Here is a 48,945-nt window from a genome sequence, read left to right as displayed (position 1 = left end):
AACCGGCAGGCGCCCTACATAGAGGTCAGGCAGTACGTCGTCGCCGCTGACGCACGCAAAATAGTTGTCGCTGGACAGCACGCCCCAGGTCGTGGTGTACTCCAGCATCGTGGGCACATAGGTGCGCACCTTCCACCGGCGGGCCACCTCCTTGTCGTACCCATAGGTGCAGTCACCCACGAGCAGGACGTAGGTGAGCCGGGGAGGCGCCCAGTTGGAGTAGGCGTACTGAAGGAAACGCCTGATTGCCGCGGGATCCATGCTCCCGTTGCCGAATTCGTCGTACACATCCTCTACGTCCACTACCATGGGCACGAAGCCTTGAGCCCGGCGGTGATCGGCAAGGCGACTGGCCTCCTGCACAAAGTCTGCATGGGTTATGATCAAGTAGTCCGCGCGATTTGCCGGATCGCGAAGCGCGGAGGGAGTATCTCGGACAATGGCAACGGGCGAAAGGAAGCCGTCAGAAGGAACGAAATAGTATGTGGTAGTAACCGAGGCCGCGTCCTGAAAGGTGACCCGGTAGCCACTTCCTTCCTCTTGCCAGAGTGCGTTGGTGAACCTCCTGCCCAAGGCGTCGATAATGAGAACGTCGGGGCGCATAAAGCCGGAGACCGTGTATTCTACAACCTCACCTGAACGGCCCTGCTCGCGCCGCAGTTCGAGCTTGTTCCCAGATGCCTCCAGGCGGCGATCGTAGACTACCTCCACCCAATCCAGCAGCACCAGGTCCAGATCGCCTGCCCCCGTATCGCCGGGCAACTCGAAAGTGAGCACGTTATCGCCGTCGTTGAGAAGGGACCCAGGCACCGCAGCGTTGTCCATCAAGTAGGCAGCCTGGCCGTCCCATTTCACGTCGCCCACCACGTAGCCATTGAGCTTCACAGTGACGTGGTGGTCAGGATTGGCGTAAGACGGGTAGGTCAGACCACGCATCATCACTCTGACGCGCACTAGGCCTGAGCCCGCCGGCTTTTCGAGGCGCAGGACAAGATCTTGAGGTGCACCGGGCTGGAGTTGTTTCCAGAACCAATGGTCCGCAGTCGCATCCGCCACCAACAACAGACGTTCAAAAAGTTGGTCCTCTTCGAAATGGGTGGTGTGGCGTGCGCTGGAGGGACGAACCGGATCGGCCGCATAGAGTCCGCCATCCACCTCAACCATATGCGCCCCAGAGCCCTCGCCCAGGGCAAGCCAGTAGGCATTGGCCGGGGTGTAGGGCGAAAAGTAGGTATAGTCCCCCCGATTGAATTCGCCGTAGAACCGGATGGCATCCTCGGGGTCGAACGAGCCGTCGCGCGCACCCGTCACCCAGACCGGCACGGAGCGCCCCTTGTTGCTCAGGCTGATGGCGCGGGGGTCCAGTCCTCTGAGGACTGCGCCTGCCCGTTCCAAGTCGCGGCCCCTAACCTCGTAAAAGCCGTCTTTTTCCACGACGATCTTAAACACTTGAGCAGACCGGGTTGATCGCGAACTTTTGACCACCGCCTCGGCCGTGGGCACCCTGCGCCATTGCCGGGCTTGCGCGTAATTGGCTAGGTTCGAGCGGAAGAAGGGCTCGAAGGCAGACTCCTCAGCGCCCGCCTCTGCACCAACGCCATGTGCTGCCTGCTGCTGTTCGAACCGCACCGCAACCCTGACGAGGCGCGCCACCTGCGCTTTGCCGGTGGCCTGATTCACTCGCACGGGGAAGAAGAGCACCTGTGCCACGCGCTGTTCTCGCACAAAGCCCACCTCACCCAAGGCGGCAAATTCCTGAGGATACCACCCTGCCGTGGCCACTTTTTCTCCTTGCTCGGGCTCGACCGGCAGGTTCCACATTCCCTGCTCCCTGTAGTCAACGTGGAGCACCTGCAGGGACACCGGTGCCTCGGGGGGAACGCCCACCATCGTGCCTGTCACCGGCAGCACGGGCCTTCCTGGTTGGGACAGTGTGCCACAGCCGTCAAGGTACAGCGTCACCTGCTCATGCTCCCCTTCCAGCGGGATCACCTGGAGAGAATCGACCCTTAACTCCAGGACAACGCTTGTTTGATCTGTGCCCACCACTTGCACCCCTGCTTGCACTCCTAACCCCAGCAAGGCCCACACTGCTCCCATCACGGTCGCTCTGTGCCAGAAGGTGACTGCTTTCATTCCACTTTCCGCTCCGTATTTCATAGCCTCGTGTACCGCTGCAATGCGACGAACGCTCTTTGCTCTGGTTGTCCTGTCGTCCTACATGTCAAATCCAGTAGATGAGCGCCGCAGCCATCACTGCCCAGCTCACGATACTCACCAGCAGCGGCGGGTCTCCGAAGAGAAGCACCTCGGGGTTACCCCCACCGTTCTGCAAGTGAACAAGGTAGAGGTAACGAAAGATGCCAAAGACGACCAACGGCACCGTGTACACCAGGTTCGCGTGCCCGAACTCCGCCACTGTCCGCGGGGAAAGGGTGTACAGAGTATAGCTCATCACCGCTGAGGTCGCGGCCAGGATGATGAATTGGTCCAGCAGCGCCGGGCTGTAAGAAGTAAGGGACTGGCGGTGCGCGGTAGCGTCGGCCCCCAGCGCCGTCAGTTCGTGGCGCCGCTTGCATAGGGCAACAAAGAGCGCGAGAAATGTGGTACAGACCACAAGCCATTGGGAGATCGCCACATCAACGACTACCGCCCCTGCCACGGCCCGAAGCACAAAGCCTACGGCGATGACCAGGACATCCAAAGGGGCAACCCGCTTCAAGAATGCCGAGTACAGGTTCATCAACACGAAGTACCCTATGGCAATGCCCGCGAATCGGCCCCCGAGCGGAATGGCTCCTGTTATGCCCACCGTACTCATCACACCTGCGGTGGTGAGGGCTAACGTAGGACTCAGACGCCCACTTGCTACCGGGCGCGAGCGCTTGTGTGGATGCCGTCGGTCTTGGTCAGCGTCGATGACGTCGTTGAACAAATACACGGCACTGGACAGAAAACAAAAGACCGCGAAAGCCAGACAGGCCCGCATGAGCAGAGGGGCCGAACCCAGGTTCAGCGAGAACATGACGCCAGCAAAAAGCAACAGATTCTTGCTCCACTGCCTGGGTCGTATCGCCACTAACAGAGCAGAGGCCGTTCCTCGGCTCCAGGTTCTTACCCGCGGCTGTACAGGCGTCACAGTCGTTAATCTTTGAGCGCTCATCTTTCCTCCACACGTCCGACGCTTTTTTCTCGCTTGCCGCATGTTAGCTGCGCACACCACTCACGCGCACGGGTAACCGCATATGCCGCGAAGGTCATGAGGAACAGATCCAATGGCAACCGCAAGCGGACAATTGAAATGTAGACCGCATGGGCAACGTTGAAACAGACAAAAAGGCAGAGAAAGGCAAGGTTTCTTTCGGGCGCATTGGCCCAGGAGACCGCCAGACCAACTATCGCCAAAACCAAAATGGGGCCATACGTTACAATACTCGCCAGTTTGGAGAAACCTTCGTGCTGCTTGAAACCCGAAGATGGCACCGGATAGAGGCGCCAGAACGCAATGGCTTTGCTTGCTGTGAGCCCGAGGAAGCGCGAAGGCTGGCGGCGAATGAACTGCAAACCGGAGGCATAATAGACCCGATCGCGCTCCACTTCTGAACGAGCACCCTCCAGCTTTGCAGTCAGCTCCGGCGTAAGTGGTACTTCGTTGCCGGTGTCCGCAGTAGCACCTGGGTTATTCCCCAGCCAGAAGTTCCGCCCTCCGTTGGTGGCCAAGGTGAACGCACCAAGGCGGACCTGGTTTCTGGCCATCCACGGCAGGATCAGGAGCGCGGCGACTGCCAATGCCACACCTGGCATCCACACCGGCACGCGTCGCCGCACGCCGGGTACCCAGATGTACCAAGCCAAAAAGAAAGGAAATGCCGCTACTGTGTTTGGTCGGGTGAGGACCAGAGCGCCCAACAACGCCCCGACTATCACAAACTTTGCCGTCGCTGGCCGTTCGCATGCCGCGATGAACAGATAGACTCCACAGGCCATCAACAAGACGGACAAGGCTTCAGAGTACAGGACTCCTGAAATGTAAATGTAGTACGGGTAGAGGGCACACATGCCCGCTGCAACTCTTGCTACCTCCTTGGTGAAGAGATGCCTGCCAAGCAAGTAGACCACGCACACCAGGGCAGTGGTGAGCAGCGACTGAACCAGGCGAACGACGACCAGATTGGGCCCAAAGACCGAGTAGAGCAGCGCGAGAAAGGCTGGATATCCCACCGGCCGGTACGCGGTGAACTCCCCCTCTGGCGTCACGTAGCCCTTGCCCGAAGCTAGCGCCTTGGCAAGATGGTCGTAGGCCCCTTCGTCGATGGGCCAATACAACCTGGGCTCCAAGGTGGCCACAAATGTGACCCGGGCAAGCAGGCCGAATGCGCAAATCAGAAGCAGGACACGGTCCCTGAGGAGTAGGTCAACGATTCGCCGCATGGAAGAATACGCCTCCTCCGTAGGTTCCTGCAAAGACGCCCATGGACGTGGCCAGAACAGCCCGCACATTCTCACACCTCAAGCCATCGTTCATCGTCATCCAAGAGGCGCCGCCATTGCTGCTCTGCATCACACCGCGGTCAGTCGCCACGTAAAGGCGGAGGTGATCTGCCCTATCGATAGCTACCTGGCGTACCCGCCTCCAGTCGAGGCCCACGTCGGCCAACCTCCAGGTCTCACCGCCGTCCTCACTCTTATGAAGGTCCACTACCCCAGTGGCTGCATATAGCACCTTGGTGTCGACAGGGTCAAACGCGATGTCCCAGGGCGCGTCGTAAGCTCCTTCAGTGAGGTGGAGCCCAGTATTCTTCGGCTGCCACGCTTGTCCGCCATCCTCGCTCTTGAGCACACCGTGGTACTCAACCCCCACGAAGAGTACCTGGGCCTCAGTGGGGTGCACGGCCATGCCCCGCACATTGCCATACGGAAAGCATAGCACCCAATGCTGTCCCCTGTCGACGCTTGTGAACATGCCATCAGTGGTGGCTGCGTAGATACGCGTGCTGTCGTGGCTGTCAAATGCCACGGCGGTGACGCGCGGGCTGCGCAGGCCGTTGCTCCTCGCCGCCCAGCTCTGCCCTCCATCTTCGCTGAAGAACACACCTTTGCCCCATGTGCCGCACAGCACCTCTCCTCGCCGAAACGGGGAAAGGGCAATAGCTGAAATGTCCATACTGGTTATGCCCTCCCCAGAAGCCTTCCAGGAGTGCCCCCCATCGCCGCTGCGAAACACTCCCCCAAAAGTTCCGACAAAAAGCACCTTTTCGTCGAAGGGGTCTACGGCCAGACATTGCACGTAAAGGCTTCCCAGCCCTACATTTCTTGGTAACCACCCGTCCGGCTCGGGTGAGACAGGGTCCTTCGTGCACCCTTCGGCCAGCATCGCAGCAAGCAGCGCGATCAATACCCATCTGCAGTATGGAGGAATCATGTCGCTCACCTCACTTCGAACGGCTGAAACCTCGGTCGCCCTCATTGGCGTCCGCAGGTGGATGCATACCGGCGAAGACATGGCGGTAGGCTCGAAGCAGGTTCGGACTGCTGTGTTCCCACGAGAGCCGCTCCACGACGCGTCGATAGCCTATCCGCCCCATTCTCTCGCGCAATTTGCGATTGAGCAGCAGAGACCTGACCTTGAGCGCAAAGTCGCGCTCGTCGTTGGCACGCGCATAAACTGCGGCATCGCCGGCTGAACGCCTGTGTTCCTTCAAGTCGAAGGCGACAATCGGCTTGCCAAACGCCATGTACTCGAGTATCTTGTTCATAGTTGAGCGGTCAGACCACTCGGTTTTCGGATCCGGATCTACACAGAGATCTGCGGTGGACAGGTAACGGCAAAGGTCAAGATCGGAGACCCTCCCGGTGAATCTGACCATCCCGTCGAGTTCCAGGGATTTTGCCAAAGTGCGCAACGCGGGCAAAGCCGGGCCGCCCCCCATGATGACGAAGAGCACATCGCTCATGCCCATCTCCATGCGCAGGAGGTGGGCGGCGCGCAGGAGATAGTCCACGCCGTCCTGGGGGCACATCTCCCCAAGGTAGGCCACCAGGTAGCGCCGTCCCTCTTTCAAAGCCGGCTCGGCAGGCATAAGACGGAGCCGGGCGAAATCGGGGCCGCTTCGCACCACATAGACATTACCCTCTGGCACACGTCCGCGCACCATGGCGATTTCTTTGTGCGATTCGTTGGTGGCCAGTACCACGTCCGCCGTCCTGAAGGTCATTCGCTCCAAGAGCAGGAGAATCTTGTGAAGCACACCATGTCCCTGCGGGAACTTGGCTCGAAACATTTCTGGCGAAAGGTCGTGATGGTCAAATACAAACCTTTTTCCCCCAAGTTTGTAGAGTGCCGCCAAGGCGAAAAAAGTATCTGGCGGGTTGCACGCGTGAATGACGTCGAAACCTTCCTTGAGGGCCACTGCCACCGACAGGACCGCAGTTGCGAGCCAGCAGTAGAGGAACTCCAGGAAGTAACTCACCACGCCGTGGGCCCCTGTGGGCACCCAGTAGCGATACAGAGCCACCCCTTCCAGCACCGTATGGGTTGGCTCCCCCCTCTCCCGGGGCGAGATTACGCTGACTCTGTACCCCTCCCGCTGCAGGGTAGTCGCTTCTAACCATACCCGGCGGTCAAGTGGCACCGGAAGGTTCTGAACGATAATGAGAACGCGCTTACCAGCAGAGGCCTTCATAAGAGGTTTCCTTCAACTCACCGTTCAAGGCCAGGCCCACAAGGTCGACGATTGTCTGCGAAGGGCGTGCGTGCCGCAGGGCCCGACGGTGTTCCTCAGCTTCATTCCCCACCACGATCACCTCCGACTCCGCCACCACTTCGTCTGGGGACTCCCGCATCAAGCGCGCGATGTGAGGTATCTCGCGCTCAATGTACTCCTTGTTGGAGCCCACCAAATTGGCCAGAGACACGTTGCGGTCGAAGATGGAGACCTCGTACCCTTTGCCGATAAGGTGCTCGATAGTAGTCACCACCGGGCTTTCGCGCAGGTCGTCGGTACCGGCCTTGAAGCTCATGCCCAAAAACCCTATGCGCCTCTTACCCAGGCGTCGGATCTCATCGATGGCGTACTCGATGTGCCTGCGGTTGCTCTCCATCGCCGCGGCCAGAAGTGGCACCTCCACGTCCAGCTCCTTGGCTCGGTAGGTGATGGCGCGCAAGTCCTTGGGCAGACAGGAGCCCCCAAAGGCGAAGCCCGGGCGCAGGTAGGTGGCGGAAATATTGAGCTTGGTGTCCTGCACAAAGATGCTCATAACCCTGCGACTGTCGATACCAAGACGTTTGCAAAGCCGGCCAATCTCATTGGCGAAGGCCACTTTGATGGCGTGAAAAGCGTTGTCAGCATACTTGACCATCGATGCGGTCTCGATGTCCACACGAAACAAAGGGGCGGGGAGATGCTTGTACAGCTCCACCAGAGGTTCGCCACTGCGCTTGTCGAACTCGCCGATTACCGTCTTTGGTGGGTTCCGAAAGTCGTGCACCGCGCTGCCTTCCCGCAAGAACTCAGGGTTGACGCAAAAGCCAAAGCCCTGGCCCGGCTCCTTGCCCGAAGAGGCCACTAGTGCGGGCAGGGCAACCTGGCGAGCGATGCCTGGAAGGATGGTGCTGCGGATAGCCACCACATGGTACCCCACTTTGTAGCGGAGGGCGCCGCCAATCTCGCTGCAGACGCGGCCGATGTGCTTGAAATCCAGGCTGCCATTCCCGTTGCTCGGTGTCCCCACACAGACAAAGGAGATGTCAGAGTGAATCACCGCATCAAGGGCGTCTGTGGTTGCCCGCAACCTCCCTTCGGCCACCGCCTTGCGAATGATCTCGTCTATGTCCTTTTCGACGATGGGGGACCGTCCCGCGTTGATCAGGTCCACCTTCAAGCGATTCTTGTCCACACCCACGACCGCGTGCCCATCTTCGGCAAAACAGCCGGCCGACACACACCCCACATAGCCGAGGCCAAACACGCTGATCCGCATACCCACACCTCCTCACATCCGCATCCCAATTGCCACGATTTAGCTTCGCACCCTGGACACCACCGCCCGAAACTTTCCCGCTTTGCTCCGCGGTATGCGCTCCACAATGCGAACAGACACCTGCATGCGTGACCCGACCCGCTCTTGCAGCTTTCGCCGCACATAGTCCGCGTCGCTGGTTTCAAAGCCTCGGTCGGGCACGATGCGCACCTCGACGCGATCCACCACATCCTGCACCAGTTGCGCTTCCACGATGTGCCGAGCACCTTTGAACACGTGGTCCAGGCGGCCAATCAGGGCACCACTGGGTGTTACCAGGTAGTTGTCCCGTCGGCCCATAATCGCTTCCACCGTGGGGTACGAGCGGCCGCACGGGCATCTCTCTCCTGAAATCCGAAGCGTGTCCCCGAGCCGATATCTGAGGAGCGGCATGGCAAAATTATGCAGCCCGGTGCCTACCAGCTCGTACACCTTGCCTCCTTCTGCGCCCTCTACTGGTAGGAACTCCGCAATACCATATTCCGGCAGCACATGGTACCTGCCTTGTTCGCATGTATGGATGGCCACCACCCGCTCGGCCTGGCCGTAGTAGTCAAAGACCCTGCAGCAGAAGACCTCCTCAATGAGCCGCCGCTGGCGGGGTTCGAGCGTCTCCGAGGTGGTGAACACAGCCCGGAGCGGCAGGGTGATGCCCTGTTCGGCCATGAACCGCGCCAGGGCATAGATGGAGGAGGGGTACCCCTCCAGCCCGGCGGGTTTGAACGTGCGCAGCGCCTCGATGTACGCCTCCGCATTCCGTCGCGACAAGTGGTAGGAGGACATGACCAGCTTTCGCTCGGAGGGGCTATATCGCCAGAAGGGAGGCTTATTGCGATCTGCCGGCACGCGCTTCTCCCCTTTCAAAGTGGCCAGGCGATCGCTGCTCCGGAGACCTCCCCACAACCACTGTCGCTGCAACGTGGCATACTCGTAGACCACGTTGTCCAAATCACGGTAAACGGTGAGGGGCTTGCCGGTGGTACCACTGGTGTGCGCCCTTCGCAATAGCCAACGCGGCCTGCCTCGCGCAACAAACCGCTCCTCCTGCCCTCTGAGAGTCTCCTTCTCCAACAAAGGGAGTTTCGGCAAATCCTCGACCGTTTGTATATCGGTCGGATGGAGACCTAAGGAACGAAAAAGCTCCGTGTAATAGGGCACATGCTCATAGCAATGGGCCACCAGGGCACGCAAGAAGTCATTCTGCAGCTCGCGGAGCCGACCCTCGTCGTACCACTGGCTTTCCATCAACTGCTTCCAGTATTGAGCGAAGCGGCCCGTGTACCGTTTCACTATGACGTAGATCCCCCCTTTTGCAATGGTCACAGGGTCGAACATCATCGCTCCCTTCTCATTAATGCTCCAGACTGCCTCTTTCTCTACGCCGCTCTTCGGACATCCCGTTCAGGCGTAACAGTCGCAGGTAGTCTGCACGGACTCGGTCCCAGGTGAAAGACCTTGCCAGCTTTTGCCCCTCCTCGCGGCATCGCGCAGCCACTTCCTCATGGCTCAGGGCGTAAAGCACAGTATTCGCGAGGGATTCTGCGTCGCCCGGGACAAAAAACAAACCATGGGTCCCGTGCACCATCAACCTGGGCAACTCTCCCACCGGTGTGGTGATGACCATGGTTCCTGCGTTCATCGCCTCCAGCACCGAGGTGGGGAAATTGTCCACCAGGGCGGCGTTGAGATAGAAGCTTCCTTGGCTGAGCAGGCGCTCTATCTCTCCAGCCTCCAAGTGTCCGGTGAACTTCACCCGAAGATCATGCTCGAGCGCAAAGCCCTGTAGGCTCCGTTGTTGACTCCCAGATCCGGCCACTATCAGCCGTGCATTAGGGAAAGCTGCCTGCACCCTAACGAACGCCTTCAAGATCGTAGCCACGTCGTAGATGGGCTCCAAGTAGCGGGTGCTGAGCAGTACCAAGCCGCGCCGCCGCGACTTCACGGCACCGAAACGCACAACTGGCGGCACCACCATCGTTTCGATGCCATACGCCGCGAACTCTTCCCTCAGGAAATGCGAGTTCACTGCCAAAGCATCCGCCATCCGCAGCATAGGGCCCACCCACCAGTGATGAACCCGCAAGAACCTCCCGGCTGCTCCGCCATGATAGATCACCGATACAGGTTTTCCGTACCGACGCCCCATAATAAGCGCCACAACCACAGGCATGAATCCCCACCACGAGCACCCGGCAGCCACTATTTGGTCCACCTCTTTTGCCCCACGGTTGCTCGCGCGAATTAGCGCTGTGACTTGCGCTCCTGCTTTCGCGACCTTACCCAGCGTACCCTGGTAACTCCTCGCGTAGTGGGCATTGGCCTTCTGGACCTCCACGCCTTCCTTCTGGAGGTAATGGGCTAGCAGCTCGCTTTGCAGCGCCAAACCACCCACCCTTGGCGGAAACAGACTCACAAAAAGCACCCTGTGTCGCTTCTGTCCCATCGTCCTACTTCCCAAGCTTCCTGCTGAGGAGAACCCAGAGCCACTCTGCACCCGCCCCAGCATAAACGCCTAGAACGGGGAGCAACGGTACGTGGAATCGCTGGTTGGCGAAAAACACGCAACTCACAACCGTGAAGTAAGCCAGCGTCGCGAGGAGGAACCACGATTGCCGTCTCCGCACGGTCCCAGCGACCCCAAGTAAGCCGAATCCGGCCATACCCCAAAAGAAGACCCGGTCAAGAGGATGGGGATATGGGCTCCAAAAGATGACAAACTTGCGCACTGCCAGGAACGCCGTGCGTCCCGGGTGAGCTACGATATGCTCCAGCGCAGCATGGAGATATTGCCGGTCCACCTCTGCCTCGGTCTGCCCCGAGGGCAACCAATAGTCCGCCGGCTTGAGCCAGTCACCCGTCGCATTGGTGTTGTTACCGATCCACAAGTTCACTCCGCCGTTGGTGGAGATTGGCACGATGGTGCCGTGCACTTTGAGGTTGCGTAACGACCAAGGCAGAATGCACAGGAACACAACGGCAAAACAGAGTCCGGTGCTGCTCACCACTTTTCTCATTGGCCAGCCGCATCCCACTTTCCACCATGCAGCAAGAGCTAAGGGCAATAGCAGTACGTTGGGGCGAAGAAGAGCACCTACTGCCGTCAGGAGCCCGGTCACCAGCATAGAAGGTCCTCGGCTCTCCGCCCCCCGTGCCTGGACAAGGAGCAGCGCCATCAGCAGCGCGGTGAAAAGTGTCTCCGCCATAAGTTGCCCGGTGAAGTGGATGAGAACCGGCAGCACAGCCACGATCCATCCCGCGAAGGATCCCACCCTGCGCTGGAACAACCCAGCGGCCAGTTTGGCCGTCAATAAGGCGGTGATGGCCCCCAAGAATGCCTGCACCAGTTCCACCACCACCCGATGCGGACCAAAGACCCAGTATACCAGCGCCACAAAGGCAGGGTAGCCAGGAGGCCTGTAGGAGCTACCTGGCATGAACGTTCCACCTGCGATCCACTCTCGGGCGATGCGGTCATAGGCCATCTGGTCGCCCGGATCGAGCGGGTAGAGGTCGTCCATCATAAGCACGTAACCCACCCGCAGCACAAGTGCTACCGCAAAGATTGCGGCCGGCTGACCCAGGTAAAACCACCGCTTGGGCCACCAGTCTCGCACCACCTTGTCGGCAAACCGGCTCATCATCGCCTCAGCAAAGTCCCATAGAGGGCGCAGTACGCGTCAGCAACCCGGCCTATGTCGTGATGCCTCTCCACGTAGGCCCGCGCTTCGGCGCCGAGTGTCTTGCGGGTTTGCGGCGATTCCGCAAGCTCCAGCAGCGCACGCGCAAAGTCCTCTGCCTCATCCCCGTCGACGAGCCGGCCCCGCCTGCCATTGAGGAGCAGCTCGTCCGTCACGCCGTCGAGCCTCCGCGCCACACAGGGGAGGCCACAAGCCATGGCTTCCAGAAGTGCGTTTGGTTGACCCTCGGCCCGACTGGGGAGCACAAAGAGGTCGGCCGCGCGCAGGTACTCGGGGACATCGGCGGTAAGCCCAACAAAGTGGACGGCTCGATGGAAGGCTTCTCCGTGCAAGTCCGTCCTCGCGTGCTCACCGAATCCTGGTTGCGAAGCATCGGATGGCTTTGGGCCCAGTACCACCAACTGTGCCGACCGTAGACCCTTTTTGCGCGCCATTGCCACCGCGCTCATTGCCAGATCAAGGCCCTTACGGCGTTCCGAGGAGCCCACAAACGCAACCAGGAAAGCTCCTGCATCCAAGTGGAGCGCCTGGCGGAGTTCCTTCTTTTCCCTGATAGACGCTGGTCGAAAACGGCGGAGGTCAACACCGTTGGGTATGGCCCACAGCTTCTGGGCGGGCACACCTGCGGCTAACGACTGCACAATGGCAGCCTGGGACGGCCCCACCACCGCGTCTGCGGTTTTGGCAAGACGTAGGGCGAAGCTACCTAATCGCCGTCTTTGCAAAGAGGTGGCGTCGTCAAGCCCTACCAAGGTAACCTTCTGCACGAGGCGTTTGCCCATGGTGCGCGCGGCAACGGCCACCTCGGGCATGAAGCCGTGGGTGTGTACGATTTCGGCCCATGCGCAGCGATAAAGCTCTGCCATCAGGGCCATCGCCGTGCGCACCCGGGAGCCGGGTCGGCCGTTCTCATCAGGCACGCGCCGCACCACGACGCCGTCCACGATCGAGGTGCCCAGCAACGCGCGGGTCCTTGTGCGGGCAATCACCTCCACTTGGACGCCTCGCTGGAGCAGCTGGCGGACCAACAGCTGGCACTGCCTCGCGCCACCGCCGTGCTCGGGACTATAGACCCAGTTCACCATCACCACCCGCGGTGCACCATCAGCTTTTCCTCTCACGTCCGCACCCGACATAGGCACCTCATTGCAGGATTGCTCACTATCCGCACCACCGAGGCCCAGCTTCCGGCCGGCTCGCTCATGTTGCGAACTCGGGGTGCATTCTCCATTTCCTCGCAGAACGCCCGCCGATAACACGCCCTGTATACCTGTCGCCGCATCCAGTCTGCTGCGCCGTACCAGTGAGTGGCAGCCCACCGCGCAAGGCGCATCCACGCGGCTTCGGAACTGCTGTTGAACACAAGGCCGTGCAGAAAGTGGCGCACGGTCCGGCGCCATCCTGTCTGCGACGTTTGCAATCCATAATGGCTGGTGATGAAAGCGCGCGCGTCCGGATCCTTGCCATACCAGTAGGCAAGCGACACACCGTAAGTGCGTGCTTTGGACAGGTAACTCACCTCGTCGGCCATTGGGTGGTAGTGAATCCCCACTGCCAAGGGCACAAAGAAGAGGCGCGCCCCTCGCTTCTGAAGTCGGAAAGCCAACTCCGTATCCTCAGCGGCCGAATGCATCTTGGGATCGAATCCACCTGCCAACATCAGGAATTCCTTTTTCGCCGAGAAGTTGCTCCCGCGGGCAAAATGCCACGGGATCTGCACGCATTTTTCCCCAGTGAAGGGCAGTTTTGTCTCAAACTGGCGGACTTGTCCCGGATGGGCCAGCTCCGCGGCCATCTCGACGCGCCCAAGTGCCAAGTGCGTTAGGCACGGGTGCTGGCGATGGAACCAGGCGTGCGCCTCTACCATGCCTGGCGCTGGAATGACGTCGCCGTCGCACAACAGAATGACCGGCGCCCGCGCGTGCGTGATGCCCACATTGCGCGCTGCCGCCGCGCCCTTGTTTTCCTGACGAATGTAGGTAAGCGGTGCACAGCCAGAGCCCATCACCATAGCAACGACTTCTTCGGTCTCATCCGTCGAGCCGTCATCCACCACCACCACCTCCAGCGCCACGTTCGGCACGTGCTGCGCCAGGAACCCTCTCAGCACGCGCCCCAGCGTCCGCGCTTGGTTGAAAGTGGGGATAACCACCGAAATGTCAGGATAGTCCGCCATGCTTTCTTCGCCTCAAATTGTTCGCAACTGCCGGAGCAGCTCCCGGTCTCCTTGTGTGATGGCCCCCGTCAGGACCAGCAACACCACGTAGACGAGCCCACCTGCGATCACTTGCAAAGTCAACGACACATTATGGCAAAAGAACACCACCATCACCATGGCCAGTGCAGCAAGGAAGGGCTTGATCGCCGAGGCGCCCAGCGGCAGCCAAAACAACGTGCGGTCTACGAAGTAGAGTTCTACTATCGCAAACACAACAGTGGCGAGCAGTGCGGCTAGCACTCCACCCGCAACCCCGGCACGCGGAATCAACAGGAGACTGAGCGCCAGAATAGTTGCAAAGGCCACTCCATTTCCGATCATGTCCAACTTTTGCTGATTGCGCACAATTAAGGCATAGGCGGCAATCTGCGTCACCCCCGCGGAGAGAAGACTCCAGATCAAGACCTGCAAACCCGGGGCGGCGATTACCATGTCTCTCCCATACAGAAGAACCACTATCCTATCGGCCAGCACGGTCCCACCAGCGGCCAGGGCCAGGCTGAAGAAAAGGACGAGCTTCAGGGACTTGAGGCACACGTCCCGGAAGAGCCGCTCGGAGAGGCGGGACATCCTGGCCATCACGGGAAATATGGCCAGGGCAAACGCCGAAGAAAGCAACAACAGGAGATCGACTACTTTGTACGCGGCACTGTACAGGCCAGCCGCCTCCACGGTGCTCAGCTTCGGCAGGAGCATGATCGGCACAGACCAGAACATGCTGTTAAACAAGGTGCTGCCAAAGAACACAGGCGTCTCACTGACCAACCTCTTGATCAGGCTCCAATTGAAACGCACATCGGTGAGGCGCTCCCTGGTAAAGGTGGCCCAGGCCAAGGCCAAAGCTCCCGCAAAGCGGCTGAACACGACCAATCCCACCAGCGTCATGATCGTTGCCCCGTGCGAGATCAACACCACGCCTACTCCAACCTTCACCAGATTTTCGATGGCACGCCCAAACGTGGGGAAATGCATTTCCTGCAATCCGCACAACACCGCCCGCAGCCAGTAGAACAGAGACATAGGCACCAGAGACAGGCTCATGAGATAGCAGGCCCTGCTCGCCTCCCGCTCATATCCCATGATGCTGACAAATCCCATCATTGCGACCGTCGCAAGGAGGGCCCCGGCGGTGCCCAGCACAAGGCCTGCGACCAAGAGCTGGCCGCTCATGCGTTCGTCCTTGGACACCTCCCTGATCACCAAACTCCCTAATCCCAGGGTGGCCAACATGGAAAAGACACCGGTCAGGGAGGTAGACAAGGCTAGTATCCCTAGCCCCTTGGCCCCGTGTGCTCTTGTGACTAAAACCCAGAAGATGGCCGACCCGGCGCGATTGAGAATCTCCGCGACCGACCGCGCAATGGTGTTTTGTGCGATGCGTTGCAATGTGTTCATTCTATTGCCTGTGAGCTAATGCTATGAGCTGTCGGCTGATGCAAGAAGGAAGCGGCTCTGGTTCGCGTTCTGCGGCCTGCTCCATTGCGGCCTCCTGTTCTTGCAGTGTCGCCAGGGTCAGCCCCAAGGCTGCTACAATCCACATAGTGCTCATGAGTGCCAGCGACTGCTTGTACGCATAGTCGCTAGTGGCCATTACCAGCATGGCCGCCAATCCCGAAAAGAGGCCGACGGCGGAGGCCCAGTGGAGCTGGTCCTTAGCCCGCAGCCCCATTCGCATCCCATTCAGCAAGGCGGCCATGAGCCAGAGAAAGAGGCCCAGCCCCACAAGCCCGAGCTCCCCTGCGAACAGTAGATACAGGTTGTGCACCGGTGCCACTCGGGTGAAAGGGTCGCTCGGATCAAAGTAAGTATCCAGCGCCTCCTTGTAGTTGTTCAGGCCCACGCCCAGCAGCGGGTGATCACGGATCACGCGCAAAGCCACCTCTGCTGTGGTAAGACGCGACATGGTAGCACCAAAGTCAGGCGACACCATCCGCCTGTAGATCGTGGGCCCGAAGGCCACCACAATTGCCAAAAGCAATACCACAGCCCAACCTTTCCCGCGCCTCTCGGATCCCTCCCCTCGGCGACGGCGCTTGGCCACCCACCCGACCATGAGGGCGAAAGCTAACCCAACCCATGCGCTCCGTGACAAAGTCAATACCATCCCCAAGAGCCCCATTCCCGTCGTCAACAAGTAGAAGGTGCGCCGCTTTTCGCTGTTCAGTGACAGGAAAATGCCAGTGGGAAGGAGCAGCACAAAGTAGCGACCGAGGGTATTGGCGTGGCCCACTGTCCCTCCAGGCCTGCGCACCAGCGACACATCCTCTTCAGGGTGGAAGAACTCCGCTTTGGTCTGTTGGCCAAAGAACCCCAAGCTCAAGCCCGTTGCGTTTTGTAGTAAGACAATCACTCCCTGCAGTGCTGCGCCCAGCAGGAGCACCCCCAGCACGAACTGCACCTCCTCGCGGTCACGCACGGTGTTCACCAGGTACAGGAACAAAACAAGGATCTTCGACATCTGCCAGATATCCAAGAGCGTGAGGAGGGGTTTCGGTGCCCACACCGCTGACAGCGCGCCCAAGCAGAGCAGCGCCGCGTAGGGGACCGTCACCCTCGGAAACAGGCGTACTCGCTCTTGTCGCAGACCGCTCGCCAACTCAATCAGCCAGGCGGCGACGAGCACCACCAGACAGATGTCGGGAAATGCGATGACCAAGCCCCGTGTGCCGGCCGCCTCTGGGTGGTAAAGGAGGTGCACATCCGCGTTCAGCGGAACACTAAACACCATCAAGGCCAACAAGAAGCGCCGCAGATTGCCGGTGAGCGCCCCGACAAAGGGCAACATGAGCCCGATCGTGGCGAACATTGCCCACTTCGGCTCCAGGCCCAAGGCCAGGAGTCCGAGCCCCCCTATGGCGGCGCCCCCTGCGAGCGCCATCAAGAGGCCACCACGGGCCGAGTGTGGGGTCAGCACGTATGTGGTCGAGTGTGACATCGCTTCTCCCACGCCCACCTTAGAAGCGACTTCCTATGGACGTGCCCTTCTTCCGATTAAGGACGACGCCCAGCACACGCACCTTTGCTGCCATCAAGCGTTCGATAACTTCGCGTGCCACCTCGGTGCGCGTATGCCCGGCCCACACAACTAGCACCACACCATCGAGCCATTGCCCAACGCGCAGCGCATCCACGCTGGACACTGCTGGTGGCAGGTCCACCACTACCCGACTGAACCGATCACGAAACTCGTCGAGCAGACGATGCATGCGGGCACTCGTCACCAACTCCGGACCCATCGCCGAAGGGGTGCCGGCAGGGATGACCTTTAGCCGGCCCTCATTGACCAAGCGAACCGCCTTAGGCCAGGCAACAGTCCCGGAGAGTACCTCCGTGAGGCCAGGCGTGGGAGCCAGCCGGAGCATGCGGGCAATCCCCGGCATCGCCACGTTGGCATCCACCAGCATAATGCCTTTGCCAAGGAAATCCCCCTTTGGCTGGGTGCCGGGCTGTTCGCTCCCCCCGTTCCCATTGCCGTTGTGATTCACGTACCCACCAGCCATTGAGAGTGCCAGGAGCGAGGCAACCGTAGTGGCCCCAGCACCTGGACAGCAGGCAGTTACCCCAACGGCATAGACCCTCTGCAGCCCGCCGAGGAGCTCGATGTTTTCGCGCAGGGCGCGTACCTCCGCCGCCAAGCCCGGGGGCACATCTAATTCCACTTTTGCTGCTGGGGCGCTCTGCACGGTCTGCCGGTACTCGATGGGGTCCACCCGCTCGGACGCCTGTGCCTCCTCCAGGATGTCTCTTATCACACTCATGGTACCTCCCTCTGCCTGATCTCGTTAGGCCAGCCGATGCACAATGCTCGCGGAACCGGCCAGTGCCCCCACGTCTATGCCCTGAAACGGATATGTATCCTTCCTTTGGTGGATCTCGACCACACGGGGCACCGCACCGGCTGTGTCCTCTCCACTAAGGAACCCCTCACGCTCCAACCGCCGCAACAAGCTGGCATCAACGTAGGTCCTATCCATGATAAAAGCATGCAGCAATGCATTGTCGCAAATGCAGTTGATGAGCCGCGGAATGCCCGTTGAAAGTCGGTACACCTCCGCCACCGCGTCTGGGGTGAACAGGCGCTGCGGCGCCCTCGCGCCAGCCACCCTGAGTCGGTGCACGATGTAGTCGCCCACTTGGTTGGGTGACAGTGGTCGGAGTCGGCAGCGCACCGTCACTCTCTGTCGGAACTGGCGCAGTTCCGGAAGGCGCAGAGTGTCCTCAAGAGGCGGCTGCCCCACAAGAAGAATCTGCACCAACTTGGTGTTGGAAGTCTCCAGGTTCGTGAGGAGCCTTATCTCCTCCAAGGTCTTTGCGCTCAGGTTCTGTGCTTCGTCCACAATCAGCAATGCATTGCGCTTGCACTCAAAATTCCGGATGAGAAATTGATAGAGGTCCAGGAGCATCTCGGCCCGGTTCTCGCACCTAACCTGCACACCGTAATCGCGGCACACGTAGCGGAGCAGATCTTCCGCTTCCAGGGTGGTGTTGAATACCCATGCGCTGACGGCCTGCTCGCCCAGGTGATGCAGGAGCGTGTGCAACAGGGTGGTCTTGCCGGTCCCCGCCTCTCCGATCACAACGATGAGTCCTTTGCGCATCTTGACCCCGTACATCATGCGCGTCAGCGCCTCCTGGTGATCCGAACTGGGGAAAAGGAATCGCGGGTCCGGATTCACGTCAAAAGGTATCTCTTTCAAGCCAAAGTGTTCGGTGTACATTGCCTGATCCTGTTATTGACCCCGGGGCCTCATTCCTCTTCATCTCTTGGGAAGAGTTCAGAGACGGGTAACTCAAAGATGCTGGCTGCCCGCCGTTTGAACTCCTCAGTGGGTTCCACGCGATTGTTCTCCACCATCGAAAGATAGGGGGCGCTGCACCCCAGGAGATAGGCCAGCTCGTACTGTTTGAGGCCAGCTTCCCAACGCTTCACCTTGAGCAAATTCCTTGCGCGGACCATGGGGCGCTTTGGACGCGGCAGCACGCGCCCGTCAAGCGGAACACCTCCCATCCCAACCTCAACCCTTGACTTCTTCTTCTCGTCCATGGCTCCACATCCTTCGTGCATAGTCTCTCACACCGCCACTTGTCACCCCCGAGTGCCATTGGTCCCCACGGGTTGCTCTGCCATGGGGTGAGCTCCTCCTATCCGCTTCCCAGGGTTGCTGCTTCCGAGGAGGAGGAATTCACTCTCTGCCAGAGAAGCCAACACTGGGAAACCCAAGTCGCGACGTACGTCTTCGACACTGTCAATGGACCGGTCCAGGGATTCGGCAAAGAAAGCAGACCCCACTGCTACCACACCGCCCAGCAGTAGGCTCACGAGGAGGTAGAGCGGGCGGTTGGGGCGAGCAGGCGCATGAGGCGGCACCGCCGGGCTGACCACTTTAACCTGAACCAACTGATCCTGGCGCGAGGCAGCAAGTCGCGCCTCCTCCCGCTGCTTGAGCAGAATGGAGTAGAGTTCCTGCGTCTCCTTGATGCCTCGCGAGATGCGACTCAGCTCGTACGCATTCACGGCGAAGCGCTTGAGCTGTCCCTGCACTTCGGCAATTTTGGCCTCAAGCGATGCCTCCTCCGCACGCAAAGCCCGCAGGTTAGTCTCTTCCTCGGCGATAATCTCCCTCAATTCCTGGCGCAGCTTCTCCTGCACCAGCGCCACCTGTCTCTCCGCAGCCACCAGCTGGGGATGACTGGCCGTATAGCGCTGACGGAGACGGTTCCGCTCCAGCTCCAGGCTCAGCAGCTCAGCTTTCAGCCGAGAGAGGTATTCCTCACGGCTTGGGCTATCGCTGGTCTCGGTGCTGGGGATGACGACTGCGCCGTTGCCCGCCAGACCCTCGCGGAACACGCGGAGTTTTGACTCCTTGCCGATGCGCTTGGTGCGGACCTCAGTGAGGGCCTGGTCAAAGTCGGCCAGCTTCTTGTAAAGGATTTCCGCTTCGCCTTCCAGCACGACCATCCCCTCACGGCGCTTAAAGTCCGCCTCGCGGCGCTCCAGCTCATCCAGCTTCGCTGCCGCCATTTTGATCTGCTCGTCAAAGAAGGCGTAGGTACGCAGATCTTTGGCCAGCTCTGCGCGGTGCCGAGCGTACTGCTCCACGATGCAGTTGGCGATGAGGGCAGCTCGTTTGGGATCGCTGTCTGCATAGGTGACCTGCAAGAGGTTGGTCTCCTTGGTCTGCTCCACCTTGAGCCCCTTTTGCACCGCGGCGACCACCTGCGCAAAGCGTGCGCTATCGGCGGCAGTGCCGGCGGGATTTGCCAAACCGAGGACCTTCACCACGCGCTCTGCGATGGGCCGGCTTTTCAGAATCTGCATCTCTGCCGCAATCTGGTCGTAGTTGGAGCGCCGCAACCACCAATTGAGCTCGATGATGAGCGTCTTCTCTGCGTCCTTCTCCCAGTCCACCATGATCGTCGAGGTGGCATGATACACAGGGCGCATGACCAGCACGCCCACCGCCATGGTGGTCACGGTGGAAGCGAAGAGGAGCAGCATCATCTTCTTGCGTTTGCACAGCACCCTCAGCACTCTACGCAGCGACACCGAGCGATCGCTTGCACGCGTTTCCATGATTGACTCCTTTGTGTGACTTTTCTCCGCTGGTGACTCACTTCCATGCCCGCGACCAGAACACCGAGCGAGCGTACAAATCCAGCGGCGGGATCACCGTGTCATAGACCTGCGTCATGAAGGTGCGGATGTTGCCGATAAAGGTCTTTGGCACGTAGACGATGTCATACGGCCTGACTTCGAGGTCAGGGCGCGGATCCTTGCGCGCAAGGGCCTGAGTAAGGTCGGAGCGGGTAGCCGAGACGCGCTTTTCGTCCAGCATGCGAATCAACATCACGCTGCTCAAATTGGCTTCGTTGGTCGGTCCACCCGCGGTGGCGATAGCGCGCAACAGGGTCATGTTGCGCTGCACCACATAACTGCCCGGGTTGCGCACTTCGCCGAGCACGTACACAGTGTTGCCGCCGAACTGTTTGACGGTCACTGTAACCTCAGGCTCCAAGAGAATCTCCGCGTACTTCTGGCTTATCAGGCGCGCCAGCTCCATGGGGGTCATGTCTGTGACCCGAATATCGCCGATGCGCTGGAGGGTGATGCGCCCGTCAGGCCTGACGGTCACTTCCGTATTGAATTCCTCGTTGTTGAAAAACTTGATCTCGAGGACGTCGCCGTAGCCGAGGCGGTATTCCCTCTCCTGCTCGGGCGCAGGGGGCTGGGGTTTGGCCACATAAACGTCGCCCGCAGGTCGCGGTTCAGCGGACGCCTCGGGAGCTACACGCGGCCTGACTGCACATCCGACCAGCAACACCAACATCAGCCCCCACGCTGGCAACCCGCAGCGCAAGAACCAGAGTCTCCTCATGATGCACCTCCTGAACCCAACCACGCTTTGCGTTGGCACAGACCAACAGAGCGCGGCAGCTCATTTCACCAACTGCATCGTCTGCGTGAGCTTGACTCCTGCAGACTCCAGCACGTACACGTACACGCCGCTGGGCACGAGGGTGCCCCGATCATCGGTGGCGTCCCAGCGCACCTCGTGCCGCCCCACCTCAGTGTATCCCTCGACAAGCGTTCGCACCAGTTGCCCCTGAAGGTTGTAGATCCTCAGAGTCACTGGGGCTGCCTCTTTCAGCTCGAACGCAATCCAGGTCACTGGATTGAATGGGTTAGGATAGTTCTGAGCCAATGAGGCCCTTTCCGGCACGGTGACCACCGGCGAGAAAATCGGTCCGTGCACCCGCACGCGCCCGGCAAAGTCGATGTCCGCCAGCATGTAGTAGTAGGCTGTGTCGGGAGCGGCATTGCCGTCGTGGTACACATACTCGTGGCGTTCGGAGGTGGTGCCGGCGCCTCGAATGAGCTCCCGGTTGATACGGGCATACGGACCGTTCTCAGCCGTAGCACGGCGCACCTCGAAACCTCGGTTTTCGGTCTCCGACTGGGTGACCCATGTCAGCCGGACGCCTCCATTGACGCGCGTAGCCTGAAAGGCGACGAGTTCTACGGCCACCACCGCGTCCGTCGTCGCCCACGTGGGGAAATCCACGCTGCCAAAGTCGCCACTCAGTTCGACTATGGCAAGCTCCGAATCGCCCCAGTAGGTGGCCGTCGCCACGCTGGAATCATTCCAGGCGCGGCAATAGATCACGGCCCCATCCACCAAGAGCTCGTGAGTGAGCTGCGTGGTGAATTTTCCCTCGTGCGGGTTAAACGGGAATCCGGCTCCGGCAAAGGTCGTCCCGAGCAGCACATCGTCGTCGGTCGGGTTGCCATTCTCGTCGGGCACATCGTTCTGGCCGTCCGGCCCAGCATAGATGATCTGAATGAGATCGCCGTAGCCGTCAAAGGCAGAACCTTGCAGCCACTGGCCGAGCTCATCCTGGACGCCGCTGACGCAACTGATGTCAACGGTGCCTGCCCATGCCGTGGCAATCATGCCGCATAGCATCCCAACCGTCGCGTAGAAGACTACTCTTCCACACATTGCACTTCCTCCTCTCTCTGCTTCACACCTCAGTGCACATTTCAACTTTTACGACCCTGGAAACGGATGTGGACATCTCCAGGCTCGCGGTTCGTTGCCGTTGCGTCGATGAAGCCAATACCCCTTTCCCGGCTCAAGTCGCAGGTGGGTGGTGTCACTCCCCGCGGCGTTGAGCCATTTCCCATCCCACTGGGTTCCGGTGCCGTCCACCAACCAGGCCACCTCGTAATGATCGCCCTCCCAAGCCATGACCCGATCAGCGTCCCGACTGTTGGTGGCACCTGTTAGGACACCCTGCTCCCATAATCCAGTCGCCGTGAGGGAGATGCTGACGGGGTAGCTACAACCCACGAGGTTTAACCCTGGGTTCACGGTCAGGACGCGCTCGCTATCGGCTGGTACCTCGCCGAGAAGGTACAGGCAGGTCGTCTGATGTCCTGTTCGGATATCGACCCAGAAGCCCTCTCCCACCTCCAGGGTCATGTCGCTCAGGGCCGTTCCATCTTCGTTCAACCATTTACCGTCGTAGGCAGTCCCAGTGCCACCGACTAGCCATGCGATCTTGTATCCAGAGCCTGTCCATTTCATGATCCTGTCAGCAGTCAGTGCATTGCTTCCTCCTGTGAGGCTCTGGCCGAGGACGGTGGCAATGTCACCGCTTGCTGGCAGTAGGGGCAGAGACACCAGGGTCCGTCCCGTGTGCAGACTCAGAGGGAAAATGCCCACTCTCCGCCGCAGGGGGTGGTGCTGCTGGGCCCGCACTGCCTCCACCACATAGTAGCGCGCGCCTGCACCTTCGGCCGCCGCTCCCTTATCCACAAATTCCGCCGTGCCGAGCTCTACCAACGGCGTTTGTGGTTCGAAGTACGGAGTATCACCGCGATACACCCGATAGTATTGAGCATCCGGTAGCACATTCCAGCTCACAACTACGTCTACACCGGACAATGACATGTGGGGCTGCAGCTCTGAGGCGTCGCTCTGCACGCACAATAGGACCACGTACATGCTTGCTGCACCGCCTGCTGACCCGTTACAGCCCAAGACCACCGTTTCGCCCGGCTCGTAATCTCTGGTGCCCTCCCAAATGCGAAAATCGCTATTGCCGGCGTCGCTTACTTCAATGCGGGAGGCAGTCTGGACGAAGTTGGTGGTCAGCCAGGAAGGCGGCGTCACCCGACTGTCGTGGACTATGTACAGCCGCGCCCGCCGCAGCAAGGAAAAAGAGATCTGAAGCTGCATATCGAACTTGTCATCGTTTTTCGTCTTTATCCACAGAAGCCCCTCATAGGCATCCGGGATGTAGGTAATCTGGTAGCCCCGGTCGATGTAGTATTGGTCTCCCACGCCGAGCGCGGCCACTACATACTCCTGCGGCGTCAGATCCGCAACGGTGCCGCAATCCACGCCGGCAACGCCCGAGACCTCAGCTGAAAAGAGGCTCTCGTTGCCCGAACTGTCATACGCGCTCACCGCGAAGTAGTAACGCATCCCACGAGCCAGGTCTGGAACCGTCACGCTTGTGACCTTTCCCACGTCCAGGAGCCACAGATAGTGATGGGAACTGGTTCCGTAGTAGAGCCTGTAGCCAGCCAGATCAGGTTCTGTGCTGGCCTCCCAAGTGACGCGTAAGGAGGCACTGCTGGCAACGTCCTGGCCCGCACCATGCTCAGGCCACAAGAGCACGCCGGTAAGCGAAACCACCTTTCCTATCTGTGCCACCACTTTCCACAACCTCTGCGCGCTCATCGCCTTGGTTTGACTCCACGAAGAAGAAATTATTAACCACGAGTTCAAAAAAAACCTTCCGTTCCACGCTCTATTGACGGTCACCCAAGTCTACCTGTACCAATCTGCGCATCCGCTTCACCTGCCCATGCTGGGCTGGGCTACGGTGGGCTGAGCCACCGTAGCCTTCACCCTCTCATCTGTGACCTGCCTGCTTCCCCGCGCTTGCTACCTGGTGAGCACGATCTTCTTGCTCACTTCGATGCCGTTCACGCGCATCACGCAAAAGTAGGTGCCACTCGGCAAGAGCTCGCCAGCCTCGCCTTTCCCGTTCCACACCAAGGCGTGGTATCCTGCACTCATGGTCTCGTCGGCCAGACGCCGCACCAGCTGACCCGCGGCATTGTAGATGCCCAGCCACACCCGCCCCTCAGCCTTCACCTGGAAGCGGATCGTTGTTTCCGGGTTGAAGGGGTTCGGGTAGTTTTGGTGCAGCTCATAGTCCATCGGCACTGAACTGGATGCCACCGAGATGGGCCCGTGGAACCGTACGCGGCCGCGATAGTCCACGTCGGCGAGCTTGTAGTAGTAGCCTTTCGCGGGATCGACCTCACGGTCCACGTAACTGTAGGTGTTTAGCCCGGTGGCATTACCCGCGCCCGGAATGAGGGTTTTGTTCGCTTTGATGAAGGGCCCTTCTTCTGCTTCGGCCCGGTACACGTCAAAGCCCATGTTCTCCGTCTCGGAGGCAGTAGTCCAGCGTAGATGGACCTGGGCATCGTGCCAAACGGCCGAGAAGGAGAGCAACTCCACAGGCACTGGGTTTTCCATGTAGCCAAAGTCTGCCTCGTCATAGTCCTGGCCCTCGCCGAGTTCAACCACCAAGGGGTCGCCTGCCGTGGTGAGGATCGGGGGCAGGCCGGCGAAGTTCACGGGTAACGTCGCGTCCACCACGTCGACGGTGTACACACCCGCAACAAGGCCGGTGAAGCGGTACCAGCCATGCTCCTCTTCCTCTGTGGCAGGGTTATCACCGGTGATGGTGAACGTGGTCATCCCCTCCTCGCCGCTCCGCTGCAACACCACTTTGACCCCATCGATGCCCTGCTCGCCCTCGTCCTGAGTGCCGTTGCCGTTGGCGTCGTTCCACACCAGGTCGCCAATGGAGCCGAGGCCGACGACCGGCAGTTTTAGCGCACAGACAACCCACACGCCGCTGGCTGAGCGCTTGCCGTAGGGGCTGTCGGACTGCGACTCGATCTGAAGCGCTAACCAGGACGCGTGCGCAGGCACCTCAATGCTCATGGCCAAATTGTCCCATTCTGCACCGTTGACCGAATGGAACGGGTCGGTGTCCTCGCCCGCGACGGTGCTAGAGGAGTTGTCATAATCCACCGCTCCTGGCGCGTCCACGATGCTGCCTGCCGGAATCGCGTCGCCGCCGACCTGGTACCAAAGGCCGTTGGCCTCGTCTTCTTCCACACCCCCCACCATCAAAAGCAGCTCCGTCTCGCGGTTGACGAGAGCAGGAACGAAGCTGAACCGCAGTAACTGACTGGTGGGATGGAACTTGGAGAAAAGGAAATAATCCACACCATCGGCGATCGACACCGTCGCCAGCGGCAGGTCGGGAGCGCTGTATACCACCAAGATGCCACCTCCGAATGCCCGTCCGGATGAACCCAGCAGGCCAGGGTCAAACCCGGACAGCGTGACGTTATGGGTTCCAGGGGTGATCATGGAGGTGATATCAACCCGATAACTGAAGCGGAATCGTCCTGCGATGGCCGTCGTCATCCCGATCAACTGCCCAACAACGGTGATGGGCGCGGAAGCATCGATCTTCACGGCGATCTCTGGGTCGCCTATGTGATTGGGGGGAGAATCACTGTCCTGGCCCGCCCAATACAGGTATGCGGCCTCCACCGTTGCATCCGGCGGCACGGTAATCGTGAAGCTCCCACTCCCTTCGACCATCCCAACGCCGCCCGCAACGAGAGCGACATGCCCGGTAATTGGCGGCAGGGTCACCTGCATGTAATCGTCCCCGTCGAGTTCCTTGGCACAGATCCGCTCACTTCTGGCCAGCAAGGCCAGACCAGCCACTATCCCCATTCCCAGCATTCCCCAAAGGAATGCAGTGTTCCTGTGTTTCCTTGCCGCACTCATGCTTGGCCCTCCTTCTTTCTACTTCGTGGATGCCGAGCGCGTGGTAGAAATGAGTCGCCCGAACTCGCCTGCACGCCCAGCCCTCCACCCCCCAAGACCTCCAATCGGGCACTCTTGGGGCATCTTCGTTACAGACATCTAACCCTCGAAGCTCCAACCGTGTTGTTCCAAGGGCCTGCTGTCCTCCAGCACGGCCCTCCGTGCAATTGTTCTCTTTTCTCTGCCAGCAATTCCCGCCTCCTGTCTCATTCTTTCAGCTGCCTCTCTACTCTGCGATGCCCCTGCATCTATGTGAAACCACGATTGTTCTCCTTGCCTTCTTGCTCTATTCCTGGCTCTGGATGTGCACCTGATCTCTCTCGTCGGCCGCCGTTCCTGCCCGCTGGACAATCGTCCGCGCGGGCAGGGTGACGGCGTGAGCTTGGTTCCGAAGAGAGCCCTGAGACTTTTGACTTTGCCAGCTTTTGCGGTGTGTGCACCCTGCCGGACAACGTCTCGATACCTCTGGTCTCTCTTACGCTTCCATCTGCGCGCCATCGCGATGTCAGGGAAACATCCTGGCCGCCTCACTCCGGCCGAGGGATGTCTCCGCCACAGGTCCCCTGTTGTGGGGGCTCCTCTTTGTGCATCACGTAGGTCACGTAGATGTTGCTCCGGTCTTCCCGCAGGAACATGGCCGAGCTGCTGCGACAGAATGCAACGAGTTTCGGCGTTGCAGTTCCTGGGGTCCTCACATCGTAACGCTTGAAGCGCTGCTGTGAGGACGGTGACTCTGCTGTGTGAGGGCGGAACCTGGCTGCTTGAGGTGATCTAGCGCTCCAACTGAACCAACCCATACCCAAGACCCCAGCACCCAAGAGCGCGATCGCCACCGCTAAGTTGTCCATGTACGCTCCTCCTCGTGGGGGATGTACGAGCGGACCTTGCGATCTTTTCGCCCAAGGCGCCGCGGACCGCTCTGTCCGAGGTCTGGCGATGCAGTGCACTGTTTGTCTGGGCGCTAGCCGGAAATGAACCTCCGCGTCCCTCACACCTCACCATGGATCATTTCGGCCGCGTTCGCTCACCTCCTTTCGTTCGTTTGCTCTCGTGCAGCCCATGATTTCAATGCTTCCCCCAGCCCTTAGGGCCGCTCCCCGTCCCCTGCCTCAACGCACCAGGACCATCCTGCGCGAGGCGGAAAAAGAGTTCACCTGCATTGTGCAGAGGTAGATCCCGCCCGGCAGCGCCGTTCCCAAGTAGTCAGTCCCATCCCAGGCCACGGTATGGACCCCGGCACGCAAGTGCTCCGCAACTAAGGTTTTCACGGAGCGTCCAAGCACGTCGTAGATCTTGACCGTCACGTGGCCCTCCTCTGGCAGCGAAAAGGTAATGCGGGTGGTGGGATTGAACGGATTCGGACTGTTCTGCTCCAACGCATAGCCACCCGGCAAGGCACTGACAGTCAGCTCGACCGGACCATGCATGGTGCGCCGACCACGGAAGTCTACGTCTGCCACCCAGTAGAAGTACCGGCGTCCAATCTGCACCTGCGCGTCGTCATAGGTGTACGTGTGCCTCTCACTGGTTGTCCCGGCGCCCGAAATGAGTTCCGCGGTCAACTTGACGCGGTCGGCATGGCCGTCCTCGGCTCGATACACCTCGAAGCCCAGGTTCTCTGTTTCGCTCTGCGTCTCCCAATGCACGCGAGCACAAGCCCCCACCTGGACGGCCTGCAAACCGAGCAACTGCACCGGCACCAGTTCGTCGTTATGCACCGTGCCAGCACCAAAAACACTGTCCTTGCCCGGTTCGCCAAAGTCGTGAGACACCGATTCTTCCAACCGGGCAATCACCTCGACTGGGCCCCATCCCGGATAACGGCTGAGTAGCAGCGCGGCTGAGCCAGCCACGTGAGGTGCAGCCGCCGAGGTACCGGAGAAGAGCCCGCCACCGGTGTACACCGAGACGCTGGTCGGCCCCATGAGGTCAGGCTTGATGCGGCCATCGTAGGTGGGACCCTGGGAGCTGTAGTAAGCCTGGGGTCCACTGTTCCACTGGCTGGCAGGAACCGCCCCTACTGTCAGCGCACTTGCCGCGTCACCGGGAACCAAGACGCTGCTCGCCTGATGACGGTATTCGAGTGTGTAGTAGTTGGTAAACAGCGTCAGCTCGTGCGACCCGCTGGCATTGGTCTTGCGAACTCGCACGGCCACCTCCACGGAACGGTCCATGACCACCGACAGGTTCTCCACCGGCCACTGGCTCCCGGTCTGTCGGGTTGTCGATGAGTCATAGGGCACCCATGTGCCACTGCCCGTGTCATAGTAGTAGAGGAAAAGGTCGTAGTCCTGGTCGGACAACCACCAATCGTTCCATGACAGGTAGACGCCGACCGATGCTCCCACGTTGACCACCCCGAGGCTGTTGAACTCATCAATGCCGCCGCCTTCGGCAAAGTTGTGCCAGCCATTTGCGTCGCTATCCATGAACTGCGCGCGGTAATGGCGAAGGGCATGGTTGCCTGCGGCGTTGACCCAGACGATTCCATGGGCAAAGGCCGCATCCACAATGCTGCAGATGGGCCCGGTGCCATCCAGAGGGCCGGCGTTCGGCCAGCACATGGAGTGGTTGATCACTCGCACCCCCCTGGCAATGCAGGAATCCACCGCCTCCGCCAGATCCAGATCGTCGCCGATCTTCATCAGGTAGAGCTCACTTTCCGGAGCCATGTCATGGACTACCTCGGCCACCATGGTGCCGTGCGTGGTCCCGCCAATGTCGGTGCCGGTAAAGTCATCCACGTGAACGTCGGTTGGGAGCTCACCGTGGGCAATGGCCTCGGCGAGGCTGCCAAAACCAGCGTCGATGACCGCCACCCTAATGCCCGCACCGGTCCAGCCGTTGGCATGGTAACCGTCGGCGTTGGTCAAGGACACCCCTTCGCTGGTCACTAGTTCCAGGGGTCGCAGCGGCTCTCTGAGGGAACGAACCCACCCCGCCTCCGCGGCCAGGCGTCCCAACTGGTCCAGAGGAACGGCGATTCTTGCGTGCTGCCCCCGGCTCTTGATGACCTCCGCACCGTAACCCATAAGCATTGGCTTCACGTCCAGGGCGCTTCGGTCGAACTCCGCCACCACGACAAACCGACCGTTCTGCAGCTCAAGCCCATGCCGGTGAGCCCACCGCTCCACTTCTTCCAAAGAAGCACGCGAAGAGAGTTGGACAGCCTCCAGCAAACGCCCGGCCAGCAATGGCTGCCCCTGCTCCTTGAGTTGCCCCCCATCGGCGACGGCATTCCGAGCCGGCGCTCCTAACCACACCAGCACCACGCCCGCGAGCCCCAGTTGTCGTGCAGTCGACCTCATCTCCGTTCCTCGCGTGGGTTTGGCCATTGTCGACTAGCGCGTAAACGCCATCTTCCTGCTCGCGCGATAGCCGTTCACCGTCAGCGTGTACACGTACAGGCCAGTGGGCACCAGGTTCCCTTGGTTGTCGGTGCCATCCCAGCTGACCTCGTGTCTGCCGGCGGTAAGCTCACGTTCCACTAGGGTTTTCACCTCCTGCCCGAGCATGTTGAACACCCGCAGGGTGGTGAAGCCAGCGTCCTGCAGACAGAACGCGATGGTAGTCGTAGGGTTAAAGGGATTCGGGTAGTTCTGCTCTAGCGCATAACTGCGCGGGGCAGTGCGCACCGTAACTGAGACAGGTCCGTGAAAACGCATGCCCCCGCGAAAGTCCAGGTCCGCCAGGCGGTAGAAGTACGTCACGCCTTCCTTAACCTCGGTGTCCTCGTACCGGTAAGCATGCCGTTCGTTGGAGGTGCCTGCACCTTTAATCAGCTCCCTGGTAATGCGCGCATAAGTGCCTCGCTCCCCTTCGGCCCGATAGAGGTGAAAGCCGAGGTTATCGGTTTCGCTCTCCGTCTGCCAGGTGAGCACCACTTTGCCGATCTCACTGGTCGCCTGAAAGCTACTCAGCTCAATGTCCACCAGCAGGTCACCATAGTCTTCCACCTCCCCATTGTCGGCCATGCCGGTAGGGAACTGCGTGCCTACAGGTTGCCGGTCCAACCGTGCTCGTAACCACGTAGTGCCAAGGGGTTGGCCGGCCAACCATTCGGGCGCGCGGAACACTGCTCGTCCCACGCCTGTGCTGACAAGAACGGTATCGACGACCAGCTCCTCCGGATGTTCCCATGAGCCGCTTCGGTCCCAGTCGATCCAGATGTGGAGGTAGGCCGGCTGCTCCTCGGAAATGGCGCCGCTGGCGTTCCATTCGATGGCGGCATAGTCGCCGGGGGAGAAACTCCCTCCGTTGATGAATGGGCCCTCTGGAGCCTCCGAGTAGCCGAGGAAGTTGATTCCGTCGTCGTACTCATCCAGATCGATTTGCTTCGTGTCCAGCTCATCGCTCACCCCGGAACCCAACCAAATGTCCCCGATGACATGCACCGCTCCGTCGTTAATCCAATGGCTCGGATAAGTCGTATCTGGCGCGTCGCCAAAGTCAAGCAGGAGGGGCTCGTCTACTGGTGCTGTGGTCGGGTCATAGTCCTCCACTTCGCCGTTCAGGGCTGCGCCTGTGGGTTGGCCACTGGTATTGTCGTCGTCGACGCGGAAGCGCGACCAACTTCCCCCAGCTACTGCGTTCTGGGGGACTGAAAACTCAACCACGTAGACACCCGCTCCGGACACTGGGTACCCAGTAAAAAGAGTCTCGCCCTCGTCGCCCCAATCCCCGTCAGCGTTCCAATCGTACCATGCATGGAGGTAGGCGGTGTCCGCGCTGCCACTCACCGTGATCCGCACTGCACCAAACCACCCAGGCCGATAGGGGAGCTGATAGGGGCCGCCTCGCACGGGCGAGGAGCCCAGAAATTCCACGCCGTCCTCGTCGTCCACACCAGCAGTATCGCCATCAACCGGCTGCCCGTCCCATTCAGCGTCCCTTGCTTCCCCCATCCACACATCACCCAACAAATGGCGGGCACCGTTACTGCTCAACAGCGTGGGATAGGTGGGGTCTGGAGCATCACCAAAGTCAGAACAACGGCAAGCCCCGGCGTCGATGGTAAAGTTGTTCTCGCCCTCGCTCAGAGTGATGACACCTGTGAGTCCAGTGTATGGGTCCACATCGGAATCCACCTCGTCATTGTTTCCCTGGTCCTGCCGCGAGAAACCGTACCCCGGCGGCAAAACGAACTGAAGCCGATAATTCCCCGGTTGCAGGTCGTAGAAGGCATACAAGCCGTTCGCGTTGGTCCAGGTGGTATCCAGGGGCTGGCTATTTTCCGAAAGAAGGTACACGGCGACCCCTTCGATGCCTGGTTCGCCCTCCTCCTGGATTCCGTTGCGATTAATGTCCATCCAAACGCGATCGCCCAGCGCAGCGTCCAACACGATGACCAGGAATGCCACTCCCCGGTTGCTGTTGCCGTCGTTGCGACATCCCTCGACCCAGCGGACCTTGACCGTGTCACCTGGCTGGGGATTGTCAGACCCTAACAAAGCCCTCGGGATAACCGCCTCGATTACATAGGTGGCATAGCCACATTCAAGGTCGTTTCCGTCCGCTTGGCCGTCATGGTTGAGGTCGTACTGGTAGTAGGCGGTTTGCACACCATCGCTGGCATCCCCTAATTTGGTGCCGGAGAAATCAGCAGCGAGGGGGTCAAAATTCGTGTACTCTTTGTGCGCAGTCGTCGCGTACTTGTCGCAGCTGGTGTACCAGTCGCTGTTGCTGGTACGGTACAATCCGCTCCCCACCTCGTTGTCGTGCATAACTGCAGAGTATGACCCTTCCCAAGGTATGGGTTTCTGCTCATGAACAATGTCCACGCCAAAGTCATAGCGCCAGTTGTCTCCGCCCGTGGTACGGAGCGGATTCAGGCCCATATCGAGGGCCAGATCCCCAGGTCTAATCCAGATGTTCAAGCCGCTGCGTGTCTCGTGGATGCCACCAATCTGAGGACCAGGACATGAGGTCACCACCGCGATGTAGAAATTCTGCGGATCCACGCTTGCATAGTATGCCTCCACGTCGTACGGCTCCGAGCCCGAGGGCCATTGACCCCAGTAGTCCGCATGTCCTGAAACCGAGGTGGAGCTCCAGTATCCGTACCAATCGCTGCCGTAAGAGCTCGAATCAGGGATGAGCATCTCCAAGCCCGGTGGGCGAAGGGTTGGCACGAAGCTGGACAGGTCAAACGGCCGCCCCGTAGGCGGATAAGAGTGCCCCCCTTGCGGAGGCACAACGCCTAACCGCAGGGTTACGCCGAAGTAGTCGCTCAGCAGTGTCCCGACGGTCTGCGCGGTGGCCGCTGGCAAGACGGGCTGCAGAGCCATGAAGACCAGCGCTCCCAACACTATGATCCAGCCCCCGAAGGTCCACACCTCCCGGTGACCGGGAACATACCCCTGCGATCGAAGAAATCTTGCCTTGATAGTATTCACGTCACTCCCTCCCTACACCAGCAGTTTCAATCTGGCTCGGCCAGCCCCTCTCTCCGGCTGGTCACCCGCATGAAATAAACCTCTCGCGTGCTTCTCCACACTCTCAATGAGGCCACCACTTGTCCACCGCACGTATCATTGGCGAAGAAGAAATTATTAACCAACAAGCCGCGGCTACACTTCCTCATAGGCATGCCCTTACGTTCACCGTAGAGCCGGCCGCTCCTTTGCGCTGTCTCGAGAAAGCAACGGCTGACGATTGGGCCAGAGGGGGGAGAACGCAATGAGCGCCCCCCCGCCCTCGACCGACGATGGCTTTGCCCACGCTGAGTCTTCCATCATCCATCCGTGCGCGCAATATTTCCAGCACATGAGGATCACCTTCCCTTCCACACCACATCACGTCCGCTCAGCATTCAGCATGGGCTCCCACGACACCACATCCTCCGCCCCAAGCCATCATTAGCACTCTTTTCCTGGACCTCCCTTCTGCCCACGGTGCTGGAGGTGGTGGGTGCGCCTCCGTTGGGGAGAACGCAACCCACCAGCCTCCCTTTTGGGCGACTCCACAATCCTTCGCTACTTAGCGAAGACGAGTTTCTTGGTCATGCGCATACCCTCTGCCTCCATGACGCAGAGGTACGTTCCGGTGGGCATTACGACGCCATAGTCATCGGTGCCATCCCACCGCACCTCATGGCGCCCGCTGTTCATGGCGCCGTCCACAAGGGTGCGCACCAGACGGCCCATCAAGTTGTAGATCTTCACTTGCACCCGGCTGTCGGTAGGCAGCCGGAAGCCAATGGTAGTGACTGGATTGAACGGGTTCGGGAAGTTTTGCTCCAGCTCGAATCTCTCGGGCGTACGGGGCACCGTAGCTGCCACCGGCCCATGTTCGCCCACATTCCCTTTCAGATCAACGTCGACCACCTTGTAGTAGTAGGTCTGCCCCGCAGTTACCGTGCGGTCCACATACTCGTAGGAGTGCATGACCTGGGTGGTGCCAGCGCCCGGGATGAGCGATGAGGTGATGCGCTCGTAGGGTCCTGCTTCGTGCACCGCGCGCATCACGGAGAAACCCAAGTTCTCAGTTTCGCTCTGGGTCACCCACTGAATCTTGACTCGATCGTTGTAGGCGATCGCCTTGAGCAGATTCATTTCCACAGGCACCTGCCCATCGAGCAGGAAGTAGTCTTCCACTTCGCCGTTCTCGGCAAGACCCACGTAGGAGTCGTAGTCTTTCTCGTACACCCGGAAGCGCGCCCACCCGTCACCGGCTGGGGCACCTTCCGGCACCCAAAATTCGACCACGTAGACGTTTGGAATCGGCACCGCCACATCTACCACGTGCTCGTAGTCGTCATCCCAGTCGCCGTCAATATTCCAATCTATCCATCCGTCCACGTAGGCCACTTGGCGGGGGGTACCGCGCACGGTAATCTGCACGGCGCCCCAAGTGCCAGACACGTAGGGCATTTGGTACGGCCCGCCAGAGGTAGGACTGGAGCCCAGGAACACCACGCCGTCATCCCACTGGTCCATGTCGGTCTGCTTGCAGTCGGTCTCGGCGTTGATCCACCCGCCCAGATAGAGGTTGCCGATACGGTGGCGGGGACCATTATTCGCCAAGTAAGTGGGATACCGCGGGTCAATGGCATCACCGAAGTCAAGCGCCCACTCTTCGCGGTGATAGCCAAAGTCCGCCTCGTCGTAGCTTGTCCCGAACGAGATCTCAATGGGACCCGCTGGGTCATGTCCGGAAGTCAGCGTCATCGCAGGGGGCAGAGTGGTTTCGTCCACGTCTACAAAGTACACCCCTGGGGAGACGTCTGTGAAGCGGTAGGAGCCACTCTCGTCGGTGCTCTCATCCCCCACAAGGACGTCCACCGCCGGATCCAGGGTGCCGCTTCCATCACTGTCGCGGTACAGCTTCAGCACCACCCCTGCGATACCCGGTTCGCCCGCGTCCGGGACGCCATCGCCGTCGACGTCCTCGAACACCCAGTCACCGATAGACCCGGGAACGCCATCCATGCGGAAGTAGGCAGCAGGTTCCTGTCGCGCATACCACCCAGGCCATGTATTGTAGTATTGGGGCACCATGTGGGTGGAAATCCAGTTGCGGTACCCTTGTGGCTCCGGACCTGGATCCCTCACCACACCGGACCACACGACACGCACCGTGTCGCCAGCCGCACAGGCGATGTTGTCGACAATGATGGAATCCGTGACCACGCTGTTCACTGTGGCCCCAGCTGGGATGGAGAGTACTTGCACGTCCTTAAGGCGCGAGCCGTAGTTAAAGATCTCAAACCTGATGGCCGGATTCCCTTCGCTCGGCACGTCGGCCGTGCCGGTGTTTATGATATGAAGCGTGAACGTCAAAGTCTCGCCGCGGAGTACGGTGCCGAAGATGAGCACGTCCGGCCCCAGGTGACCTGCAGTTTCGGCCTGACACTCCAAAAGGTTGTTGCTAAAGTCGGGCGCCTGCGGCTGGGCCACAGCCGAGGTCCCATACCAGCTCGCTACCGCGAGGGCCACTATCACTGCCCACGCGCCCACGGTTGCCCTTCTCTTCACCACCCTTGTTCTCATGACCTGATCTCCTTGCTCACACTCAACCTCTTTGTCCGCCACCGCCGCCAGCGCCGGGGAGACGGCCGGCGCGGTGTACTTTATGCTGTGCCGCCGTCAGAGGTCGTCCCTCTCATAGTCTGGTATGTCTGGACGTCTGCAGCGACACAGCATAAGGTCCACCTCCTCTTGTGACAACCAATGCTCTCACCTCACCTCCTTCCTCCACACTAGCCCTCACACGTTCTTCAGGCGCACGACAAACAGAAGCGTACGTGCGATGATGGCAAGGTCTAACCAAAAGGAACGGCGCCACAGGTAGTTCAAATCTAGGTGGATATTGTCGTGAATCCTTTCGTTCCGCGGGCCCTTCAACTGCCATAGCCCGGTAATACCTGGTTTGACGTTCAATCGCTGTTCTTCCAGGCTGTTGTATTCTTGGACGATATGAGGCAGCTCTGGCCTCGGGCCCACCATGCTCATCTCGCCCTTCAGCACATTGACAAGCTGGGGTAACTCGTCGATGCACAGCCGGCGGAGGACGCGGCCGACCCGCGTCACCCGGGGGTCGCCGTTCCCTTTTGGCCGCCAGTCATAGTCATCCACATTCACATACATGGTGCGAAACTTATAAATCGTGAATGGCTTCCCCTTCAGGTCCCCGTTGCGCCGGTCGAAAAGGTGGCCGTTTCGCCGCTGTGCCCGCCGGCGGTTCTGACCAATGCGCACCTGCTTGAATATCACCGGCCCGGGTGAGTCGGCTTTGATAGCCACTGCCACCACGGCAAACAGTGGCAAGCAGAGCAGCAAGCCGGCGGCGGCCAGGAACACATCCAGAGCCCTCTTTGCAAGCCCGTACAAGCGCCGTGGCTTCAAGTCCGCCAGGCGCTCCAGGGTGGCCCACTTGTCAACTTCGGACCCCAACCTACCGCAGTCGACCAGCTGCCCGACCGATGCGCACCAAATGAAGCCGGGGATCCGGTCCGCCTTGTAGTCCACGAGTTGTTCCAGAAACCGCTTGCTGCACCAGTCCTCTTTCATCTCTTCCTCACCATCCTGCCCTTGCCGCCACCCATCCTCACTTCATCAGCACGAGCCGACGTGAGAGGCGCCTACCATTTACCTCCATCACGCACTCGTAAAGCCCCGAGGGCACTGCGGTGCCCAGGTCGTTGCAGCCGTCCCACTCCCGGCGATATCGCCCGGCTTCCATTCTCTGGTCGACCAGCACGCGCACCAGTTGGCCGAGCATGTTGTAAATGCGCACGGACACGTTGCCGGGCTCTTTCAGGTCAAATTGGATGGTCGTGCTGGGATTGAACGGGTTCGGGAAATTGGGGTGAAGCTGGTACTCTTTGGGCAAGAACTTCCTCACCCCGCTCACAGGCCCGTGAAAACCGCGACGACCTGAAAAGTCCACGTCGGCAAGTCTGTAGTAGTATGTGGAATCGAAATCCACCTCCTGGTCTTCGTACGTGTACGCCCGCCGCTCTTGGCAATTACCTGCCCCAGGGATAAGCTTTGTGGTGATCTTCACATAGCCTCCATCCCTGCGCCTACTGCGGTAAAGCTCAAAGCCCAGATTCTCCGTCTCCGTAGCAGTGACCCACTTGAGGCGAATGCCGGAGGCGACACCGACGGCCTCAAAGGAGAGTAGCTCCACCGCAACGACCAGGTTGTCGGTCGACCAACTCGGAAAATCGATGGCTCCGAACCCGCCAACGAGCTGGACAGTCCCAAGCTGAGAGTCGCCATAGTGGGTGGCCTCTATCACCGAAGGTCCGTCCCAGGCGCGCACGTAAATGAGGTTGCCGTGGGCAAGACGATCGTGCGTAAACTGGGCGGAGAACTTGCCTTCGTCCGGATTGAGGGGAAATCCTGCACCCACGAAGGTTTCGCCAATCAGTTCGTCGTCACCCGTCGGGTTGCCAAAATCGTCGGGGATGTCGTTGATGCCGTTGGCGCCGACATAGATGACCTGAATTAGGTCCCCGGTGCCCAGAAAGGCGTTGCCCCTCAAAGGTTGGCCAGTGTGATCTTTGACGCCACTTGCACAACTTATGTCGACAGTTCCTGCGGAGGCAAGTCCGGCCCAAAGGAGTGCCGCACCGAGACCCCCCACCATTGACCATCTAACGCTCCGACCCATACACATCCTCCCGTCCTCCGTCCCAGGCAGAGATTCTGCTCAGCGTGCCGGGTTAGGGAACATCCACACCTTACTGCCCGAGCTGTTGCGGATATGCAGCCAGTAGCCAACGCCGGGTTCCAGCTTGATGTCGGCCACCGCTGACCCCACCTCATTGAGCCATAGACCGTCGTAGGGGGTACCTGTGCGGTCCACCAGCCAGGCCACATCATACTCCTTGCCATTCCAGACCATGATGCGGTCAGCTTGCCGCATGTTGGAGGCCCCCACCACGACCCCGTTCTCCCGCAAGCCGGTCTCCTGCAGATCGACCGCTGTCGGAAAACAGCTCCCGATCAGATTGTAGCCGGGGTTTAGCCGGATAGTCCGCACCGAATCCATGCACACTTGGCCGATGAAAGTCAGAATGGGTGTGGGATGACCTTTGCGAACTTCCACCCAAAAACCCTCGCCCGGGTGCAATTTCATCTTGCTTAGGGATACTCCCGATTGCGAAAACCACTTCCCGTCGTAAGGGGTACCTGTGCCGCCCACCAGCCAGGCCACTTCGTAACCAGTCCCTGTCCATTTCAGCACGCGGTCGGCCTGCATGGCATTTGGGCCTCCGGTGAGCTGTTTGCCCAGGACCCCCCCCAGGGAGGAATCAGCCGGCATGAGGGGGAGGGACAATAGATTCAGGCCCGGGGCAAGAGCTCGCTGCATCATGCCGATGCGCTGCACGGCGGGCTTGGCGCCTGCCGGCCTCTTCGCCTTGATGACGTAGAAGCGGTCAACCCCGTCAGAGCCCACACCGGGATCAGTCCATTCGGTGCCCCTGACCGAAGCCACTGGCGTTTCTGGCTCGAAGTACGGTGACTCGCCTCGATAGACCAGATAACCTTCGGCCCGGGGTACTTCCCGCCAACGAAGGGTGAGGTCAGAGTTGACCAGGACGGCCTGCGGTTGCAAGTCTGGCGGAGCGCTTATGCAGCGCACCATCACCACGTACATGCTGCCCGCGCCGGTGGCCCCATTGGGGCCGAGGGCCACTGTCTCGCCTGGCACATAAGATCGCTTTGAACGCCAGATGCGGAAGTCAGTATTGGTGGCGTCAGAGACCCCTACTTTGTCGTCGGTGCGCACAAAATCGGCACTTAGCCAGGAAGGGGTGGGCACCCGCCCGTCGTGCACGACGTACATAATGAGCGTGTCACCCACCGCGAAGGTTATGTTCAAGTCGCTCTTCGCCTTGTCGTTGTTGCAGGTCTTCAACCAAAGCAATCCATCGTAGGCGGGCGGTATGGAGGTCACACGGTAGTCCCGATCCGCGTAGTAGGGGTCGCCAAGAGAAACGTAGGCAGGCACGTACCCTGTTGGACTAATCGAGTGAATGACCCCCTCGCCCGTAATCGGTGCGACCTGAATGTACACGAACGTCATCGACGTCTGGCCGCGGTCGTCGGTCACGTAAAGGCGCGGTTCATAGCCGCCGGCCTCGGCATAGGTGTGGGTGACCTTTGCAGACCAAGCACTATCGCCATCCCCGAATTCCCAAAGGTAAGAAACGATGCGCCCGTCCAGGTCGTAGGAGCCGCTCCCGTCGAATTGCACGGTCAGGGGCATGGTGCCCGTGGTGGGATTCGCTTGAATAATAGGGATCGGGGCGTTGCCGTTCCCTTCAATGAGTGGGATATCCCCAAGAATACGATGGAACAGGCTACCCCGCTTATCCATCCACACCACGTGGGCGCAACTCGCGCCAGCAGCAACGGCTGGATGCCCACACCCCGTAGGAGCCGCTGGGTCTATGCATTGTGCTTGCCCCCAGCCAGTAGCAGGGTCGTAAATGTTGTAGATGACCCGGTCGGTGTCTTGGAAAAGCGTTTTGTCGCCTTGGTGGCTCACCACATAAATGCGCCCCTGACCATCGATGGCCAGGCGAGGATAGTGACTGCCGTAAATCTGGCTCCACTCCAGACCTGGCACGCGCATCTTCGGCCAGTTGCTCTCCCCTGTCCTTCTGGCCACCCATGCGGCCCGGTCCCAGTAGCTCACATAAGGAGTGCCATTGGGGTGAACGGCGATGAACAACCCCTCGCCGATCTTTTCCTCGGAGTTATCAATGTTCTCCACCGCTCCCCAACGCCCACTCCGGTAAGACCGGTATAGAGGATCATAGTCCTCCCCCATGTTGTCCCACCTCCAGAGAAGGTGCACATCGCCATTTGGCCCGCTGGCAATGTCGCAGTAGGCGTGAGTGCGATCAGTGACCGTGTAGTATACCAGGACCGAATCCCCGAAGGAGGCCGCGTCAGCAGACTTTACACGATAGAAGGGAGCCTCAGAACCCATGTACTTGCCGCGATAGAGAACCCAGACGTTGTTGTAGGTATCCAGCGCAATGGCAAATTTTTCTGCGGTGGCCACGTACTGGGGTGCGGTCCAAGTGTCGCTCAGGCGCGCGGCGTATTTGATTTTGCCCTCCGAGTACCAAGCCACGTGGGGCAGCCCGTTGCTGTCCAGGGCAATGTCTAAGGAATTGTGACACCGGGCCCAGGCCCCGCCGCTGCCTGGGATGCGTTCTGGCTCGCTCCAGGTAGAGAGGTTGAAACGCATGTAGTAGACACCTTCTGTGCCCAAGAAGACCAGGTGTGCCCGGCCGTACTTATCGACAGCCATCGCCGGGAACATGCCGTCTACGCCCAATGGCAAGGGGTGGCCGGCTTGCGTGCCAGCGTAAATGGTGCACGTCTTGCTCTTGGTCTGACCAGCGTGGGTTACGCGCAGCTGGAGGTGGTAGGTGCCGGGCATCGTGAAGGTCACCGTTCCTGTGCGCCCGGTGCCCAATGGCACATCCTGGGACCCGCCCACGCGGTCGTAGGACCAGCTGTACGCGCTGGGGTCGGTAATGAGCGTGCCATCGCCGTCGTAGGCTTCACCCTCAAAAGTGATTGGCTGTCCAAGGTCGACGCGGTTCTGGGTCGGCTGAGTGATCACTAAGTAAAGTTTGTTGCTCACCGAGGCAATGAAATCGAGGATCCAGCCGTCACCTGGGCTCGCCTCCGTACCCTCACCAGTCAGCATGAAGTTGAAGGGGTAGTACTGAATCCAGGCGCTATGCCAGAACCAGTAGTTGCCGTTCTCGCGCTCCAGCACGGCCTCGCTTGTGATCTGCTGTTTCAGATCCTGGGTGTACACGCCATTCGAGCCCCGATTCAGCTGCTCATTGTTCACTTGTGGCCTATTACCTGACATGTGCGGCTGGGGGTGACCATGCGTATAGCAGATGTCCGCTGTGGGGATGTCGATAATCCCTTCATCAGACATGGGACTGATGCCGCAAAGTCGGTCCGGGTCGACTGCGTGTACAGTATCGACGAGCGCCTTGGCAAGCGGCACGCGGTCTGCGGGTCGTCTGGCGGTAGAAAACACTTCTGGGTACTGGTACCCACCGTGCCCATATTCGTTGGCGATGTCCAGAAACACATGCCTGTAGGGCCGCAGCCACTCGGTAGCATTGCGCACCGCGCGATAGATGGCGGCGGGGTTATCCCAATGGTCTTTGTCCAGGTTCGGGGTCAAGGCCATTTTCCTACACTGCCGCTGATAGAAGTAGCCGACGTTTACCACCATGTCAAGCTCACGCGCCCTTTCCAGGATGGCACGCAAGCGCTCCATGTATTCGGGCTTCAACGTACCATCAGAGCGGAAGGCACTATTCGAGTACCACTTGCCGTTAGCATCAATCTCGAAACCCGGGCTCCCGCCTTGCAGGTTGACGCCAAGGGTGTTGATGCCGTACGCACGATACTGAGGCATGGCTGCCAGCAGCTCCTGTGTCTGCTGGTCGTCCCAGAGCGCGTTGACGACGCGAATGCCCCACATTTCGAAAGGCTTGCCGTCAAGCAAAAACCGGGTGCCCTGCACGCTCAAGACATTGCCTCCTTCGACGGCAGACGCGGCCATTCCCACGGCTGCCACCGCTACTAACAGGAAAACTCGTCCTGCACCCCAAGTCCCTCTGCTAATTGCGCCCTCTAGCCGTTTCCTCCGCACCCGCATCACCTCGCCTCGTCATTGGAAGAGAAAGCAGTGTGTGGCGACCAATCCACACGCCTTTTCTACCGGCCCAGCGCTGAACCCTCTCGCGCCCTCTGTCCACCAGAACCAGCATAACTCCTCTCTCTACTGCTTCTCTTCTGCCTGCCGAGGCCGGAGCCAATTCCCGGCTCACCTCTGCGCGGCTTAGCACTCCTCGTTCCTCATTCAGCTGGCGGCAACTTGGACCCAACACCGCCTGGGGCGACCCTACGCCAGTAGGGTACGCGCGGTAGTGACCAGCTCGCTGACCTCTCGCATATCCAGCGGCTTGAAAATCTGGTACGTGACTCCCTCCTGCGCCACCATTTGGCGCACCTGATAATTGAAATCGCGGGAAATGACCACGATGGGCAACCTCGGCCTACTGCGGCGCACAATCGGGACCAGGTCAATCCCGTGTATTCCAGAGAGATCAAGGTCAACAATAAGCAAGTCGACCTTGTCCTCGAGGATGTGCAGAAGCACATCCCCTGCCTTACGCAGGCACGTCACCTGGAAGCGCACGTCAGCCAAGTCGCGCGCAAAAATCGCCTCAATCTCTGGGTCCACCGTCGCCACCACGATCTGCTTCTTGCGTGATCCTGATTTCGCCACCATTGCTTTTCTGCCAGAAAGTACCGGTTCCGCGCAGCCCACCTCCCAGATTTCCCATCTTGGCACCTCGCTTTTTACAAAGCCTATGCCATGAGAAAGAGGCTTTTTTAGCCGTTTCTGGGCACCGCATAGTTACATTAAATTTCAAGAAGTTAAATGAGTCGTTCTGGAGACGACGAGGTGGCGAGGCTACGCCCTAGGGGCGGTGGTTGTGGCCCTGAGGCCACACTGGCGCCAAGAATAGCAACCTAACGCTCTGTGGTTATTGGTATTAGCGAAGTGTGGCACTGGCTACACACTTGGGCAGAAATGTAGGCCAGCGGGGACAACTCCTGAACCCCACAATAGTGTGGTCTGTCCTTGCAAGCCAAGCGGCAAAGAGAGGAATGAAGAGAATGGTTGCCGAGGGCCCGAACCCGGCAAGGACCTATGCGCGCATCGCCGTCCTGCTGCTGCGAAAAAAAAGACCCTCCAGAAGGACGGGTCATTGGCGGGTAGTAAGAGCGGGTAGGAGATTTGAGGCGGTGTCCGGATCAGTCGTCGCCTGCATCGCCCGTGTAGATGGCCTCTTTTGTCAGGTTGTACTCATCGAGCATGCGATAAATCGTCTTCCTATTCAGCCCAGCGGCTTCAGCTGCGCGGGAGATGTTGCCTCCATGGCGGCGAATGAGGCGCTCCAGATACTCCCGCTCAAATCGCTGAACCACCTGTTCCTTCGCCTCGTGGAACGGCAGATCTGTCGGCACCGGGGGCTGGGCTCCCTTGCCCAGCGAGCGTACGCTCTCCGGGAGGTCCCGTAGCTCGACGGTGCCAGTCGTGCACATGGAAACGGCGTGTTCAATGGCATTCTGGAGCTCGCGCACATTCCCTGGCCAGTGGTAACGCTGAAGGGCCTGCAGCGCCTCGTTGGAAATCTTTGCCACCTCGATCTGGTTGGACTTGCTGAACTCGCGCAGGAAATGGTACGCAAGCAAAGGTATGTCTTCAGCACGCTCTCGGAGCGGGGGCACTTTAATATTGACCACGCAGAGTCGGTAGAAGAGCTCGTGGCGGAGGCGCTTGCTGGCCACGGCCTCCTCGGGATCCACATTCGTAGCGGAGACCACGCGGATGTCCACACCAATGAGCTTCTTGCCGCCCACGCGCCGGAACTCAAGCTCCTCAAGGACGCGCAGCAGTTTCCCTTGAAGGTTGTAGCTCATCTCGGCGATTTCATCGAGGAACAAGGTGCCCCCATGGGCGATTTCGATTAGGCCCTCCTTGGTAGTCACCGCTCCGGTGAACGCGCCGCGCTCATGGCCAAAAAGCTCGCTTTCCAGAAGATTCTCCGGCAACGCCGCGCAATCAACCGGCACAAATGGGCGGGCTGCACGGTTACTGTAATAGTGGATGGCGCGCGCGACCAGTTCTTTTCCCGTTCCTGACTCACCGGTGATCATTACGTTCGCACTGGTGCGAGCGACCTTCTTCACTTGCTCGAGAATCTTCTTGATTGCATCGCTGGTCCCCACAATCTTGTCCGGCCTGGGCCCCGCCTCGATCTGCGAACGCAGGGCGGAGTTTTCCCTGGTCAATTCGGCGTATTTGAGCGCCCTTTCCATGACGATCCGCAAGTCGTCGCTGGAGAAGGGCTTAGGGATGTAGTCAAAAGCTCCCTCGCGGATGGCCTTCTTGGCGCTGTCGATGGAAGCATAGCCCGTGTAAATGACCACCACCACATCAGGGTCCTGCTCCAACGCCGCCTTCAACAGCTCAATACCACTCATGTGCGGCATGACCAGATCGGCCAGGATAACCCAAGGCTTCTTGTCCCTGAGCACGGCCAGCGCCTGATGGCCATTGCTGACCCCCACGCACGCGTAGCCCAAGTTGCGCAACAGTTCCAGACGACTGCTGAGCGAATCCTCTTCGTCGTCCACGACCAGGATGAGTCGTTCATTCGCGTTCATGCTCGCGCTCCTATGGACTGCGGTTCCATGACCACAGCCGGCAGGGAAATGGTCACCGTAGTTCCCCGCCCATGCTGGCTCTTCACTTCGATGTGTCCGCCGTGGTCGGAGATTATGCCATAGCACAGCGACAGGCCAAGCCCTGCCTGTCGGCTCACTTTCTTGGTGGTAAAGAACGGCTCGAAAATGTGCGGCAGGAGCTGCTCGGGAATACCCACGCCTGTGTCGCTGATTTCTATCTGGACGTTGCCGGTCTGTGCATTGTGACTGGCCACAATCCGCACCACCCCTTTATCCACAATGGCCTCGGCAGCATTCCGCAGTATGTTGACAAAACATCGCTCCAGATCGCTTTCGCTCCCCCGAACCCTTGGCAGGTTAGGCGCAATGTTGGTCTGCACCGTGATATCCGCAGAGGCGCGTGTGATTTCCGAGACTGCGGTAGCGTTGCGCAGGACAGTAGCCACATCCACCGGCCCATACTCCTCGGGTGAGCTCTTTGTAAAGCCCAGGAGAAAACTGGTGACCCCCGCAATCTGGCGGATTTGTTTTTGGATAGCTTCCAGTTCGGCGCGCACCCCTGCCACGTCTCCCCCTCTGGCGATCTCCATCTCCAAGAGACTCACGTGGTTTTGCAGCGCTTCCAACGGGTTGTTGATCTCGTGCGCCACCCGTCCTGCCAGGACTGCTAGGCTGGCCATCTTCTCTTGGAAGGCCTGCCGCTCCCGAGAACGCACCCGCTCGGTCACATCCCTGGCACACAGGGCGATAACTTTGCTCCCATCTGCCAGCACAAACGGCGTCCACCGGTACTCTACATGGCGCTCCTCCTGGGGCGAGGCCTGCCAAGTTAGTTCCCCCTGGACCGCGGTCTCGCTCGCAAGGGCCTCCTGGAAAGTGACTTGCAGGTGTGCGACGGGCTGGGTGCCACTCAAGCTCAGGAACTGGCAGCCGGTAAGTTGGTCCGGTGCACGTTGCACAAAGTCGGCAAACGCCCTGTTCGCGAACAACACCCAACCCTCTTCGGACAGCACCGCGACCATCTCCTCGGTATGATTCAGCACCCCTTCCGCATAGGCAGCCCGGGCGCGCATCCTTGCCACTTGCAGGGCGATCTCTCGCTGCAGCGCTTCCCTTTGCGACGCGCTGAGCACCCCCTCCTGCCTGCCCTCGGTGCGAGGTTCCTCGCCAACGAGCATCACTTGGCCTCTGTCCAAGAGCGCCAAGGCCGAGACCGCGACCTTTGGCGCAGAGGACTCGTCCCCACGCTTGAGCTCGGAACGCACCCATTTGCCCGAACGCAGGGCCTCGGGCACCGGACAGTCCTCGCACATCTCTGCATGGCCACGGAGCACAGCATAGCACCGCTGGCCAATCAATTCTTCCGCGGGACGAGAAGTAAACAGCCGCGCATATGCGCTGTTCAAGCGAACGATGCCAAAGTCCGCGTCGACGACCATGACCGGCGCCGGGAGTGCCTCAAGCACGCTCTGTAGCCTGAGCCTGACCTGATCACGCTCCTTTTGAAGCTTTGCCTCCTCGGCCGCAGGGATGCTGAGGATAAGTGCACCCACAACTCGGTCCTGACTGCGGATGGGGAGCACCTCGTCACGGAAGGCTTGCTCCGACTCTCCCTCTGACCTTTCGCCTGCCAGCTCGATGATGGGTCCCCGCCAGGGCCGCCCACTGGCCAAGACCTGGCGCACGGCCTTATCAAGACCACTGGCCCGGACACCTGGACTATCGTACAAGCATCGCCCAATGACATCGGTGCGTCTCACCGCCGAGAGGCGCTCCTGAAAGCGGTTCATGAGCACAATGCGCCCCTCTCTGTCGACCACGCAAATGCCCCACGGCAGGTGGTCGATCACACCTGCGTAGAGCTTGGTCATCCCCTGATCTTGATCCGTATTGACCGCACCCATACCGATCACTGGCGCCTCGCCTGCAGGTCCTCGGTTTACGATTCCCTTGTTTCCGACTCTCAAGCTTTAGCCCGGACCACTGAGGCCTCCACCGGAAAGGTCACGGTGACTGTCGTGCCCCGATGAAGTGCGCTCTCCACTTGCAATTCCCCGCCATGGCGCAACACGGTGTAGTAGGCAAGAGATAGCCCCAGTCCCAGGGCGGAGCGATATTTTCTGGTGGTAAAAAACGGCTCATGCACCCGCCGGAGGCGCTCCGGTGGGATACCCTCCCCGTTGTCTGTAATTGACACCTGGATCGCGTTCTGCTCATCAACCCATCGACTCACAACCACCAAACGCCCTTCCCCTGCCATGGCCTCGACCGCATTGTCGATGATCGACCGCAACCCCCGCTCAAGGTCTGTCGCCCAGCCGAGGATCCTTGGCAGCCCCAGGTCTAACTTTTTCTCAATGGAGATGGCACTCTTGGACGCACTCGCCAAAGAGGTGGCCAGGGCACGTTCGAGAACGATGTTGACATCGAGATGGGACGGTTCCTCCAATGGGGGACTGGCTACCTCCCGCAGTTCAGCGGTGGCCGTGGCTATCCGCCCCACATGCTCCTTAAGCAGTGCCACCTCTGCTTCGACCTTTGTTTTGTCAATACCGTCGCTGACTTCAATCCGCAGACAATCCACGCGATGGGAAATGGCGTTCAGACTGTTATTCAACTCATGCGCCAGCGCTGCGCCGAGGTGAGCAAAGGATGAAAGCCTGGCCTGTAACCTGCTTTCCCCGTTCTGGGTTTCCCCTTTCTCCGGTCCGACGCGGATAGCCACCACTCCGCCCGCCTCCCCATCCGGAAGGGCCACAGGGAGCACCAGCGTCCAAGGGAGCAGGGGGCCCAAGTGTCCAACGAAAGTCCTGTGTTCACAGACGCACCTTTGGACGGCGGCTAATCCGTCCACGCCAAGAACGCGCTCCAAAACCGACCCCTCTCGGCCCGCCGCTTCCGGGACCTCGGGAAGTGGCGCTCCCCAATGATCGAGCACATGACCTTGCGCGTCCACGAGCAGCCCCGCAAGTCCACATGCTTCCAGTGCAAGGTTGCGCAGGTCCAAATGGCATTGGGCACGTGCGGCCGCCCTTTCGTCCTCATGCGGAGCGTTGATTTGGCCGGGGCTCGCCCTTTCTGCCATGGAGGACAGCCAGACCACGGCGACGCGCTCCCAGAAACCGCCTCCCTTCACGGGCAGGGCAGCCAGTCCCCCGTGTTCGCCATTTCCACCAGCGGTTGGCTCCCCTCCTCCACCCTCAAGGACCCGGGCCACAACACAGGCTGAACAGGTCCATTGGTTCCTGCAGAGGGCCTCCCGACAGGTGGGAAAAGGGGAAAAGGAATTGCCGAGAGTCGCCTGTTGGAACGCCCGACTTGCTGCTAACAAACGCCGGTGCGCGTCCACGAGGGCCACCGGTTGAGGGAAGAACTCCAGCCACCCCTGCAGCAAGCGGAGTTCGCTCTCTCCCCCCTCTTGTGCCGACGTGTCAGCGTTGGTGATGACTAAGAGGCCGGCCAAGTCGCCGGCATCCAAGATTGGGCGCACCTGAATCTGCACCCCATTGACGGCAAAAGTGTGGGTGACAGGTGCGGATTGTGTTGACCCAACTCCAGGTCCTTGCCGTGCAGGCTGGCCGAGCCAGGCGTCCCACGGAATACTCTCCAGCAGCGGCAGGTGGCGTATGTGCTTCCCCACCAGGTTGGCACGCGTCACGCCGACCAGCCCTTCCTGGGTTCGATTCACAGCCACCACCCGTCCGGTGGAGTCGGTGACCACCACTCCTGCCGAAGTGTATTCCAGCGCTTGCAGTAGCGCTCCGGCTAGTTCATTGCAACTCAGATCGCCATTGTCAGCTTCGGCGTTCCTCAACCCATCCTCCAGCCACCCTCACCGCCAGGCCGCACGCAAGCAAACAAAAAAGGACGCCGGCGCCTACCGGGTCCTTGTTAGCGTGCTTTGAAGAGGCCGTTTGCTGGCTGTCGCACGGCAACGCCCTTCACCCCCCTGGCGCTTGCCCCACAGCAGCCACACCGCATTTCTCCGCTCACCTCCACTACCACCTCCACGGCCTTCGCGCAGGGCCATCGCGCTTTCTCAGGCACGATTCTGCTTTAATGATAACAATTTCCAGGATTAATTTCAAGGCTTTTTTGTAATTAGGACTGAGTAGTCGAGCACGTTTGGTACTTGGGCTTGGCAGGTGTTGAGGTCCGCCTTCGAATACTGCTCCGGGCCATGACCTCGCCGATGGTCAGAGAGGCTCGCAGGTTTCCCACGCGAAAGGGGTAAAGAGGCACCACCTGCCCTGAACGGTTCATGAACAGTTAATGTCGCGGAGAAAACCGCCAGCCAGAAGAGTGTACAGGGCCTGTCGTTCGAATCAAGAAAATCCTCTTGACATTATCCCGAAAATGGCTAAATTTCGCGTTACACAAAGACCCGAGGGCAAAGAGGAGAACGGCCGCATGAGGGTGGCGCTTGTCATTAATCCCGCAGCGGGTAACGGTCGGGGCGCAAAGGCCGGCGTGCGGGCGGCAACTGCCCTAAGCAATAGGGGTGTGGAGTATGTGCCCCACATCTCGCAATACCCTGGCCATGCAGTGCAGCTAGCACGTAAGCTCAACGTCGCCGAACTCGATGCCATCGTTTGCGTCGGGGGCGACGGCACCCTCTTCGAGGTTGTCAACGGTCTGATGCAGGCAGAGGCTCCCACCTCGACCACGCTGGGGGTAATCCCCGTGGGCAGTGGCAACTCTTTCTCGCAAGACCTGGGTGTATTCGGCGACTTTGACGGAGCGGTTGGGGCCATCCTGAACGGAGAGCGCAAAGCAGTAGACGTGGCCTGGGTGAGCACTGAGCGGAAGCG

At 59.9% G+C, this 48,945-nt stretch carries 33 protein-coding genes; 1 reads left to right on the top strand and 32 read right to left on the bottom strand.

The features are described 5' to 3' along the window. The 32 genes from ONB25_08345 to ONB25_08190 all read right to left on the bottom strand — a co-directional run. A partial coding sequence (locus ONB25_08345; GenBank protein MDZ7392887.1) for a C25 family cysteine peptidase occupies positions 1–2,136 on the bottom strand: 2,136 nt, incomplete at its 3' end. An 88-nt stretch (positions 2,137–2,224) separates the two neighbouring features. After that, on the bottom strand, positions 2,225–3,163 hold the full coding sequence (locus tag ONB25_08340; GenBank protein ID MDZ7392886.1) for a decaprenyl-phosphate phosphoribosyltransferase: 939 nt from the start codon (positions 3,161–3,163) through the stop codon (positions 2,225–2,227). Continuing rightward, positions 3,160–4,431, bottom strand: a complete 1,272-nt coding sequence (locus tag ONB25_08335; GenBank protein MDZ7392885.1) for a glycosyltransferase family 39 protein — start codon at positions 4,429–4,431, stop codon at positions 3,160–3,162. Before ONB25_08335 ends, ONB25_08340 begins: the two co-directional genes overlap by 4 nt. Continuing rightward, the gene (locus ONB25_08330; protein ID MDZ7392884.1) at positions 4,415–5,422 is read right to left on the bottom strand and encodes a hypothetical protein; all 1,008 of its coding nucleotides are present in this window, start codon (positions 5,420–5,422) and stop codon (positions 4,415–4,417) included. The genes ONB25_08335 and ONB25_08330 overlap by 17 nt, the downstream gene beginning before the upstream one ends. A 10-nt stretch (positions 5,423–5,432) precedes the next feature. Further along, complete coding sequence (locus ONB25_08325) at positions 5,433–6,683, bottom strand: glycosyltransferase family 4 protein (protein ID MDZ7392883.1); 1,251 nt, start codon at positions 6,681–6,683, stop codon at positions 5,433–5,435. Then, a complete protein-coding gene (locus ONB25_08320) occupies positions 6,664–7,980 on the bottom strand; it encodes a nucleotide sugar dehydrogenase (protein MDZ7392882.1) in 1,317 nt (438 codons plus the stop codon). Before ONB25_08320 ends, ONB25_08325 begins: the two co-directional genes overlap by 20 nt. Before the next feature lie 39 nt (positions 7,981–8,019). Next, positions 8,020–9,357, bottom strand: a complete 1,338-nt coding sequence (locus tag ONB25_08315; protein ID MDZ7392881.1) for a hypothetical protein — start codon at positions 9,355–9,357, stop codon at positions 8,020–8,022. Positions 9,358–9,370: 13 nt separating this feature from the next. After that, positions 9,371–10,462 carry a glycosyltransferase family 4 protein gene (locus ONB25_08310; GenBank protein MDZ7392880.1) on the bottom strand — a complete coding sequence of 364 codons (1,092 nt, stop codon included), beginning with the start codon at positions 10,460–10,462 and terminating at the stop codon, positions 9,371–9,373. Between the two features lie 4 nt (positions 10,463–10,466). Beyond that, positions 10,467–11,660, bottom strand: coding sequence for a glycosyltransferase family 39 protein (locus ONB25_08305; GenBank protein ID MDZ7392879.1), 1,194 nt, complete (start codon positions 11,658–11,660; stop codon positions 10,467–10,469). After that, the gene (locus ONB25_08300) at positions 11,657–12,853 is read right to left on the bottom strand and encodes a glycosyltransferase family 4 protein (protein ID MDZ7392878.1); all 1,197 of its coding nucleotides are present in this window, start codon (positions 12,851–12,853) and stop codon (positions 11,657–11,659) included. The genes ONB25_08305 and ONB25_08300 overlap by 4 nt, the downstream gene beginning before the upstream one ends. Then, complete coding sequence (locus ONB25_08295; protein MDZ7392877.1) at positions 12,835–13,893, bottom strand: glycosyltransferase family 2 protein; 1,059 nt, start codon at positions 13,891–13,893, stop codon at positions 12,835–12,837. The genes ONB25_08300 and ONB25_08295 overlap by 19 nt, the downstream gene beginning before the upstream one ends. Positions 13,894–13,905: 12 nt before the next feature. Continuing rightward, positions 13,906–15,330: a flippase gene (locus ONB25_08290; GenBank protein ID MDZ7392876.1), complete on the bottom strand. Its 1,425-nt coding sequence runs from the start codon at positions 15,328–15,330 to the stop codon at positions 13,906–13,908. 1 nt (position 15,331) lies between these two features. Then, entirely contained in the window at positions 15,332–16,813 is a 1,482-nt protein-coding gene (locus ONB25_08285; protein MDZ7392875.1) for an O-antigen ligase family protein, read from the bottom strand. 76 nt (positions 16,814–16,889) lie between these two features. Then, positions 16,890–17,693, bottom strand: coding sequence for a CpsD/CapB family tyrosine-protein kinase (locus tag ONB25_08280; protein ID MDZ7392874.1), 804 nt, complete (start codon positions 17,691–17,693; stop codon positions 16,890–16,892). Between the two features lie 24 nt (positions 17,694–17,717). Continuing rightward, positions 17,718–18,653, bottom strand: a complete 936-nt coding sequence (locus tag ONB25_08275) for an AAA family ATPase (protein MDZ7392873.1) — start codon at positions 18,651–18,653, stop codon at positions 17,718–17,720. Positions 18,654–18,682: 29 nt separating this feature from the next. Further along, positions 18,683–18,979, bottom strand: a complete 297-nt coding sequence (locus ONB25_08270) for a helix-turn-helix transcriptional regulator (protein ID MDZ7392872.1) — start codon at positions 18,977–18,979, stop codon at positions 18,683–18,685. 42 nt (positions 18,980–19,021) lie between these two features. Beyond that, the gene (locus tag ONB25_08265; GenBank protein ID MDZ7392871.1) at positions 19,022–20,509 is read right to left on the bottom strand and encodes a GumC family protein; all 1,488 of its coding nucleotides are present in this window, start codon (positions 20,507–20,509) and stop codon (positions 19,022–19,024) included. Between the two features lie 37 nt (positions 20,510–20,546). Then, positions 20,547–21,311 carry a polysaccharide export protein gene (locus ONB25_08260; GenBank protein ID MDZ7392870.1) on the bottom strand — a complete coding sequence of 255 codons (765 nt, stop codon included), beginning with the start codon at positions 21,309–21,311 and terminating at the stop codon, positions 20,547–20,549. Between the two features lie 60 nt (positions 21,312–21,371). Continuing rightward, a complete protein-coding gene (locus ONB25_08255) occupies positions 21,372–22,436 on the bottom strand; it encodes a T9SS type A sorting domain-containing protein (GenBank protein ID MDZ7392869.1) in 1,065 nt (354 codons plus the stop codon). A gap of 48 nt (positions 22,437–22,484) precedes the next feature. Further along, positions 22,485–24,185: a fibronectin type III domain-containing protein gene (locus ONB25_08250; protein ID MDZ7392868.1), complete on the bottom strand. Its 1,701-nt coding sequence runs from the start codon at positions 24,183–24,185 to the stop codon at positions 22,485–22,487. Positions 24,186–24,392: 207 nt separating this feature from the next. After that, the gene (locus tag ONB25_08245; GenBank protein MDZ7392867.1) at positions 24,393–26,333 is read right to left on the bottom strand and encodes a T9SS type A sorting domain-containing protein; all 1,941 of its coding nucleotides are present in this window, start codon (positions 26,331–26,333) and stop codon (positions 24,393–24,395) included. A 566-nt stretch (positions 26,334–26,899) separates the two neighbouring features. Next, complete coding sequence (locus ONB25_08240; protein MDZ7392866.1) at positions 26,900–27,220, bottom strand: hypothetical protein; 321 nt, start codon at positions 27,218–27,220, stop codon at positions 26,900–26,902. A gap of 261 nt (positions 27,221–27,481) precedes the next feature. Further along, the gene (locus ONB25_08235) at positions 27,482–29,680 is read right to left on the bottom strand and encodes a S8 family serine peptidase (protein ID MDZ7392865.1); all 2,199 of its coding nucleotides are present in this window, start codon (positions 29,678–29,680) and stop codon (positions 27,482–27,484) included. A gap of 33 nt (positions 29,681–29,713) precedes the next feature. Further along, positions 29,714–32,767, bottom strand: a complete 3,054-nt coding sequence (locus ONB25_08230) for a GEVED domain-containing protein (GenBank protein MDZ7392864.1) — start codon at positions 32,765–32,767, stop codon at positions 29,714–29,716. Between the two features lie 579 nt (positions 32,768–33,346). Then, positions 33,347–35,362 (bottom strand): GEVED domain-containing protein, encoded by a 2,016-nt coding sequence (locus ONB25_08225; GenBank protein ID MDZ7392863.1) that lies wholly within the window; start codon positions 35,360–35,362, stop codon positions 33,347–33,349. A 216-nt stretch (positions 35,363–35,578) separates the two neighbouring features. After that, on the bottom strand, positions 35,579–36,382 hold the full coding sequence (locus ONB25_08220) for a sugar transferase (GenBank protein ID MDZ7392862.1): 804 nt from the start codon (positions 36,380–36,382) through the stop codon (positions 35,579–35,581). A gap of 37 nt (positions 36,383–36,419) precedes the next feature. Continuing rightward, on the bottom strand, positions 36,420–37,490 hold the full coding sequence (locus tag ONB25_08215) for a T9SS type A sorting domain-containing protein (protein ID MDZ7392861.1): 1,071 nt from the start codon (positions 37,488–37,490) through the stop codon (positions 36,420–36,422). 39 nt (positions 37,491–37,529) lie between these two features. Beyond that, complete coding sequence (locus tag ONB25_08210) at positions 37,530–41,525, bottom strand: PKD domain-containing protein (GenBank protein MDZ7392860.1); 3,996 nt, start codon at positions 41,523–41,525, stop codon at positions 37,530–37,532. Between the two features lie 252 nt (positions 41,526–41,777). Next, on the bottom strand, positions 41,778–42,167 hold the full coding sequence (locus tag ONB25_08205; GenBank protein MDZ7392859.1) for a response regulator: 390 nt from the start codon (positions 42,165–42,167) through the stop codon (positions 41,778–41,780). 530 nt (positions 42,168–42,697) lie between these two features. Next, a complete protein-coding gene (locus ONB25_08200; protein ID MDZ7392858.1) occupies positions 42,698–44,113 on the bottom strand; it encodes a sigma-54 dependent transcriptional regulator in 1,416 nt (471 codons plus the stop codon). Beyond that, a complete protein-coding gene (locus tag ONB25_08195; protein ID MDZ7392857.1) occupies positions 44,110–46,038 on the bottom strand; it encodes a PAS domain-containing protein in 1,929 nt (642 codons plus the stop codon). The genes ONB25_08200 and ONB25_08195 overlap by 4 nt, the downstream gene beginning before the upstream one ends. 59 nt (positions 46,039–46,097) lie before the next feature. Then, a complete protein-coding gene (locus ONB25_08190; protein MDZ7392856.1) occupies positions 46,098–47,948 on the bottom strand; it encodes an ATP-binding protein in 1,851 nt (616 codons plus the stop codon). 596 nt (positions 47,949–48,544) lie between these two features. Here ONB25_08190 and ONB25_08185 point away from each other — a divergent pair. Continuing rightward, the coding region (locus tag ONB25_08185; GenBank protein ID MDZ7392855.1) for an acylglycerol kinase family protein at positions 48,545–48,945 on the top strand (401 nt) is incomplete at its 3' end.

It is taken from the genome of candidate division KSB1 bacterium, assembly GCA_034506335.1.
Lineage (GTDB): Bacteria > Zhuqueibacterota > Zhuqueibacteria > JANLFK01 > Oleimicrobiaceae > Oleimicrobium.
The sequence above is the reverse complement of the archived record's forward strand: the minus strand, read 5'-3'. Positions and strand labels throughout refer to the sequence as shown.

Coding starts and splice junctions, on each gene's coding strand:
- ONB25_08340 (MDZ7392886.1), bottom strand. CDS start 3,163: ATGAGCGCTCAAAGATTAACGACTGTGACGCCTGTACAGCCGCGGGTA.
- ONB25_08335 (MDZ7392885.1), bottom strand. CDS start 4,431: ATGCGGCGAATCGTTGACCTACTCCTCAGGGACCGTGTCCTGCTTCTG.
- ONB25_08330 (MDZ7392884.1), bottom strand. CDS start 5,422: ATGATTCCTCCATACTGCAGATGGGTATTGATCGCGCTGCTTGCTGCG.
- ONB25_08325 (MDZ7392883.1), bottom strand. CDS start 6,683: ATGAAGGCCTCTGCTGGTAAGCGCGTTCTCATTATCGTTCAGAACCTT.
- ONB25_08320 (MDZ7392882.1), bottom strand. CDS start 7,980: ATGCGGATCAGCGTGTTTGGCCTCGGCTATGTGGGGTGTGTGTCGGCC.
- ONB25_08315 (MDZ7392881.1), bottom strand. CDS start 9,357: ATGATGTTCGACCCTGTGACCATTGCAAAAGGGGGGATCTACGTCATA.
- ONB25_08310 (MDZ7392880.1), bottom strand. CDS start 10,462: ATGGGACAGAAGCGACACAGGGTGCTTTTTGTGAGTCTGTTTCCGCCA.
- ONB25_08305 (MDZ7392879.1), bottom strand. CDS start 11,660: ATGATGAGCCGGTTTGCCGACAAGGTGGTGCGAGACTGGTGGCCCAAG.
- ONB25_08300 (MDZ7392878.1), bottom strand. CDS start 12,853: ATGTCGGGTGCGGACGTGAGAGGAAAAGCTGATGGTGCACCGCGGGTG.
- ONB25_08295 (MDZ7392877.1), bottom strand. CDS start 13,893: ATGGCGGACTATCCTGACATTTCGGTGGTTATCCCCACTTTCAACCAA.
- ONB25_08290 (MDZ7392876.1), bottom strand. CDS start 15,330: ATGAACACATTGCAACGCATCGCACAAAACACCATTGCGCGGTCGGTC.
- ONB25_08285 (MDZ7392875.1), bottom strand. CDS start 16,813: ATGGCGCTCGCAGGGGGCGCCGCCATAGGGGGGCTCGGACTCCTGGCC.
- ONB25_08280 (MDZ7392874.1), bottom strand. CDS start 17,693: ATGAGTGTGATAAGAGACATCCTGGAGGAGGCACAGGCGTCCGAGCGG.
- ONB25_08275 (MDZ7392873.1), bottom strand. CDS start 18,653: ATGTACACCGAACACTTTGGCTTGAAAGAGATACCTTTTGACGTGAAT.
- ONB25_08270 (MDZ7392872.1), bottom strand. CDS start 18,979: ATGGACGAGAAGAAGAAGTCAAGGGTTGAGGTTGGGATGGGAGGTGTT.
- ONB25_08265 (MDZ7392871.1), bottom strand. CDS start 20,509: ATGGAAACGCGTGCAAGCGATCGCTCGGTGTCGCTGCGTAGAGTGCTG.
- ONB25_08260 (MDZ7392870.1), bottom strand. CDS start 21,311: ATGAGGAGACTCTGGTTCTTGCGCTGCGGGTTGCCAGCGTGGGGGCTG.
- ONB25_08255 (MDZ7392869.1), bottom strand. CDS start 22,436: ATGTGTGGAAGAGTAGTCTTCTACGCGACGGTTGGGATGCTATGCGGC.
- ONB25_08250 (MDZ7392868.1), bottom strand. CDS start 24,185: ATGAGCGCGCAGAGGTTGTGGAAAGTGGTGGCACAGATAGGAAAGGTG.
- ONB25_08245 (MDZ7392867.1), bottom strand. CDS start 26,333: ATGAGTGCGGCAAGGAAACACAGGAACACTGCATTCCTTTGGGGAATG.
- ONB25_08240 (MDZ7392866.1), bottom strand. CDS start 27,220: ATGGACAACTTAGCGGTGGCGATCGCGCTCTTGGGTGCTGGGGTCTTG.
- ONB25_08235 (MDZ7392865.1), bottom strand. CDS start 29,680: ATGAGGTCGACTGCACGACAACTGGGGCTCGCGGGCGTGGTGCTGGTG.
- ONB25_08225 (MDZ7392863.1), bottom strand. CDS start 35,362: ATGAGAACAAGGGTGGTGAAGAGAAGGGCAACCGTGGGCGCGTGGGCA.
- ONB25_08220 (MDZ7392862.1), bottom strand. CDS start 36,382: ATGAAAGAGGACTGGTGCAGCAAGCGGTTTCTGGAACAACTCGTGGAC.
- ONB25_08215 (MDZ7392861.1), bottom strand. CDS start 37,490: ATGGGTCGGAGCGTTAGATGGTCAATGGTGGGGGGTCTCGGTGCGGCA.
- ONB25_08205 (MDZ7392859.1), bottom strand. CDS start 42,167: ATGGTGGCGAAATCAGGATCACGCAAGAAGCAGATCGTGGTGGCGACG.
- ONB25_08200 (MDZ7392858.1), bottom strand. CDS start 44,113: ATGAACGCGAATGAACGACTCATCCTGGTCGTGGACGACGAAGAGGAT.
- ONB25_08195 (MDZ7392857.1), bottom strand. CDS start 46,038: ATGGGTGCGGTCAATACGGATCAAGATCAGGGGATGACCAAGCTCTAC.